The organism is Microbacterium sp. LTA6 (assembly GCF_045690355.1).
Lineage (GTDB): Bacteria > Actinomycetota > Actinomycetes > Actinomycetales > Microbacteriaceae > Microbacterium.
Genome location: NZ_CP147855.1, coordinates 2953102 through 3010652 on the forward strand (window position 1 = coordinate 2953102; position 57551 = coordinate 3010652).

Sequence of the window (57551 nt, forward strand, 5' to 3'; positions counted from 1 at the left end):
GCCGGCGTCGCCGGTTCGACGGCGGCTGGGGCAGCCGGAACTGCGGTATCGGCGAGGGTGAGGCTCTGCCCCGGGTAGATCACGGACCGCCAGGTGAGTCCGTTCCAGGTCAGGACGTCGGCCGTACTCAGTCCGAAGCGCTCGGCGATCGCGAAGACGGTGTCTCCGGGTTGGACGACGTACGTGCCGGGACTGGTCTGCGCCGGCACGGAGTGCATCGGCACGCCGGCCGTCGATGCCACGTCTTTGAGCTGGACGAGATGCAGGGCGGGTGCGGCCTCCGCCGAAGCGGGCGCAGCGACCAGCGTGCCGGCGAGCGTTCCCAGAACGGCAGCAGGTGCGGCCACGGTCAGATATCGCGTACGACGCGAAGCGTTCAGTCTCAAAGCTTCCCCCTTTTTCGACTTCTGCCACGCTGGCACGGAAGTAAACCAAAGTCAACAGGAGTGACTGGTGTGACTGGCGTGACGGGAGTGGCGAGATGCATCCTCAGACCGGAGGTGAGATAGTGGCAACGTGTCTGAGAACGCCCCTGAAACGTATGCCACCGAGTGGCTGACCATGCCCGATCTCGTCGAGGTGCTCGATGAGCCACTCGGGCGGGTGCGACGACTCATCGACGAGCACTATCTCATCGGTTCCCGCCGCAACGGAGTGTTCACTGTTCCGGCCGTGTTCATCGTCGACGGGGAGCCGCTGGCCTCGCTGCGCGGCACCGTGATCGTCCTGAAGGATGCCGGCTTCACCGACGATGAGGTCATCGACTGGCTGCTCAGCGATGAGGAGACGATGGGGCGCTCGCCGATCGCGGCTCTGCTCGCCGGCCACAAGAGCGAGGTCCGTCGGATCGCCCGCACTCTCGCCTGACCGTCATCGCGGCCCGGCTCAGGCCGGGCATGCCGGTTGCAGCGCTCAGGCCGCCCGCACGGTCGCTGCGCGCGCGAGATCGCGGAGTTCGCTGACGGCGGCGTTGTCCAGGCGCGCCCCGGACAGAGCCCGGTCGGCCTCCTTGGCGTAGTCCGAGATCATCGTCTCCACGCGATCGAGGGCGCCTGAGCCTGCGATCGTCGCCTGCAGTGACGACACCTGCTCGTCCGTGAGCGATGCATCGCCCAGCAACTCGTCGAGAAGGTTGCGCGTCGAGGTGTCGACGGCATCCCTGGTGAGGGCGATGAGGACGGTGCGCTTGCCCTCGCGGAGGTCGTCGCCCGCGGGCTTGCCGGTGACGGCTGCGTCGCCGAACACCCCGAGCACATCGTCGCGAAGCTGGAAAGCCATGCCCAGCGGATGACCGAATCGGCGCAGCGCGGCGAGCTGGTCATCCGCGGCGCCGGCGAGGGATGCCCCCAGCAGCAGGGGCTGCTCGATGCTGTATCTGGCCGACTTCAGCGAGACGACGCGGAGCGCGCGCTCCGCATGCGTGTCGCGCGGATTCACACTCCATGCCGATTCCTCGGCGATGTCGAGGAATTGCCCTGTCGTGACGTCACGGCGCATCCGGGCGTATTCGGCGCGCACCGTCGCGGCGTGCGGGTGGTCTGCGATCCCGGTCTCCATGAGGTCGTCGCTCCAGGCGACCAGGAGATCTCCCAGCAGGATCGCGGAGGCGCGTCCGAACGACTCGGCATCGCCCGTCCATCCCGCCGCGCGGTGGGCGCTCTCGAGGGCGCGATGTGCCGCAGGACGGCCTCGGCGGGTGTCCGAGTTGTCGATGAGATCGTCGTGCACGAGCGCGGCGGACTGGAAGATCTCCAGCGCGGCGCACAGATCCCAGAGCGCATCGCTCTCCACGGCGTTCCGGTCGAGGAAGCGGGCGACCGAGCGCCAGCCGGAGTGGCAGAAACGTGCCCGCAGTCGCTTACCGCCGACGAGGGTGTCGGCAGCCGCGTCGAGGAACGAAACCGCGTCAGGGCCGTAGCCGGCGGACTCGGCGCGTGCCCTGTCGAGGAAGCGCTTCAGGCGCTCAGCGACGGCATCGGGGACAGGAGTGGGGGACGACACGACTCTCAGCATACGTACACCGAACGAGGTGCCGGACAGCTACCCCAGATCGCCGGGCTGGGCGTAGAATGTAAGGCACCATACCCGAGGGGGACGAGATGCCACTGTCCGAACAGGAGCAGCGTCTGCTTGATGAGATGGAACGCCATCTCCTGCACAACGACGCCGACGTCGTGAGCGCGCCCTCCGGTGATCGTGCCTTGAGCTACCGCAACCTCGTGTACGGGGCACTCCTCCTGCTGGCCGGCGTCGGCGCGCTGATCGCGGGTGTCGCCCTCGGCGACGTGCTCGGCATCGTCGTCGGTGTGATCGGTTTCGCGACGATGCTCGCCGGAGTGATGCTCGCTGTCACCCCGGTGCGCCGCACCACCCCGGTGCCGGCTCGCGAGGGCAAGTCGGCCAAGCCGCAGAACTCGGCGTCCTTCATGGATCGCATGAACGATCGATGGGATCGCCGCCAAGACGGTCGCTGACCGCCAACAAGTCGTCTTCTCGAAGGCCCGGATGCTCTGAGCATCCGGGCCTTCGTCGTTTCTCGGCGCGGCGCGGTGTTGGGGCGATGCGCGCTGGCCCTCCCCTCTTCCTCCACTGCGCTCCACCGCGAGAAATCAAGGATCTCAAGACGCTCATGCGCGGATCGACGAAGGATCACGGCGATTGGTCGTAGGTTTGTGGAGGAAAGTGGAGTAAAGTGGGGCGCACCTCGAGTTGGCCGGACGAAGAGGGGGGTGATGGCCATGTTGCTGGGGACGCACTCACCGAAGCTCGACGACAAGGGACGGGTCATCCTTCCCGCGAAGTTCCGCGAAGATCTGGGCGGCGGCATCGTCGTCACCCGCGGTCAGGAACGCTGCCTCTACGTCTTCAGCACTGCCGAGTTCGAGACCATGCACGAGCGGATCCGACGGGCCCCGCTCGCCAACAAGCAGGCGCGTGACTTCATGCGTCTGTTCCTCTCCGGAGCGAGCGCGGAGATGCCGGACAGCCAGAACCGCATCACCATCCCGGCGCACCTTCGTCAGTACGCCGGGCTCCAGAAGGAGCTCGTCGTCACGGGAGTCGGCGCCCACGCCGAGATCTGGGATGCCGAGAGCTGGAACACCTACCTCGCGGCCGGCGAGGAGACCTACGCAGACCTGGAGCAGGAGGTGATTCCGGGACTCTTCTGACCACGGCTGTGATGCCCCGCCGCTCCCGCCCCGACACACTTCCCCGGTGCCGGGTCGAGCGGAGGGGGATCAGGGCCCTGGTCACCGGAAAGAGAAACGTCACCCGAGAAAGATCATGAACCTCCGAGACATTCACACCCCCGTCCTGCTCGACCGCTGCGTCGAGCTGCTCGCTCCCGCCCTCCAGGCCGACGGAGCGGTGCTCGTGGATGCCACGCTCGGCATGGGCGGCCACGCCGAGGCCTTCCTCCAGCGCTTCGACAACATCCGGCTCATCGGGCTGGATCGCGACACGGATGCCCTGCGGATCGCGGGGGAGCGGCTCGCACGCTTCGCGGACCGGATCACCCTCGTGCACACCGTGTACGACGAGATCGGCCTGCACGCACAGGGCGCCGCCGGCATCCTCTTCGACCTCGGTGTCTCCTCGTTGCAGCTCGATGAAGCAGAGCGCGGGTTCGCGTACTCCAAGGACGCACCGCTGGACATGCGCATGGACCAGACCAAGGGGGTCACCGCCGCCGAAGTCATCGCCACGTACAACGAGGGCAACCTCCGCCGCATCTTCGAGCGCTACGGCGAGGAGAAGCTCGCCGGCCGCTACGCGCGTTTCATCATCGAGGCGCGACAGAAGCAGCCGATCACCCGCTCCGGCGAACTCGTGGAACTGCTGATCGCGGCGACCCCCGCCGCAGCGCAGCGCGCGGGCCACCCGGCCAAGCGCGTGTTCCAGGCGTTGCGCATCGAGGTCAATGCCGAGCTGAACGTGCTCGCAGACGCGATCCCTGCGGCGATGGACGCACTCAGCGTCGGTGGACGGATCGTCGTGATGTCGTATCAGTCGCTGGAAGACCGCCTGGTCAAGCAGGCGTTCGCGGCCGGGGCTGCTTCGACGACGCCCCCGGGACTCCCGGTCGAACTCCCCGAGCACGCTCCGCGGTTCCGCATCGTGACCAAGGGCGCCGAACTGGCGGACGACGCCGAGCGTGCGCGCAACCCCCGGGCGATCCCGGTGCGGCTGCGCGCGGCCGAGAAGATCAGGGAGTCGGCATGAGCCTCAACGCCACCGCGCGCGTCCTGCCACGGCCCTCTGCGCCGACGAAGGCGCCGGAACGTCGCCTTCGTCCCCTGGAGCGTCCTGCCGAACGACGCAAGCCCAAGCTCGCTTACGCGCTGATCGCCCTCGGTGGTGCGATGGCGATCGGTGCTCTCCAGATCGCGCTCTCGCTGGCGATCACCCAGGACTCCTTCACGCTTGCCGCGCTCAACTCGCAGCAGCGCGAGTTGAACCTGCGCACGCACGCGCTGCAGGAGGAACTCACCGGGCTCAGTTCGCCGCAGCTGCTGGCCAGCAGCGCAGCCGGCCTCGGAATGGTCGTCGCGGGGTCGCCCTCGTATCTGCGCCTCAGCGACGGTGCGGTGTTCGGAGCAGGCTCCGGTGCCGATTGGTACTCGACGGTCGACCCGAACGGTTCGGGCGCGGTGGGCAATGCGCTCCTGCAGGCCGCGCATACCGAGACGACACCGCCGGCCGGTGATGAAGCCGCGGAGAGTACGACATCCGATCTGCCGCCGTCGATCACCGATGGCCTCCCCAGCCCCACGACCCACTGAGCCGAAACCCAGACGGAGACATCCTCATGACGACACGAGCCACCCGCAGTCCGCGGCGACGCACCGTCGTCGCCCTCGCCGTCGTGCTCGCCGTGCTGGCGGCGTTCGTCGTCCGGCTTGTCGACATCCAGGTGGTCAGGGCGGATGCCCATGTCGAGGACTCGCTCCGCACCGGCAAACTCGGAACGTCGACGTCGATCCCCGGTCAGCGCGGATCGATCGTGGACTCCGAAGGCACAGTCCTCGCCTCCAGCGTCCTGGTCTACGACGCCCAGCTGAGCCCGCAGGTCATCATGCTCCTGGAGAACGACGAGGAGAACAAGCCGAAGCTGCCGTGGGCCGAGGCGTCCGAGAAGATCGCCGCGATCACCGGTCAGACCGGCGATGAGGTGCGCGCGATCGTCGCCGCCGCTCTTGCCGAGAACGCCGAGAGTCAGTACGCGCTGCTGAAGCGGGGCCTGACCACCGAGCAGTACCTCGCGCTGCGCGACCTGGGGCTGCCCTATCTGGCCGTGAAGCCCCGGGAGACACGGGTCTACCCGAATGGCGCCGTCGCCGGCAACATCGTCGGCTTCCTCGACGGAGAGGGCAAGGCGCAGGTCGGCGTCGAGAAGATGGAGGGCCAGTGCCTGGCCTCCACCGCCGGCGAGAGGTCCTACCGCACCGGCAAGGACGGCGTCGTGATCCCCGGCAGTGAACGCACTGTCGACGCGGTGGACGGTGGAACCGTGCAGCTCACGCTCAACAGCGATCTGCAGTGGTACATGCAGCAGATGATCGGCGAAGAGGCGCAGAAGCAGGGTGCCAAGGGCGGCACCGTCACAGTCGTCGAGACCAAGACCGGCAAGATCCGGGCGGCGGCCGAGTGGCCGGCGATGGACCCCAATGATCTGGATGCGTCGGCACGCGAGACCTGGGGCAACCAGATCTTCACGTACGACTTCGAGCCCGGCTCGACGTTCAAAGCGATCACCGCCGCTGCGGTGATCGAGGGCGCGGGGGCGAGCCCCCTGACCACCGTCACGGCTTCGTCTCGCGAGACGTTCCCGAACGGGGCCGTCATCAACGACGCCTTCTCGCACCCGGACTACAACTACACGCTCGCCGGCGCACTGATCGACTCGTCGAACGTGGCGCTGTCGAAGTTCGGCGAGATGGTCAGTCCGGACGTGCGCCACGACTACCTGCAGCGATTCGGCGTCGGCACCGAGACGATCGGGTTCCCGAACGAGACCGACGGCACGCTGCACCCGACCAGCGAGTGGGACAACCAGTCGATCTACACCACCTCCTTCGGTCAGCACTTCACCGTCACCGCACCGCAGCTCGCCGGGGCGTACCAGGCGATCGCCAACGGCGGGGAGAAGATCGGGCTCTCGCTCGTCGAGTCCTGCACGCAGACGGACGGCACCGTCGTCACGCCGGATGCGCCAGAACGCGAGCAGATCGTCACGCCCGAGACCGCATCGCAGCTGACGCGCATGCTGGAGAACGTCGCGGTGCAGGGCGGACTCGCCGAAGACATCGCGGTGCCCGGCTACCGTGTCACGAGCAAGACCGGAACCGCGCAGGTCGCAGATCTGGTCAACGGCGGCTACAAGTCCGGCGTCTACTACACGAGCATGGTCGGCTTCGCGCCCGTCGACGATCCTGAGTACGTCATCGTGGTGACCCTCGACGAGCCGACTAGAATTACATCGTCTGCCGCAACCGCTTCCGCCTTCCAGAAGGCCGTGACGCAGGTCATGAAGACCTATCGCGTCATGCCGTCGTCCACGCCGATGGACGAGTTGCTGCCCAAGTTCGAATAGCCGGCGAGAGCCGCGCATGGAGATGTCATGATCGCCCTGTCGCTTGCTGAGATCGCCGCCATCACCGGTGGTGACCTGCGTCTCGTCGGAGACGACACCGCCACCACGGTGGTGAGGGGAGTGGTCGACACGGACTCCCGAGAGATGGAGCCGGGGTCGATCTTCGTCGCGAAGCCCGGGGCCGAGACCGATGGGCACCGCTTCGTCGGCGCCGCCGCTCAGGCGGGAGCCGTCCTGGCGATCGTCGAGCGGCCGGTCGATGAAGCTGTGACCCAGATCGTGGTGACGGATGTGATCGCGGCCCTGGCTGATCTGGCCAAGGAGGTCGTGGGGCGCGTGCGCGCCATCGGGAATCTGAGGATCGTCGGCATCACGGGCTCGAACGGCAAGACCACGACGAAGAACTTCCTCGCTCGCATCCTGTCGGACGAGGGCGAGGTCGTCGCGCCCGTCAGGTCGTTCAACAATGAGGTCGGCGCTCCCGTCACCATGCTCCGCGTCACCGAGAACACGCGGTATCTGGTGAGCGAGTTCGGCGCAGCGGCACCGGGGAGCATCGCTCACCTCGCCGGTCTGGTCGAGCCGGACGTCGCGGTCGTCTTGATGGTGGGCCTTGCCCATGCCGGCGGGTTCGGCGGCATCGAGGAGACGGCGAAGGCCAAGGCGGAGTTGGTGGCCGCGGCGCGAGCCGATGGCACGGCGGTTCTGGGTATCGACGATTCTCGAGTGGCCGCGATGCGGGAACTCGCCACTGAGCGCGGTATGCGCGTCGTCGGTTTCGGGCAGAGCGCCGCCGCAGACATCCGGGCGGACGACGTCGCAGTGACGGCATCCGGCACGCGCTGCACCGTCGAAGTCGACGGCATCCGATTCCCGCTCCACATGCAGGTGCTCGGCGCGCATCATGTCGGCAACGCGCTGGCGGCGATCGCCGCGGCCGGCGTGCTGGGCGTGTCGGTTGCGGATGCGATCGCCCGTCTGGAGACCGTGGAGATCGCGGAGCGCTGGAGGATGCAGCCACTCGGCAGCGACCGCGTGCGCATCATCAACGATGCGTACAACGCCAGCCCCGACTCGATGGCGGCAGCCCTTCGCACTCTTGCTCAGATCACCGGCCCCGGTGAGCGAACCGTCGCCGTGCTCGGCGCGATGACAGAGCTCGGTGAGAGCACGGGGGAGGAGCACGACCGTATCGGCCTGCTCGCCGTGCGCCTGAACATCCAGCGGATCGTCGTCGTCGGCCCTGAGGCCCGCCGTCTCTACCTCTCCGCCGTCGGTGAAGGCTCCTGGGACAGCGAGGCCGTGCATCTGCCCGATCAGGATGCCGCTTTCGAATACCTGCGCACAGAACTTCGCGACGGCGACCGCGTGCTCGTGAAATCATCCAATTCCGTGGGCCTTCGGCATCTCGGCGATCGTCTGGGAGAATTGTTCTCGTGAGGTCCCTGCTAATGGCGGCGGCGATATCGCTCGCCTTCACACTCTTCCTGACTCCTGTCTTCCTCCGGCTGTTCCGCAAATGGGGATGGGGGCAGGTCATCCGCACCCCCGAGGACATCGCCAACCCCAGCCACGAGGCGAAGCGCGGAACGCCGACGATGGGCGGGGTGATCTTCATCCTCGGCACCATCGTGGGTTACTTCACCGGTGTGTACGTCAGCGGCGAAGTGCCTGCGCTGTCGTCGATCCTGGTGATCTGGTTGATGGTCGGGTTCGGTGCCGTCGGCTTCATCGACGACTACATGAAGGTGCGCAGTCAGCGCAGCCTCGGCCTCTCCGGCTGGAGGAAGGTGATCGGGCAGCTGCTCGTGATCATCCCGTTCGGCGTCGTCGCCCTGAACTTTCCGAACACGTTCGATCAGACACCGGCGAGTGGCTCGATCTCGCTGTTCCGCGACATCACGTGGCTGAACCTCTTCGTGTTCGGCGCGATCCTCGGATGGGTCCTGTACCTGGTGTGGATCGCGATCATCGGCGTGGCGACCTCGAACAGCGTGAACCTGACTGACGGGCTGGACGGCCTCGCGGCTGGAGCCGGTGTGTTCGTCGTCGGTGCATACAGCCTGATCGCGTTCTGGCAGTTCAAGCAGTCGTGCACGGTCGTGGATACCGAGGCCCTCAGCGGATGCTACGAGGTGCGCGATCCGTTCAACCTCGCCATCATCTCCGCGTCGTTCGCCGCCGGGCTCATCGGCTTCCTCTGGTGGAATGCCCCGAAGGCCAAGGTCTTCATGGGCGACGTCGGCTCGATGGCGATCGGTGGCGTGATCACGGCGATGGCGATCCTCACCCGCACCGAACTGCTGCTCTTCGTAATCGCCGGGGTCTTCGTGATCTCCTCCGGGTCGGTGATCCTGCAGCGCACCTACTTCAAGGCGACTCGCGGCAAGCGGCTGTTCCTGATGAGCCCGTTCCACCACCATCTCGAGATGCGCGGCTGGCCGGAGGTCACCATCGTCGTGCGCCTCTGGGTCATCGCGGGCCTGCTGGCGGTGTCGGCCGTCGGACTCTTCTACGTCGAGTGGTTGACGCGTGTCGACTGAAGCGCGCCTGGATGCTCTGACCAGCTGGCACGCCGACTGGAGGGGACTGCGGGTCGCGGTTCTCGGCCTTTCGATGACCGGCTTCTCGGTCGCCGACACTCTCACCGAGCTCGGCGCCGACGTCCTGGTGCTCAGCGAGACCGCTGCGGACGAATACGAGGGACTGCTGCCCGTGATCGGCGCCCGGTTCGAGCTCGGCTCGCTGGCGGCCGTCCCTGATGCCCTGACCGATTTCGCCCCCGAGGTGATCGTCGCCTCTCCAGGGTTCTCGCCCTCGCATCCGCTGATCCGCTGGGCTCAGGATTCTGGCATCGCCCTCTGGGGCGATATCGAACTGGCTTGGCGCCTTCGCGACAAGGTCGTCCGCGCGGACGGCACGCCGGCGGACTGGGTTCTCATCACCGGCACGAACGGCAAGACGACGACCACGCAGCTGACGGCGTCGCTGCTCGTCGAGGGCGGGCTGCGCGCGGCTCCGTGCGGGAACATCGGCGTGCCGGTGCTCGATGCCGTGCGCGACCCCTCAGGGTTCGATGTCCTGGTCGTGGAGCTCTCCAGTCATCAGCTCTGGTACCTCGGGCAGTCGACGGCCGCGGGGGAGCTGTTCCCCTACGCGGCCGTCTGCCTCAACCTCGCCGACGATCACCTGGTATGGCACGGCAGCGCCGACGCCTACCGCGACGCGAAGGCGTTCGTGTACCGCAACACACGGATCGCCTGCGTCTACAACAAGGCCGATGAGGCCACCAGACGCATGGTCGAGGACGCCGACGTCATCGAGGGCGCCAGGGCGATCGGCTTCGACCTCGGCGTCCCCGGGCCCAGCGACCTCGGCGTCGTGGAGGGACTCCTCGTCGATCGCGCGTTCCATGAAGACCGCGCGCGCAGCGCCCTGGAGTTGACCACGGTCGCGGATCTCGAGAATGCGGGATTGTCGGCACCGCACATCGTGCAGAACATCCTCGCCGCCAGTGCGCTCGCCCGCTCTCTCGGCGTCGCACCGGCGGCGATCCACGCGGCACTTCTGAAGTTCCGATTGGATGCCCACCGCATTCAGGTGATCGCCCGGCACGCCGGCATCACCTGGGTCGACGATTCGAAGGCGACGAACCCGCATGCCGCGGCTTCGTCGCTGCGTGCCTTTCCCGGTGCCGTCTGGGTCGTCGGAGGCGATCTCAAGGGCGTGGACATCGCCGACCTCGTCGCCGAAGTCGGCACGACGGCCAGTGCAGCCGTCGTCATCGGGGTCGAACGGTCGGCCGTTGTCGCGGCATTCCAGCGACACGCGCCCGCAGTGCCCGTATTCGAGGTGGAAGCTGGCGAGACTGGACACGTCATGAACCGTGTCGTGGAGATCGCGGCGGGGATCGTCGACGACGAGGGTACGGTTCTGCTGGCCCCGGCGGCGGCATCCTTCGACCAGTTCTCCAGCTACGCGGATCGCGGCCATCGCTTCGCCGAAGCGGTGCGGGACTGGATCGACCGGGGGAACGCCGATGACACAGGTCGCCCGAACCCCACGCGGTGAAGCCGGGCGCTCCGAGTCCGGCGGACTCGCCGCCCGCGTCACGCTCGGGCGCCGCTTCACCCCGGTGTCGACGGAGTTCCTCCTCATCACATCGACCGCCCTGCTGCTGACGATCTTCGGCCTCGTGATGGTGCTCTCCGCCACGAGCGCGACGGCGGTGGCCAACGGTGACAATCCGATGGACGGCGCCCTGCGACAGGGCGTGTTCGCGATACTGGGTGTTCCGCTGATGTTCCTGATCAGCCGGTTTCCGGTGCCGTTCCTGAAGAAGATCGCCTGGCCGGCACTGTTCGGCGCCGTCGCGCTGCAACTTCTCGTCTTCACGCCGCTCGGCGACGAGGGCGGCGGAAACCGCAACTGGATCAAGATCGCGGGATTCACGCTCCAGCCCTCGGAGTTCCTCAAGCTGGCCCTCGCGCTCTGGATCGCCTACGTCCTGCTGCGCAAGCAGGCGATGCTGGGAACCTGGCACCAGGTCTTCATCCCTGTCATCCCGGTCGGTGTCCTCGCCATCGGCACGGTTCTCGCCGGTAAGGACCTGGGCACGTCGATGGTGCTCGTACTCATCCTCCTCGGCTGTCTCTTCTTCTCCGGAGTGAAGCTGCGACTGTTCATCCTGCCGGTGATCCTCGGCGTGGCCGCGGTGCTGGCGTACGCGCTGACGAGCCCGGACAGGTTGCGGCGCATCACGGCGACGTGCGACGACATGTCGCAGTACTACGGCGACTGCTATCAGTCGATCCACGGCATCTGGGGCATGGCGAGCGGCGGCATCTTCGGCCTGGGGCTCGGCAATTCGCAGGAGAAATACGGCTGGCTGCCCGCGCCGGGCAACGACTTCATCTTCGCGATCGTCGGCGAGGAGCTGGGACTGATCGGCTGTGTCGTCGTGCTCGCCCTCTTCACGTTCTTCGCCGTCGGCGCGTTCCACATCATCCGCAAGACGTCGGATCCCTTCATCCGCGTCGCTGCCGGTGGCATCACCGTCTGGATCGTCGGGCAGGCCGTGATCAACATCGGCGTCGTGATCGGAATCTTCCCGGTGATGGGCGTGCCGCTGCCGTTCATGTCTCAGGGCGGCACCGCCCTGCTCGCCGTGCTCATCGCCTGCGGTGTGCTCCTCGCGTTCGCACGCACGCTTCCGGCCACCGAGCGGGGCAAGGCCGTCCGCACTCCTTCGGCAGAGCGGGGTAGGGTCACCAGGTGACCACGTACCTGCTTGCCGGCGGAGGAACCGCCGGCCATGTCAACCCCCTGCTCGCCGTCGCCGATTCGCTGCGTGCGCGCGATGCTGAGGCTTCCGTCCTCGTGCTCGGCACGGCGGAGGGGCTGGAGTCCCGTCTCGTGCCCGAGCGCGGCTATGAGCTGCTCATCGTGGACAAGGTGCCGTTCCCTCGTCGTCCGAACAAGCAGGCGGCGGCGTTCCCCGGGCGTTTCCGCCGAGCCATCGCCCAGGTGCGCGCGCACATCCGCGCACACGGAATCGACGTGCTCGTCGGCTTCGGCGGCTACGCGTCGGCGCCGGCGTACGTCGCCGCGCGGCGCGAGGGCATCCCCTTCGTGGTGCACGAGGCGAACGCGAAGCCCGGACTCGCGAACGTCCTCGGCGCGCGGCGTGCGGCGGCCGTCGGCGTCGCGTTCGAGGGCACGCCATTGCGGGGGAGCGAAGTGGTCGGCATGCCCCTGCGAAGCGAGATCATCGCCCTCGATCGGCGCGCGGCGCGTGCGGAGGCCGCGGAGGCGTTCGGCCTGGACCCCGACCGGCCTGTGCTGCTCGCGTTCGGCGGTTCGCTGGGCGCGCAGCGCCTCAATGAGGCGCTTGCGGATTCGTGGGCAGACGTCCTCGCGGCGGGCTGGCAGCTTGTGCACGTCACGGGGGAGCGCAGCGATCTCGTCGACCCCGAGGTGCCCGGGTACGTCGTCCGGCGGTATGTCGACCGGATGGACCTCGCGTTCTCCCTCGCCGACCTCATCGTCTCGCGGTCGGGGTCGGCGACGGTCAGCGAGATCAGCGCCCTCGGGATTCCGGCTCTGTACGTCCCGTACTCCGTCGGAAACGGCGAACAGCGCCTGAACGCCGCATCGTCGGTCGCCGCGGGTGCGGCGGAGCTGCTCGACGATGCCACCTTCGACGGAGATGCCGTGCGACGGATCGTGGTCCCCCTTCTCGGAGACCGTGAACGCCTGGCCCGGATGGCCGCGGCTGCGGAGCGCACCGGTACCCGCAACGGCACCGAGAACGTCGTCGCGCTGATCGATCGCGCCCTGGGTGCCTCCGCATCCGCTCGTTGAGCGAGCGCGGCGAGACGAAACGCACCCACGGAAAAGTAGACTAGTCCCGACATGATCAGACCCGACCTCTCCCTCCCGATTCCCGAGACGATCACCGCCGCGCACTTCATCGGCATCGGTGGTTCCGGTATGAGCGGACTCGCCCGGATGTTCCTGGATGCCGGCATCCGCGTCTCCGGTTCCGACCGCGCCGACAGCGACAACCTCCGCGCGCTTGCCGCCGCCGGGGCGACCGTTCACGTCGGGCACGACGCCGCACACCTCGGCGATGCGGACACCGTCGTGCACACCGGAGCCATCTGGCCGGAGAACCCGGAGTTCCTGCTGGCGAAGGAGCGCGGGCTGCACGTCATCCACCGCTCCCAGGCGCTGCACTGGCTGATCGGCTCGCGCCGTCTCGTCTCGGTCGCCGGTGCTCACGGCAAGACCACGTCGACCGGCATGATCGTCACGGCGCTGCGCGAGCTGGGCGCCGACCCGAACTTCGTCAACGGCGGGGTCATCGAGCAGCTCGGCCTGTCCAGTGCGAGCGGCTCCGGCGACCTGTTCGTGATCGAAGCCGACGAATCCGACGGAACCTTCCTGCTGTACGACACGTCGATCGCGCTGATCACCAATGTCGACCCGGACCACCTCGATCACTACGGCTCCGACGAGGCGTTCCACGACGCCTTCATCCGGTTCGCGAATGCCGCGACGGAGGCGGTCGTGATCTCGAGCGACGACCCCGGTGCCCTCCGCGTGAGCGCCGGGCTGACGCATCCGAACGTGATCACGTTCGGTAAGGCCGTCGATGCCGACGTGCGCGTCACGGACATCGTCACCGACGGGCCGGTCTCGGCCACGATCTCTCACGGGGTCGAGAGCGCGCGCCTGCAGCTGGCCGTGCCGGGGGTGCACAACGCGATCAACGCGGCCGGCGGTATCGCGGTGCTGCGGGCACTCGGCTTCTCACTCAGTGACGCGACGCGGGCGATGGAGGGCTTCGCCGGTACGGTCCGCCGCCTCGAGCAGCACGGAGTCGAGCGCGGCGTCGCCGTCTACGACGACTACTCGCACCATCCGACCGAGGTCCGCGCAGCGCTCGAGGCGATGCGCACCCTGGCCGGTGAGGGGCGCATCATCGCGATCCAGCAGCCGCACACGTATTCGCGCACCCAGCACATGTACCAGGAGTTCGCCGACGTGCTCGAGGAGTTCGCGGACCACACCGTGATGCTCGATGTCTACGGTGCGCGGGAGGACCCGGTGCCGGGCGTGACCGGCGAGCTGGTCAGCGACGCGTTCCGCGACGCTGCGAACGTGCACTACGTCGCCGACTGGCAGGATGCCGCCGACTACACGGCCACCGTGGCTCGCCCGGGTGACTTCGTGATCACCCTCGGCTGCGGGAACGTGTACCAGATCATCCCGCAGGTGCTCGAGTCGCTGCGGCAGACCCCCGGGGCCTAGCAGATGCGCCGGCCCGCACCCCTGCCGACGCCGGCGGAGAAGGAGACACCTTCGCAACCGGTTTCGCGCTCTCGCCGTCAGGCCGAGAAGCCCGACAAAAGCGAGCGGGTGGCGGATTCGAATCCGAGCGAGACGGCGCAGGACCTGCCGGAGGAGTTCGCAACGCCGACGACGAGTCGCGATGTCTGGCGGGCAGCACGTGCGCGCCGCAAGGCGCTGCGCGCCGAGATCCGCCGCTTCACGCAGCGCTCCCGTCGTCGCCGCATCATCTGGTTCACGGGCATCGGGGCGGTGCTGGTGCTGATCGGCGGGAGCGTTGCCGCCGCCTACAGCCCGCTTTTCGCCGTGGAGAAGATCACCGTGGTGGGCGCGTCCACACTCGACCCGGCGACCGTCGAAGCGGCGCTGAGTGCCCAGATCGGCACACCCCTGGCGCTGGTGGACACCAGTGAGGTGAAGGCGGCGCTGCTCGCCTTCCCCCTGATCGAGACGTACGCGCTCGAGGCGAAGCCGCCGCATGACCTCACGGTCAGCATCGTCGAGCGCACGCCGGTCGGCGTGATCGAATCGGATGCCGGTTACACACTCGTCGATGCCGCAGGCGTCGCGCTCGCGACGACGAGCGACCAGCCGGCTGGCCAGCCGCTGATCGAGGTCGAAGGCGGAGTCGACTCCACGGCCTTCGAGAGCATCGGGCTGGTCATGCGGTCGTTGCCGGCCGATGTGCGCGCCGTGGTCACGAGCGCCCGCGCGTCAACCGCGGATGACGTCACGCTGACCCTCGCCTCGGGACTGATCGTGGTGTGGGGGAGCGCCGAGGAGTCCCGCGACAAGGCGGTGGCTCTGAGCAGGACGATGGCTGCGAGACCCGACGCCAGCACGATCGATGTCTCCTCGCCCGAGCTCGCCGTCGTCGGCTGAGCCGGATCTGCACGGCAAACGCGCGACACGCCCGTGTCGCTGCGGGCCCGCGAGCACGCGGCGCTTACCTTCGAACAAGAGAAACCAATACCGGGAAATACTTTACACCTCTAGTTGAGGTTTAAGGTTCACACTCTGGTTTCTCGCCTAAACGACAGGCTCGACTATTCGGAGGCCGGCCATGAGCCAGAACCAGAACTACCTCGCCGTGATCAAGGTCGTCGGCGTGGGCGGTGGCGGCGTCAACGCCGTCAACCGCATGATCGATCTCGGCCTCCGCGGAGTCGAGTTCATCGCTGTCAACACCGACGCACAGGCACTGCTCATGAGCGACGCCGACGTCAAGCTCGACGTGGGCCGCGAGCTCACCCGTGGCCTCGGTGCCGGCGCCGACCCCGAGGTGGGTCGCCGCGCCGCAGAAGACCACGCCGAAGAGATCGAGCAGGCTCTCACCGGGGCCGACATGGTCTTCGTCACCGCGGGCGAGGGCGGCGGCACCGGCACCGGCGGCGCACCCGTCGTCGCGCGTATCGCGAAGTCCATCGGCGCGCTCACCATCGGTGTCGTCACCAAGCCGTTCTCCTTCGAGGGCCGCCGCCGCCAGAGCCAGGCCGAGGCGGGCGTCGCCAAGCTCAAGGAAGAGGTCGACACCCTCATCGTGGTGCCGAACGACCGTCTTCTCGAGATCAGCGACCGCGGCATCTCGATGATCGAGGCATTCGCCACCGCCGATCAGGTGCTGCTCGCCGGTGTGCAGGGCATCACCGACCTCATCACGACTCCTGGTCTCATCAACCTCGACTTCGCCGACGTCAAGTCGGTCATGCAGGGTGCGGGTTCCGCGCTCATGGGCATCGGCTCCGCGCGCGGCGCCGACCGTGCGATCAAGGCCGCCGAGCTCGCGGTCGAGTCGCCGCTGCTCGAGGCGAGCATCGAGGGCGCGCACGGCGTGCTGCTGTCGATCCAGGGTGGTTCGAACCTCGGCATCTTCGAGATCCACGACGCCGCGGACCTCGTCAAGGAGGCGGCGCACCCCGAGGCGAACATCATCTTCGGAACGGTCATCGACGACACTCTCGGCGACGAGGTGCGCGTCACGGTGATCGCCGCCGGCTTCGACAGCGGAGAACCCACGCTGCGCCTGGACCCGATGGTGGTCAGCCGTCCGGCGGCAGCGGCGACGCTGCCCGACGTGCCGCTCTCCAGCGTCTCCGATGCTCCGGCCACGCCGGAGAAGACCGAGACCGAATCGGCCCAGCGGGTCCCCGCGACCAGCATCGAGCCGGCGTTCGCCGAGGACGACATCGACATTCCTGAGTTCCTGAAGTAACACGGGAATCCGATTTGAGTGAATTGGCTGCGCGGCTGTCGGCGATCGACACGCAGATCGCGGACGCCGCGCGCCGAGCAGGCCGCGATGCCGGGGAGATCACCCGAATCGTGGTGACGAAGTTCCATCCGGCATCCGTCGTCCGGGAGCTCCATGCGCTCGGCGTGCGCGACGTCGGTGAGAATCGGCAGCAGGAGATGTCCGCCAAAGTCGACGCCCTTCGGCAGGCTCAGGGACCGGTCTTGGCGGACCTGCGCTGGCATTTCATCGGCCAGGCGCAGACGAACAAGGCGGCGGCGATCAGGAGCGGGGCGGATGCCGTGCACTCGGTCGACCGCGAACGGCTGGCCGATGCGCTCCATCGTGCGGCGGAGGACGACTCCGCGCTTGACGTGCTCGTGCAGATCAATCTCACCGGCGACGCCGGGCGCGGGGGAGTCGAGCCGGGCGCGGCAGACGCTCTCGCCGAGCACGTGCTCGGCCTGCCCTCGCTGCGGCTCCGTGGAGTGATGGCCGTGGCCCCGCTCGATGAGGAACCGGCATCCGCCTTCGCGCGCTTGCGCGTCGTCGCCGACCGGATCCGCCTCATCGCGCCGGATGCGACATGGATCTCCGCCGGCATGACCGGCGATTTCGCCGAGGCCATCGCCGCAGGTGCGACACACCTGCGGATCGGCTCCGCAATCACGGGACCCCGGCCCGACCGGGGTTAACCTCTAAACAGACCAGCCCGAACGTTCGAACCGGAGGACACGATGGGTAACCCGCTGAAGAAGACCATGGTGTATCTCGGCCTCGCCGACGAGGAAGAGGTGTACGAGGAGGAGACGCAAGCTCCTGCCCGCGCACACCGCGAACGCGACCGCGAGCAGCGTGACCGTGAAGAGGCCGCCCCGGCGCCCGTCACGCCGTTGCGTCGCCCCGTCGCCGTGCGGCAGCCTGCTGCGGGCACGGTGAACGAGATCCTCACGGTGCACCCCAAGCAGTACCGCGACGCTCAGCTGATCGCTGAGAGCTTCCGCGAGGGCGTCCCGGTGATCATCAACCTCTCGCAGATGAGCGACGCCGACGCGCGCCGCCTCATCGACTTCGCCAGCGGTCTCTCCCTGGGCCTCTACGGCCGCATCGAGCGCGTGACGTCCAAGGTCTTCCTGCTGTCGCCGGAGAACATCGCGGTGTCGGGCCACGGGGGAATCGCACACGCAGACGCCGAGTCTGCGGGCTTCGACCAGTCGTAGCCCGTGGAGCTGGTCTCCGTTGCCGCGAGCATCGTTCATCTGGTGCTTCTGCTGTACATCTTCATACTCTTCGCACGCCTCATCCTCGACTACATTCCGCTGTTCAACAGGGAATGGCGTCCGAAGGGCGCTGGCCTGATCGTCGCTGAGATCGTTTACACGATCACCGACCCCCCGATCCGCTTCTTCCGGCGATTGATTCCGCCGTTGCGCATCGGAACGCTGTCGCTGGACTTTGGTTTCGCACTCACCATGCTGATCGTGCTGATCCTCATGAACATCGTGCGCATCTTCGTCTGATCTGCGCAGCGACTTCGTCGCGCACGGGTGTCGCGACATCGCGACATTCAGATGCGGGGACTATGCTTGGCTCCCAGGTGCGCGCCCCGGATTCGCGCCACATCACGACCACGCCATACATCGAAACTGGCAACAGAACTCATCGAAAGAGGAGCCACCCATGGCACTTACCCCGGATGACGTCGTCACCAAGCAGTTCCAGCACGTCCGTTTCAAGGACGGCTTCGACCCGGACGAGGTGGACGACTTCCTCGACGAGATCGTCATCGAGTGGCGCAAGGCCCTCGAGGAGAACGTCGAGCTGAAGGCCAAGCTGGCCGCCTACGAGTCCGGTGCGACTCCTGAGGCCGCCGCTCCGGCTCCCGCTGCCGTCGTCGAGGCACCCGCGCCGGTCGCCGTCGCCGAGGTCCCCGTCGAGCCCGCAGCATCCGGCTCCGCGACCGCGACCGCAGGCATCATCGAGCTCGCGCAGCGTCTGCACGACGAGCACGTCGCCGAGGGTGAGGCGAAGCGCAACCAGCTCATCGCCGAGGCCGAGACCGAGGTCAGCCGCATCCGCGGCGAGGCCGAGGCCAAGCAGCGCGAAGAGACCTCCCGCATGGAGCGCGAGCGCAACCAGCTCGAGGCCCGTATCACCGAACTCCGCAACTTCGAGCGTGACTACCGCAACCAGCTGCGCGGTTACATCGAGGGTCAGCTCCGCGACCTCGACGAGAAGTCGGCGTCGACGGACTCGACCCCCGTCTCGGCGATCGGACTGTAGGTCGACCCTTTGCCAGGACGTCGTCCCCTTCGTCGGTCGGCGGCCGGTGCGATCGTTGCGATTCTCGCAGCGCTCGTACTGGCCGCCGATCAGTTTGTGAAGCACCTCACGATCACCAACCTGCCATTGCAGGAGTCCGTGCCTGTGCTCGGAGAGTTTCTCCAGCTCTACTACGTGCGCAACCCCGGAGCGGCTTTCTCGCTCGGTTCTGAGGTCACCTGGATCTTCACGATCGCTCTGTCGATCGTCGCCGGTGTGATCATCTGGAAGGCGCTTTCGCTGCGTTCGCGCTTGTGGGCTCTGGTTCTCGGATGCCTGCTCGGCGGCGTGCTCGGCAACCTGACCGACCGTCTGCTCCGCGAGCCGGGTTTTCCGGTCGGGCATGTCGTCGACATGATCTCGATGCCCTGGATGATGCCGGCGATCTTCAACGTCGCCGACATCTTCATCGTCACTGGCATGATCTCGGTCGCGCTCCTCGTCGTGTTCGGGCTGCGCTTCGACGGCACCCGCGAGCGTGACCATGCTGCGGCAGAGGCGGCAGCGCACGCCGATGCGGCGACTTCCGAGAAGCCGGATGGGTCGACGACCGCCGACGTGGAGCGCTGAGCGTGGAATCCCGTTCCCTTCCCGTCCCCGACGGTTTGGACGGTACGAGGGTCGACGCTGCGCTGGCGAAGATGCTCGGTTTTTCGCGCACCTTCGCCGCTGACGTCGCCGCCGCCGGTGGTGTGCAGCTCGATGGAGTGACGCTCGACAAGTCCGATCGTCTGCGCGGCGGTGGCTGGCTCGAGGTCGAATGGCAACCGAAGGAGGAGCCGCGGATCATTCCGATCCCGGTACCGGATCTCGGCATCGTCTACGACGACGACGACATCGTCGTGGTCGACAAGCCCACCGGCGTGGCCGCCCATCCGTCGCTCGGCTGGGAGGGGCCGACCGTCGTCGGCGCTCTGGCCGCCGCAGGCTTCCGTGTCGCGACCAGCGGTGCGCCGGAGCGCCAGGGCGTGGTGCACCGGCTCGATGTGGGGACCAGCGGGCTCATGGTGGTCGCGAAGACTGAGACCGCCTACACCGCGCTGAAGCGCGCCTTCAAGGAGCGCACGGTCGAGAAGATCTACCACGCGGTGGTTCAGGGGCATCCGGACCCGCTCGTCGGCACCATCGATGCGCCGATCGGGCGACACCCGAATCACTCCTGGAAGTTCGCGGTGATCCCCGACGGCAAGCCGTCGGTCACGCACTACGAGACGCTCGAGGCCTTTCCGGGGGCATCGCTCCTGGAGATCCACCTGGAAACCGGCCGCACGCATCAGATCCGCGTGCACATGGCCGCGCACCGGCATCCGTGCGTGGGCGACCCGCTGTACGGTTCCGACCCGACGATGGCAGCCAGACTCGGCCTGACACGGCAGTGGCTGCACGCGCACCAGCTCGCCTTCCACCATCCCGCCACCGGCGAGTGGGTGCAGTTCGAGTCACCGTATCCGGCCGATTTCCGTCACGCGCTCGACGTGCTCCGCGGGGAATAGCGAACGCCCCCTTCTCTCTCTCCTGGCACCCGCAGCCGGTGCGCTAGCGTGGATGCGCCGCTGAGGGGGAGGCGCTTGTGAGACGACCCATTGACCGACGTACCGCACTGCTCGGAGTCCTTGCGCTCGGACTGATCGGGTGTGCTCCGCGTCCGACTGTCCCGTCAGAAGTTGCTGTTCCGACGCGGATGCCGACGCCGACGCGGATGCCGATGCCGGTGTCGACTCCGACGCCGACTCCGGTGCTGCCCGATCCCGTTACGATCGCGGCACGACACCACGGTCTCGTGCCGTCGTCGTGGGGGATGCACCTGCCTGGCGTCGTGTCGGAGCTGGTGAACCCGACGGACGAGCACGGAGCGGCACGGGTGGCGCTGACCTTCGACGCGTGCGGAGGATCGGGCGGTTCGAACGTCGATCACGCGCTGATCGATGGTCTGCGCGCCGCGACGGTGCCGGCGACGCTGTTTCTGAACCAGCGCTGGGTCGAGACCCATGCGGAGCTGGCGGCAGAGCTCGCGGCGGATCCGCTTTTCCTTCTCGCGAACCACGGCACCGGGCACCATCCGCTCTCGGTCACGGGCGCGGCCGCGTATGGGATTCCGGGAACAGGGTCCGCGGCAGGTGCGGTCGACGAGGTGTGGAGCAACCATCAGGTGCTCACAGAACTCGTGGGGCATCCTCCGCGCTATTTCCGCGCAGGCACAGTGCACTACGACGATGTCGCGGTGCGGATCGTGCACGAGCTCGGCGAGATACCGATCGGGTTCAACGTCAACGGCGATGGCGGTGCCAGTTATTCCGCAAGCGCGGTGCGCCACGAGTTCGGGCGGGCCGCCGCTGGAAGCATCGTTCTGGCGCATATGAACCGGCCGGACGGCGGAACCGCGGCAGGAGCGCTGGCAGCGATCTCCGATCTGCGGGCCTATGGTGTTCGATTCGTCCACGTGGACGCCTGACGGAGAATGGCCTCATGAACATCGAAGTGCGCCCGGCGACCGCGTTCGACGATGTCGCAGCGCTCGTGGGACCGAAGAAGCCGACGTCGAATGTGTGCTTCTGTCTGAGCTACCGCATCGGCAGCAAGGAGAACGTGGCGCTCATCGGTGAGGACCGCGCGAACCGCGTCCGTGAGCTGTGCGCGCAAGATCCACCGCCCGGAGTGATCGCGTACCTCGACGACGAGCCGGTCGGCTGGGCGGCCGTGCATCCGCGGCGAGACACGAGCTTCGCGCGGAACCGATTGATCCCGCATGTCGACGACCTCGACGTCTGGTCGCTCTGGTGTTTCCGGGTCCGTCCAGGGCATCGGAAACTCGGGCTCATGCACGCCCTGATGGACGGCGCCGTCGCGTATGCCCGGGAACGCGGTGCCCCGGCGATCGAGGGATACCCGGTGGACAACGACGGGGCGAAGGTCAATCAGACCATGATGTATGTCGGGACACGCGCCATGTTCGAACGTGCGGGCTTCGAGAAGGCGGCTGACACCGGGTCAGTGATCGACGGTTTCCCTCGCGTGCTCATGTGCCTCGACCTCTCGTGAAAGAAATCGTGAACCGCTTCTCGATTCTGGCGCAATACATAGTGTGAGCACAGACAGCGAGATCATCACGCGGTCGGTCGACGAGCCCGGAGCATTCTCCGAGATCTTCGAGCGGCACGTGCGTCCCGTGGGCGGGTACATCAGGCGCAGGGTTGGGGCGAATGCCGTTGACGACGCACTCAGCGAGACGTTTCTTGTCGCTTTCCGGCGTCGGGCATCGTTCGACGGGAGATGGGAGTCCGCGCGGCCGTGGCTGCTCGGCATCGCGACGCGGGTAGTGAAGAGTCACCGCGCCGCAGAGGCCAGGCAGTGGCGAGCGTTCGAGGCGTCGGCATCGGCTGATTCAGTTGCCGTGGAGACGCCGCATGCGGCATCCGACTCCCGGCTCGACGCCGACGCGGCCTTGAGGGAGTTGGCGCCGCGAATCGCGGCGCTGGCCACACGCGACCGGGACACCCTGCTGCTGCATGCCTGGGGCGACCTCTCTTATGACCAGATCGCGGAAGCTCTCGGTGTGCCTGTCGGAACGGTGCGGTCGCGACTGAACCGCGTCCGTCGAAAGCTCGCACCTCCCGGTTCGCACGGTGCGACCCGGCTGACCTGGATGGCGAAGGAGGAGAGCGATGCAGCTTTTGGAACGAGTTCGTGAGATCGGTGCCGACGAGGCACCAATCGACGACGAGAACATCAACATCGCGCGGATGTCGCTGACACGGGAGATTGAGAGACGCACCCTGCCTGCCATCCGCCGACGCAGGCGTCGGTGGATGGGTATCGGCATCGGCGGGCTGGTAGCCGGAACCGCGATGATCGCGATCGTCGTCGGGTCGGTGCTGGCGCCGCCGGCACCGCCGAGTGCTTCCGCTGCCGAGGTGCTGAATGCTGCGGCAGAGGCGACGCTCACGGCGACGGTCCTCGATCCTGCTCCAGGTCAGTACATCCGAATCCAGGAAGTCTCTACGCAGCGTTTGGGCTGGCGATCGGATGAAAGCAGTCCTGACGGTGGTTATTGGGACAGCAACGAATCGGTGACCACGGCTACGATACGTCAGTCGAGATCGCTCTACGTGCCGGCGGATCGCTCCGGCGATTGGGTCGAAGACTATGGAGAATCGACGGAACTGCTGGAGATCTCGGGGCCCGAAGCCCTGCAGGCGGAGGGTGGTCTCAGTCAGCTCGAGTACAACGTCAGGGTCGACGTGTATCCGGGCGGCCTGTATCGCGAGCCGGATGCGCTTGACCCGAACACGCAGTTCCATCGCAACGCACTGGAGTGCTACTACAGTGAGATGCCCCGTGACCCAGGTGAGCTCGTCGCGTGGCTCGAGAACTACTCGTACATCTATCTTTCTGAGTGCGCGCCGCCCCGGCTCGGCGAGCCGATTGACTTCAACCTCGCCCCAGCCGACCTCCGCGCCGCAATGTTCCAGGCGCTCGCTCTTGTTGACGGCGCTCGCGTGGAGCGCGTCGACGGTGACATCACGACGATCGCTTTCCCCGAAGGTGGCGAGAGCAACTGGATGCAGACAGTCGATGTCGACACCTCGCAGGGGCTGATCGTCGGTCGCGGCAACCTCGACGACGATCGGTGGTCCAGTCGGATTCACGTAACCGTCGTCGACGAGATTCCTGTATCCGTGCCGATTCAGTAGCTCGGGCATCCACCTCACGACCGCCGACACCGACCTGCGGTGTCGGCGGTCGAAAGTAGACTTGAACCCATGGCATCCGACTCTTTCGTTCACCTGCACGTGCACAGCGAGTACTCGATGCTGGACGGTGCTGCGCGGGTCGGGCCGCTCATTCAAGAAGCGGTGAAACAGGGGATGCCGGCGGTCGCGGTGACCGACCACGGCAACACCTTCGCCGCTTTCGAGTTCTACAAGACCGCGAAGGATGCCGGCATCAAGCCGATCATCGGCATCGAGGCGTACGTCACCCCTGGCACGCACCGCAGCGACAAGACGCGCGTGCGGTGGGGATCGCCCGAACAGCAGCGTGATGACGTCTCCGGCTCCGGTGCGTACACGCACATGACCCTCCTCAGCGAGACGACGGAGGGTATGCACAACCTCTTCCGGCTCTCGTCGCTGGCGAGCATGGAGGGGTACTACTTCAAGCCCCGCATGGACCGCGAGATCCTGCAGAAGTACTCCAAGGGACTCATCGCCACGACCGGCTGCCCGTCGGGGGAGATCCAGACCCGACTGCGCCTCGGCCAGTATGACGCGGCACGTGCCGCTGCGGCCGAGTTCCAGGATCTCTTCGGCAAGGAGAACTACTTCGCCGAGATCATGGACCACGGCCTCTCCATCGAGCGCCGGATCATGACCGACCTGCTGAAGATCGCGAAAGATCTCAGCATCCCCCTCGTCGGCACCAACGACCTCCACTACACGCACCAGCACGACGCCACCAGCCACGCCGCTCTCCTCTGCGTGCAGTCCGGCTCGACACTCGACGACCCGAACCGCTTCAAGTTCGACGGCGACGGCTACTACGTGAAATCCGCGGCCGAGATGCGCCAGATCTTCCGCGACAACCCCGAGGCCTGCGACTCCACGCTGCTCATCGCCGAGCGCTGCGAGGTCGAGTTCAACACCAGTGCGAACTACATGCCGAACTTCCCGGTGCCCCAGGGCGAGACCGAGGAGAGCTGGTTCATCAAGGAGGTCGAGCAGGGCCTCCAGATGCGCTACCCGCACGGGATCCCGGATGACGTGCGCAAGCGGGCCGAGTACGAATCGGGCGTCATCACGCAGATGGGGTTCCCGGGCTACTTCCTCGTGGTCGCCGACTTCATCAACTGGGCGAAGAAGAACGGCATCCGCGTCGGCCCCGGCCGCGGTTCCGGTGCGGGGTCGATGGCTGCCTACGCCATGGGGATCACCGACCTCGACCCGATCGAGCACGGACTCATCTTTGAGCGGTTCCTCAACCCGGACCGCGTCTCTATGCCCGACTTCGACGTCGACTTCGATGATCGTCGACGCGCCGAGGTGATCCAGTACGTCACCGCCAAGTACGGAGACGAGCGCGTCGCCCAGATCGTCACCTACGGCACGATCAAGGCGAAGCAGGCGCTGAAGGACGCCGGCCGCGTTCTCGGCTTCCCGTTCAGCATGGGGGAGAAGCTCACCAAGGCGATGCCGCCGGCCGTGATGGGCAAGGACATGCCGCTGGACGGGATGTTCGACCCGAAGCATCCGCGTTACAAGGAGGCCAGCGAGTTCCGGGTGGTCATCGAGACCGATCCCGAGGCGAAGACGGTCTTCGACACGGCGTTGGGCTTGGAGAACCTGAAGCGTCAATGGGGCGTGCACGCCGCCGGCGTCATCATGTCATCCGACCCGCTGATCGACATCATCCCGATCATGAAGCGGGAGCAGGACGGTCAGATCGTCACGCAGTTCGACTACCCGTCGTGCGAGTCCCTCGGCCTCATCAAGATGGACTTCCTCGGGCTGCGAAACCTGACGATCATCTCCGACGCCCTCGCGAACATCAAGCTGAACCGCGACGAGGACCTGGTCCTCGAAGAGCTCGCCCTCGACGACCAGGGGTCCTACGACCTGCTGGCCCGTGGCGACTCGCTCGGCGTGTTCCAGCTCGACGGCGGTCCGATGCGCTCGCTGATGCGACTGATGAAGCCCGACAGCTTCGGTGACATCTCGGCGCTCATCGCCCTGTACCGACCGGGTCCGATGGGTGCGAACTCGCACACCAACTACGCGCTGCGCAAGAACGGCCTGCAGGAGATCACCCCGATCCACCCGGAGTTCTCCGAGTCGATCGCCGACATCCTCGACGAGTCCTACGGCCTGATCATCTACCAGGAGCAGGTGATGGCGATCGCGCAGCGGGTGGCAGGCTTCTCCCTCGGCCAGGCCGACATCCTCCGTCGCGCGATGGGCAAGAAGAAGAAGTCCGAGCTCGACAAGCAGTACGAGGGCTTCCAAGCCGGAATGCACGCGAACGGCTACTCGGATGGTGCGGTGAAGGCGATCTGGGACGTCTTGCTCCCCTTCTCCGACTACGCCTTCAACAAAGCGCACTCGGCCGCCTACGGCGTGATCTCGTACTGGACGGCGTATCTCAAGGCGCACTATCCCGCGGAGTACATGGCTGCGCTGCTCACCAGCGTCGGCGACTCCAAGGACAAGATGGCGCTGTACCTCAACGAGTGCCGCCGCATGGGCATCAAGGTGCTCCCGCCGGACGTCGGTCAGTCCATCAACTTCTTCGCCGCCGTCGGGGAAGACATCCGCTTCGGTCTCGGCGCGGTGCGCAACGTCGGCAGCAACGTCGTCGACGGCATCGTCCAGGCTCGCCAGGAAGAGAACTTCGCCTCGTTCCACGACTTCCTGGGCAAGGTTCCACTGCACGTCGCCAACAAGCGAACCGTGGAGTCGCTGATCAAAGCGGGAGCGTTCGACTCACTCGGGCACACCCGTCGCGCACTCATGGAGATCCATGAGGACGCTGTGGAGCAGATCGTCCTCGACAAGCGTCGTGAGGCCCACGGCGAGGTCGGCTTCGACTTCGACAGCCTCTGGGATGAGCCGCAGCACGATGCGAAGGTGCCGGATCGGCCGGAGTGGACGAAGAAGGACAAGCTCGCCTTCGAGCGCGAGATGCTCGGGCTCTACGTCTCCGATCACCCGCTCGCCGGACTCGAGGTGCCGTTGGCGAAACATGCCTCGATCTCGATCCACGACCTGAACAACTCCGAGGACATCCAGGACGGCGAGCAGGTCACCGTCGCTGGCCTCGTCACCAGCGTTCAGCACCGCGTGGCGAAGTCGAGCGGCAATCCGTACGGCATGATCACCGTCGAGGACTTCAACGGAGAGGTCACCGTGATGTTCATGGGCAAGACCTACACCGAGTTCCAACTGGTCCTGCAGCAGGACTCGATCCTCGCGGTCCGCGGACGCGTGTCGCGCCGTGACGACGGGCTGAACCTGCACGCACAATCCGCCTTCGCACCCGACGTCGGCTCGTTCGATGCGGCCGGACCGCTTGCACTCGTGCTGGCGGAGCAGCGCGCGACAGAACGCGTCATGAACGAGCTCGCCGAGGTGCTGCGTCGGCACTCCGGAGAGACCGAGGTCGTCTTGCGCGTACACCGCGGCGGCACCGCGAAGGTGTTCGAGGTGCCGATGCCGGTCAAGGTGACAGCCGACCTGTTCGGTGACCTCAAGTCTCTGCTCGGGCCGTCCTGTTTGGGATGACCGGGTAGTATCGGGACGCGTTGGGAGCGCGGAAAGACCCCGCCGCGCACCGCGACGAAAGGACCACTATGAGCACCGACCAGCCCGAGTTCACCGACAGCGAGAGCGAAGCGTTCATCGAGGACGGCGTGCTCTATGACGAGGAGGTCACTCCGGAGTACGGCATCCTCGGTTTCACGCTTCGTGAGCTGCTCATCGTCGCCGCATGGCTTGTCGCCTTCGTCGTCTCGTTCTTCCCCCTCGTCGGTGAAGCGTCGATCTGGGCGGTGGGGATCCAGTGGATCCTGCCGATCGGCCTGCCGACGGTCGCGGTCTTCCTGCTGGTCCTGCGCCGATTCTCACCGGACGGCATCCGTCGGGTCGGTTCGCTCGGTATCGATCAGTTCGCCTCTGTCGCCTTCTCGGTCTCGGCGACGGTGTGGCTCGGCAGCCTGTGGGGAGCGGTGGCGGCCTCGATCGGGTACGGCAGCTGGACCCTGCCCTGGAACGGTGTGGTCCAGGTGATCGTCTCCTTGGCTCTCGTCGCGTTCACAGTCTTCGCGCCGATCATCCCTGGCCTCAAGGAGGACTTCCAGGGGCGCCTCGTCACACTGGCCCACCGGAACGCGAATCCGGTTCGTCCCGTGATCGCCCGCCCTCGCCCCGTTGCTCCCGAGCACGCCCCTGAAACTTCCGGCGCGGCCGTCGCCGAGTCGGATTCGGCCACGGCGGATGCGCCGCAGAACGAATCGGCCACCATGGTGCTCGACCTCGAACTGTCGGGTGAGCACACGACGGATGAGATCCTCCGGGCCGACTTCGCAGGTCAGGTGCCCCTCGCCGCTCACGCCTCCAACGGCGGCACCGGGACCGAGGAGACCACCGCGGCTGACACATATGCGCCGTCCTACTCGCGACGGTCGCGGGGACAGGATGCCGATTGGGCTGAAGCGGTCGAGAACGACGAGCACGACGCCGCGGACGGCTTCGACGCTCTCGTCGAGGAGCTTTCCGAGCCATCCGCCGGCCACGATGCGGATCCCGCAGCCGATCTGGATGACGCCACCGATCTCGACGCGACGAACCCGCGCGAGTCGGCACCCGCTGCCCAGCCGTTCTGGATCCTCGCGCCGACCGAGCGCGACGTCCACGACGAGCGCGGTGAGACGCTCTTCCGGATCGGTCCCGGCGCGTGGGCGCTCGTGATCGAAGACCGAGGCGGCGCCTACGTGGTGCGGCACGACGATGGTCGGATCGGCTACCTGCACGACCTCGCAGACATCGCGAAAGGCTGAACGTGCGCACCATCGACCTTCGAGGGCGCGAGCTCTCGCCCGCTGACATGCTCGCGGCCGTGCCGCGCGCCACACAAGCCCGTGCCGAGGCGCTCGAGGCGGCCACGCGCATCGTCGACGACGTGCGCGAACGCGGTGAGGACGCACTGCGCGAGCAGGCCGGGCGCTTCGATCGAGTCGTCGGCCACGCCGTCCGCGTTCCGGCGGAGCACATCGATGAGGCCCTGGCATCCGTCGACCCGATCGTGCGCGCCGCCTTCGAAGAAGCGATCAGCCGCGTGCGGCAGGGATCCGCAGCGCAGGTTCCGGCTGCCCAGACGACCGACATCGGCGCGGGTGCGCGGATCACCCAGCGCTGGCAACCCGTCGGCCGAGTCGGGGTATACATCCCCGGGGGCAAAGCGCCCCTCTCCTCGAGCGTCATCATGAACGTGGTTCCTGCGCAGGTCGCCGGCGTCCAGCAGATCGCACTCGCATCGCCGCCGCAGTCCGATCAGGACGGGCGGGTCCACCCGACTATCCTCGCTGCCGCCGGTCTCCTCGGCATCACCGAGGTCTACGCGATGGGCGGCGCCGGTGCTGTCGGTGCCTTCGCGTGGGGCGTGCCGACCATCGGCCTCGATCCCGTCGACGTCGTCTCCGGACCGGGCAACAACTACGTCGCCTCGGCGAAGCGTGCCGTCGCCGGCGTCGTCGGCACGGATTCCGAGGCAGGCGCGACCGAGATCCTCATCGTGGCCGATGCCGGCGCCGACCCGCGTCTCATCGCGGCTGATCTCATCAGCCAGGCCGAGCACGACGAGCAGGCATCGGCCGTGCTCGTCACGGACTCGCCCGAACTCGCGGCGCAGGTCGTCGTCGAGGTCGAACGGCAGGCTGCGGCGACACGACACAGTGTCCGTGTCGCAGCGGCGCTGGACGGTCCGCAATCGGCGATCGTGCTGGTCGATGACCGGGCGATGGCGACCGCATTCAGCAACGCCTACGCGCCCGAGCACCTCGAACTTCACCTGTCGGATGCGCGAGAGGCGGCGGCGGCCTTCACGAGCGCCGGTGCCGTCTTCGTCGGCGACCAGACCCCGGTCAGTCTCGGCGATTACATGGCCGGCAGCAATCACGTCCTGCCGACCGGTGGCCAGGCGCGCTACGCTCCTGGCCTCGGCGCCTACACCTTCCTGCGCCCCCAGCAGGTGATCGAATACGACCACGCGGCTCTCGCCGCGGTGCGAGAAGGTGTGGTCGCGCTGGCGAACGCCGAGATGCTCCCCGCGCACGGCGAAGCGATCGAGGCCCGCTTCACGGCGTAGGTTAGACGACATGCATTGCCCCTTCTGCCGGCATCCGGACTCCCGTGTGATCGATTCGCGAACGAGCGATGACGGGCTCTCGATCCGCAGACGCCGTCAGTGTCCGGAATGCGGCGGGCGGTTCACGACGACGGAGACCGCGAGCCTGAACGTGATCAAGCGATCAGGCGTCATGGAGCCGTTCAGTCGCGAGAAGGTGATCGCAGGCGTCCGCAAGGCATGTCAGGGGCGTCCGGTCACCGAGGCTGATCTCGCGATCCTCGCTCAGCGCGTCGAGGAGGCCGTCCGGCAGACCGGGGTGTCGCAGCTCGACACGAACGAGATCGGGCTGGCGATCCTCGGCCCACTGCGCGACCTCGACCGTGTGGCCTATCTGCGCTTCGCGAGTGTCTACCAGGCCTTCGACTCTCTGGACGACTTCGAGAGTGCGATCAGCGATCTGCGCCGGGACCACGCGAAGTCCGAGCCCGACGAACGGTAACCTGGCAGGGATGTATCCGCTGCTCTTCCGCGCCGTCCTGTCGCGCTTCGACCCCGAGTTCGCCCACCATGCCGGCATGGCGGTGATCCGCATCCTCGGCGTGCCGCCGTTCTCCTGGGCGACTCGTGCGCTGACCCGCCCGGATCCCGCGTTGCAGGTCGAAGCCCTCGGGCTCGTCTTCCCCTCGCCGTTCGGCATCGCCGCCGGGTTCGACAAGAATGCCGTCGGAGTGCGCGGTCTCGCAGCCCTGGGGTTCGGCCACGTCGAGGTCGGCACGGTGACGGCGATCCCGCAGGAGGGAAATCCCAAGCCGCGACTGTTCCGGCTGATCGCGGATCGTGCCGTCATCAACCGCATGGGCTTCAACAATGCGGGAGCGGATGCTGCGGCACGCCGCCTCGCAGGGCTGCGTCGGGGTGCGCCCGACACGGTGATCGGCGTGAACATCGGCAAGAGCCGGGTGGTCGAGGTGGAGGACGCCACGGCCGACTACGTCGCATCCGCAATCACACTCGCTCCGTTGGCCGACTATCTTGCCGTCAACGTGTCCTCGCCGAACACCCCCGGTCTCCGTGGCCTGCAGGCTGTGGAGACGCTCGCGCCGCTGCTGCGGGCGGTGCGTGCGGCAGCGGGGGAGACCCCACTCCTGGTGAAGATCGCTCCCGACCTTCCGGATGACGAGATCACCGCTATCGCGCAGATGGCTGTCGCCGAAGGTCTGGCCGGCATCATCGCCCACAACACGACCATCAGTCGCGACGGGTTGAACACAGACGCAGCGACGGTCGAAGCGGCCGGAGCCGGCGGTCTGTCCGGCGCCCCGCTGAAGGAGCGGTCGCTGCAGGTGCTCCGCGTCGTCCGCGCGGCGGTGCCTGAGGAGTTCTGCGTGATCGCCGTCGGCGGTGTCGAGACGGCCGACGATGTGCAGGAGCGATTGGATGCCGGGGCCACTCTCGTGCAGGGTTACACGGCGTTCCTCTACCGAGGCCCGTTCTGGGGCCGCGAGATCAATCGCGGGCTGCGCCGCGGTTGAGTTCTGACGAGAAAAGCCTCATGCTCCCGGGAGCATGAGGCTTTTCTCGAAGACGAGGCGAGTCAGGCCGGGTAGTTGCCGCGCTTGACCTGCGGCTTCGGAAGGCGCATGAACCGCATCTGGAGCGCACGCATGGCCGCGTACCAGCCGAGGCCCTTCTCCAGGCGCTCCTTGCCGAACTTCTCCGCAGCCTTGCGCTTCACGCGCAGGCCGAGCAGGATCATCCCGCCGACGGCGATCAGCAGATACGCCATCATCACGATGTACGCGTAATAGGCGATCGCGAGGTTGGCAGGGGCGAGGGACGCCAGGATGACGAGGACCATCACGGCCATCACGAACTCTGCGGGGTGCCAGCCGGCATCCACGTAGTCACGGACCCAGCGGCGCTGGGGTCCCTTGTCGCGGGGCGGCAGGTACTTGTCCTCGCCGGCGGCCATTCCGGCCTGCGCGCGTGCGCGGCGCTCGTTGAGCTCAGCGCGAGCCGCCGCCTTGGCCTCCTTGGTGTTCGCGACAAGGGGACGGCGGCGGGCCGCCTCCTGCTGCGCACGGGTGGGCGTCGCGCGTCCCTTTCCGACGGCGGGCGTCTCAGAGGCGTCGTCGTTCGTCGATGGGGAGGCAGGGGTATTGGCCACGAGGTTCCTCGGTTCGCTACAGGGGGTTCGCCTTAAGATTACTCGCATGAACTCTCCTGCCCCTTCCAGCGAATCAAATCCGTCTCCTGCCGTCGATCCGGCGATCGCCGAGGCCGTCGCAACCGGCATCCCTGCGGCGCTGGCCGATCTGGGCGATCTCGTCCGGATCCCCGGCATCGCGTGGCCCGCATTCGATCAGACGCAGCTGGAGCGCAGCGCCGCCGCCGTCGCCGCGCTCGCGACCGGAACCGGGGTGTTCGACGAGGTACGCGTGCTGCGGGCCGCGATCCCGGGTACCGACGAGCACGGCCAGCCGGCGGTGCTGGCGACGCGCGCCGCGCGCAACGGCAAGCCGACGATCCTGCTCTACGCGCATCACGACGTGCAGCCTCCCGGAGACGACGAGCTCTGGGAGACCCCGCCGTTCGAGCCGACGGTTCACGATGGCCGTCTCTACGGACGAGGTGCCGCCGACGACAAGGCCGGAATCATGGCGCACATCGCTTCGCTGCGGGTTGTCGCAGAGGTGCTCGGCGACGATCTGGAACTCGGCGTGTCGATGTTCATCGAGGGGGAGGAGGAGTACGGCTCCCGCTCGTTCGCCCAGTTCCTCTCCGACAACAAGGAGGCGCTGCGTGCCGACGCCATCGTCGTCGCGGACTCGGGCAACTGGGATTCGGTCACTCCCGGCTTGACCGTCTCTTTGCGGGGGAACGCCCGATTCACGATGCGCGTCCGCACCTTGGACCACGCTTCCCACTCCGGGATGTTCGGCGGCGCCGTTCCGGACGCGATGATGGCGACGGTGAAGCTCCTGTCGACCCTGTGGAACGAAGACGGCTCCGTCGCCGTCGAGGGAATGACGGAGCGGGATGCTCCGACTCCGGACTACACCGAGGAGACGCTGCGGGATGAGGCGGGTCTGCTGCCGGGGACGTCGCCGATCGGCAACGGAACCATCCTCAGCAGGATCTGGAACAAGCCGTCGATCACGGTGATCGGCATCGACGCGACGAGCGTCGCGGCAGCATCCAACACGCTGCTGCCCGAGGCGACGGTGGTGATCAGCGCGCGCGTCGCACCGGGGCAGTCCGGTGAAGAGGCGTACGAGGCGCTCCAGCAGCACCTGCGCGCCCACGCGCCGTACGGCGCGGAGCTCACCTTCACGGATGCCGATCTCGGCAACGGCTTTCTTGTGGACACCAGCGGCTGGGCAGTCGCGCTGACCCGTGATGCGATGCGCGACGGCTATGACGCGGCTCCCGTCGACCTCGGTGTCGGAGGGTCGATCCCGTTCATCGCCGACCTCGTCCGGGAGTTCCCGGAGGCCCAGATCCTCGTCACCGGCGTCGAGGATCCGCACTCCCGCGCGCACAGCCCGAACGAGTCGCTGCACCTCGACACGTTCCGCCACGCGGTGACGACCGAAGCGCTGCTGCTCACCCGGATGAACGAGATCACACTGCCGCTCTGAACACCCGGGCGTGGCTTTCCCTCGTCCTCGCCGTGTACACGGGTAGCGACGGTACAATCGATGGGAAAGCCGCGCCTGGCGCGGCCCGTCACAAGGAGCGACATGACCGACACCACACTGACTGCCGACACCACCCGCGCCCACGGCGTGAACCTGACCGAGGCTGCGGCCGTCAAGGTCAAGAACCTGCTCGAGCAGGAGGGCCGCGACGACCTGCGTCTGCGCGTGGCTGTTCAGCCCGGCGGATGCTCCGGACTCATCTACCAGCTCTACTTCGACGAGCGCTACCTCGAGGGCGATGAGACCGTCGACTTCGACGGCGTCGAGGTCATCATCGACAACATGAGCGTCCCGTATCTCGACGGCGCGTCCATCGATTTCAAGGACACGATCTCGGAGCAGGGCTTCACGATCGACAACCCGAATGCGGCCGGAAGCTGCGCCTGCGGCGACAGCTTCCACTGATTCTCGACCCCGTCCAACCTGCGTGGTTGGCATGAATCAGGTGTGAGGTTGCCCTAGACTTGAGGCGTGCCCTGTCCGCGATCTGAAAGGTGCATCGTGCCCTCGAAACACCGCCTTCGTTGGGCCGCCCTCCCCCTGGGAGTTGCGGCAGCTGTGGTTCTAGCGGGGTGTACCACCGCCCAGGAACACGGCTATCTCCCGGGCTTCGTGGACGGCGCTCCTGCCACCACCAACCAGGCAGATCGAGTGTCGTCACTCTGGGTGAACTCCTGGATCGTGCTGCTCGCTGTCGGTGTGATCACGTGGGGCCTGATGGCCTGGGCCGCGATCGCTTACCGCCGCCGCAAGGGCCAGGTCGGCCTTCCGGTGCAGCTGCGCTACAACATGCCGATCGAGATCTTCTACACGATCGTGCCGCTCATCCTCGTGCTGGGCATGTTCTTCTTCACCGCTCGCGATCAGACGGAGATCGAGGCGAAGTGGGACGACCCCGACGTCGAGATCACCGCGATCGCCAAGCAGTGGGCGTGGGACTTCCAGTACGACGGCGAGGACGAAGACGATTCGGACGCCGTCTGGACGATGGGCATCCAGGCGCAGCCCGATAAAGAAGGCAACATCGACCAGTCGCAGCTGCCGACTCTGGTGCTCCCGGTCGATCAGAAGGTCACGATCGACCTCCAGTCCCGCGACGTCATCCACTCCTTCTGGATCATCGACTTCCTCTACAAGAAGGACATGTACATCGGGAAGGACAACTCCTGGTCCTTCATCCCGACGCGCGTCGGCGAGTACGAGGGCAAGTGCGCCGAGCTCTGCGGCGAGTATCACTCGATGATGCTGTTCAAGGTGAAGGTCGTCGAGCAGGACGAGTACGACGCATACGTCGAGTCTCTCCGCGAGAAGGGCAACACCGGCAGCATCACCGATGCCTATGACCGTCTCGGCAACTTCCCGGGCACGGGACCGTCTGACTCCGGGGAAGAGTCCCACTCCGAGGAAGAGGGAGAGTAAGCCATGTCGACCAACTCTGAATCCGGCGACGCTCACCGCTCCCGTCCGTCTGCACTTCCCGCCCGCCAGGCTGCTCTGATGAGCTCCTCGCGTGTGGAGCAGAAGGGCAACATTGTCGTCAAGTGGATCACCTCCACAGACCACAAGACCATCGGGTACATGTACCTGATCGCTTCGGTGCTGTTCTTCCTCCTCGGAGGCGTGATGGCTCTCGTCATCCGCGCCGAGCTGTTCGCGCCCGGGATGCAGATCGTCCCGACGAAGGAGCAGTACAACCAGCTGTTCACGATGCACGGCACGATCATGCTGCTGATGTTCGCGACGCCGCTCTTCGCCGGATTCGCCAACGCGATCCTGCCGCTGCAGATCGGAGCGCCCGATGTGGCGTTCCCGCGTCTGAACGCCTTCGCCTTCTGGCTGTTCCTGTTCGGATCGACGATCGCCGTCGCCGGCTTCCTCACCCCGCAGGGCGCCGCCTCGTTCGGTTGGTTCGCCTATCAGCCACTCGCCGGCGCGACGTTCTCGCCCGGTGCAGGTGGAAACCTGTGGATGCTGGGACTCGGCATCTCCGGCTTCGGAACCATTCTCGGTGCGGTGAACTTCATCACCACGGTCATCACCATGCGCGCTCCGGGTATGACGATGTGGCGCATGCCGATCTTCTCGTGGAACACGCTGATCACGAGCCTGCTGGTGATCATGGCGTTCCCGGTTCTGGCCGCCGCGATCTTCGCCGCCGGTGCCGACCGCGTGCTCGGTGCGCACATCTACGACCCGGCCAACGGCGGCGTGCTCCTCTGGCAGCACCTGTTCTGGTTCTTCGGGCACCCCGAGGTCTACATCATCGCGCTGCCGTTCTTCGGCATCGTCTCGGAGATCTTCCCGGTGTTCAGCCGTAAGCCGATCTTCGGTTACAAGACCCTCGTCTACGCGACGATCGCCATCGCGGCGCTCTCGGTCGCGGTGTGGGCCCACCACATGTACGTCACCGGATCTGTCCTGCTGCCGTTCTTCGCGCTGATGACGATGCTCATCGCTGTACCGACCGGTGTGAAGATCTTCAACTGGATCGGAACCATGTGGCGAGGATCGGTGACGTTCGAGACGCCGATGGTGTTCGCCCTCGGCTTCCTGGTCTCGTTCGTATTCGGCGGTCTGACCGGTGTCATCCTCGCCGCCCCGCCGTTGGACTTCCACCTCAGCGACTCGTACTTCGTCGTCGCGCACTTCCACTACGTGGTCTTCGGTACCGTCGTGTTCGCGATGTTCGCCGGGTTCTACTTCTGGTGGCCGAAGTGGACGGGCCGCATGCTGAACGAGCGTCTCGGCTACGTGCACTTCTGGATGCTGTTCATCGGCTTCCACATGACGTTCCTCATCCAGCACTGGCTGGGCGTCGACGGCATGGTGCGTCGCTACGCGGACTACTCGGCCGCCGACGGCTGGACCTGGCAGAACCAGGTCTCGACGATCGGTGCGATCATCCTCGGCGCTTCGATGCTGCCGTTCTTCCTGAACGTGTGGATCACGGCACGCAAGGCGCCCAAGGTCACGGTCAACGACCCGTGGGGCTACGGTGCATCGCTCGAGTGGGCGACTTCCTGCCCGCCGCCGCGACACAACTTCACGTCGATCCCGCGGATCCGCAGCGAGCGTCCTGCGTTCGATCTGAACCACCCGGAGGCGGCGGAGTTCGCCACCACCGCGCCCGGCGAACGAGAGGTCCACTGAGCCATGCGTGACAATGTCATTCTCTGGTGGGTGCTGACCGCGTTCTTCGCGCTCGTCGGCGTGATCTACACCGGGTGGAACATCCTGGCTCACCCTGATCTCGAGATCGTGAACCGAATCGAGTGGGTCGGCACAGTCGCCCTGTTCTTCACCGCCTTCATGGGGGCGATGATCGCGTTCTACCTGGATCGTACGCACGCTGCCCAGGGCGGCGAGCTGCCCGAGGACATCCTCACAGCAGACATCGATGACGGTGACCCGGAGCTCGGCGAGTTCAGCCCGTGGTCCTGGTGGCCGCTCGTTCTCGCGGCGTCCGCGGCGATCTTCATCGTCGGGCTGGCCGTTGGCCACTTCCTCCTGCCGATCGGTCTTGCGATCTTCGTGGTCGCGATCGTCGGCTGGGTGTACGAGTATTACCGCGGTAACTTCGCGCGCTGATTTCCAGACATGAAGAAGGCCCCCGGATCTCTCCGGGGGCCTTCTTCATGTCTGGCTCAGATTGAGGCGTCCACCGTGCGGCGGCGGGTGAGCAGCACCGATGTGGAGGCCAGCAGGCCGATCACCGCGACGGCGATCACCAGATACAGCCCCGGGCGGTATGCGGCGATGCTGGTCGCCGTCGTAGCGCTGATAAGGCTGGTGGCGATCGCCAGGACGATCGCACCGCCGATCTGGCCCGATGTCTGCACCAATCCGGATGCCAATCCTTGCTCTTCGTCGGCGATACCCTCCGTGGCCTGGACCATGACCGCGGAGAAGCCAATCGCGAATCCCAGCCCCAGCAGGAGGAAGCTCGGCAGGTAGTCGACGAAGTACGCCGGGTCCGGACTGCCGCCCCGCAGGATGAACCAGAGGTATCCCAGTACGAAAGAGGCCATCGAGACGATGATCATCGGCGTGGTGCCGAAGCGATCGATGAAACGACCGGCGAACGGCGAGAGGATCGCGACGATGATCCCAGCCGGCGCCAGTGCGAGCGCCATCTGCAGAGGTGCCCAGCCGAGGGTGTTCTGGAGATACAGCGACACGATCGTCTGGAAGCTGATGTAGGAGCCGAAGATCGCCATGGCGGCGAGGTTGGCTCGTACGATCGATGTCACCTTGAAGATGCTGAGGCGCACGAGCGGGTGGCGCACCTTGCTCTCTGTCAGGAAGAAGGCACCCAGAAGGACCACAGCCACCACGAGCGTGACGATGACCCCGCCGGTGAAGCCCGTCTCCGGGGCGGTCACAATCGTGTAGACGGCGGCGAGCATGCCACCGGTGAGCATTGCGGCTCCGGCGAAGTCGATGCGTCCACGCTCGGTTTCCTGGGTTTTGGGAACCACGATGAACGCGGCGACCAGGACGACGGCGACAGCGACGACCGGGGCGAAGAAGGTCAGCCGCCAGTCGATCCCGGTCAGCAGGCCGGACATGATCAGTCCCGAGGCGTAGCCGGTCGCACCGAAGACCGTGAAGATCGACAGCGCTCTGTTGCGGTCGTGTCCCTGTTTGAAGGTGGTGGTGATGATGGACAGAGCCGCCGGCGCGGTGAAGGCCGCCGCGATTCCCTTGACGACACGGCTGGCGATGAGGAGGGCGCCGTCGTCGACGATGCCACCGACGAGAGAAGCGATCCCGAACACGACCAGGGCCGCCAGGAAGACGCGCCGTCGGCCGAGGAGGTCGGAGGCGCGGCCGCCCAGCAGAAGGAGGCCACCGTATCCGAGGATGTAGCCGTTCACGATCCACTGGAGGCTGATGGTGTCCAGGCCCAGCTCGGCGCCGATGGAGGGCAGCGCGACGCCGACCATGGAGACGTCGAGCGCGTCCAGGAACATGGCGAGTCCGGCGACGAAGAGGATGGCCCAGAGTTTGAGGCCCCATCGACGGTTGGTCGACGGGGAAGCTGTCGGGGGAGTGAGGTCTGTTTGCGTAAGTGTCACGTCGATCAACGTACATGCCTGTGCATTTGATGTCAACGCATTGAATGCCATGTCATTAAATGTGTGCACATGCTACGCTGATGCTCATGAAGTCGGCACCGGATAGCGATGTCTGCGTGAAGTGGTCCGAAACACTGCGCACCTACCACAATGCATCCTGCGAACTGGAGAGCGAACTCCAGTCGCAGCACGAGCTGGGACTCAGTGAATTCGAGGTCCTGCAGGCTCTTACCGTGCATGCTCAGCATGATGCGGATCCTCAGGTGAGGATGAAAGAACTCGAGACGGAGATGTATCTCAGTCAGAGCGCTCTGTCACGTACCGTGTCCCGCCTTGAGAAGGCGGGTCTCGTCGCCCGGGGCGAGTGCGATTTCGACCGGCGCGCCAGCTTCCTGATGCTGACGGACCGGGGGAGGGAACGCTGGAGCGCCGCGAGCCCCACTCACCGAGCCGTGCTTCAGAAGCACCTCGCCTGACCTCAATCCCGCGGGCTGCGGAGCCTCAACCGAGACGTGCGATTCTTCGGTGCGCGCACCGTCAGGCGCGAGTACGGACGCGCGGAATGCCGGTGAGCGGGTCGATGGGGCGATGGTGGGTGCCCTCGGCATCCTGCACCGGATAGCCCTCACGCACCCAGTACTCGAAACCGCCGATCATTTCGCGGACCTCGTATCCGATCTTCGCGAACTCCAGCGCGCCCTTCGCGCCGGCATTGCAGCCAGGGCTCCAGCAGTACACGACGACCTGTGCGTCCGCAGGGATCTCGACGGCGGCTCGTGAGGCGATCTCGCTGTAATGCATGTGAATCGCGCCGGCGACGCGCCCCTGCGCCCAGGCCTCGTCGGACCGGACGTCGATCACGACGATCTGCTCTCCGGCCTTCAGTGCCGCATGGACGTCACTGGCGTCGGTCTCGTAGGCGAGCTTGGCTGCGAAGAAGTCTGCACGTTCGATCATGCCTTCAGCCTATTGAGGAGCGTCATCGACGTCCGGCGCTGTGCGGCCGCCGAACAACTGATTTCCGCCATTCTGACGCGGCGTCGGCAAAGACGCGGCGTTCAGGCGACGGCGGTCATCTGAACGCGAGGACCGTAGCGGTTGAGGTCGAGCCGTGACTCGACCTCGACAAGCCTGTGCAGGAAGGGCGTGGAAGGGACGCTTTCGTGGAAGCCGCATGTCGCATAGAAGGGCCCGTTCCAGGCGACGTCACGGTAGGTGCGCAGCGTGATGGAGCGATACCCCCGACGCTGTGCTTCGGCCTTGGCCGCAGCGACCAGCATCCGGCCATAGCCTCGTCTGCCGTGCTGGGGGAGCACTGAGAGCTGCTCGAGGTGCGCCTGCCCGTCGATCTCCAGAACGTGAGCAAAGCCGACGACGTCATGGGGCGTTTCGACACCCTCCGCCACCAGGACGAATCCAGGAAGTGCGGTCCGTTCCGATGCTGACGCGGGTGGCGGCCAATCGGTCGCGCCGAACAGCTCGATGAACAGGGCGTCGGCCTCGGCCTCGATCTCTTCCGCGATGGCCAGGTCGGACTCCCGAGCGGGGCGGATGGCGACGCGCAACGTGTCAGTCATCGTGCACGGCCGCGATCGCTTCGATCTCGACGAGCTGGTCCGGGTAACCGAGGACGGTCACCCCGAGGAGCGTGCTGGGCACGTCATGCGAGCCGAAACCCGCGTGAACGACATCCCACGCCGTCACGAGGTCCTCACGGTTGCTGGAGGCGACGAGAACCCGGGTGCTGATGACGTCGGAGAGCGCAGCACCGGCCGCATGCAATGCGACAGACAACGTCTCCATGCATCGCGCGGCCTGAGCGGCATAGTCGCCCGGTGCGGCTGTGGACCCGTCGTCATTCAAGGGGCAGGCCCCGGCCAGGAAGATCAGGCGAGCGCCGGCCGCTGCGGTCGCGGCGTACGCGTACGGGGCTTCGGCGAGGGAGGACGAGCGGATGAGACGGACTGCAGACATGCTCCGATCCTTTCACGAGTGCGCACATGGACGAGGAAAGCCCTGTCGGTTCGCATCTCAGCGACCGACAGGGCCTTCCTCGTGGGGGAGCGGCGAACTACTCGCCCTCCTCCGACTTCTTCTTGCGAGGCTTCTTCACCGGCTCGGTGGCGATCACCGTGCTCGGGGTGTTCGGCGTCTCGCCGATGTGATCCTCGGTCGCGACCAGAGGGGCATCCGGTGCTCCGGCGCGCTCGTGCGCACCCTGGATCTCGGCGTTCTCGATCTCCTCGTCGTGTGCGAGGACGTGGTGCTGATGCGCGTCTGCCGCCTCGACCTCTGCCTGCGTGAGCGGAGCGAGCCGGTCCTCGTAGAACCAGCGGGAGATCGACGAGCGGACGTTCTCCGTCCACGGGATGCGGCCCTTCGCGTTCGGGCGCACGACGAGCGGCTGGTAGCCGTCGACATCGATGAGCTTCCAGCGGTCGTACTTGTCGACCGGCTGGTGCACCTCGATGAATTCGCCACCAGGAAGGCGGACGATGCGGCCCGACTCGAAGCCGTGCAGCACGATCTCGCGGTCCTTCTTCTGCAGCGCGATGCAGATGCGCTTCGTGACGAAGTAGCCGAGGATCGGCCCCAGGAACAGCAGAATCTGCAGGGAGAGGATGACTCCCTCCATCGTGAGCATGAAGTGCGTCGCGATGAGGTCGGAGGATGCTGCAGCCCACAGCACCGCGTAGAAGATGACGCCGGCCGCGCCGATGGCGGTGCGGGTGGCGGCGTTGCGCGGACGCTGAGCGATGTGGTGTTCGCGCTTGTCGCCGGTGACCCACGCCTCGAGGAACGGGTAGATCGCCACCAGGACGATGAACAGGCCCAGCGCCACGAGCGGGATCAGGATGCCGAACGAGAAGGTGCGATCAAAGAGGACGAGGTCCAGGTTCGACGGTGCCAGGCGCAGGGCGCCGTCGGCGAAGCCGATGTACCAGTCCGGCTGCGTTCCTGCCGACACGGGGGATGGGTCGTATGGGCCGTAGTTCCAGATCGGGTTGATCTGGAAGAACGTCGCGATCAACACGATCGTGCCGAACACGATGAACAGGTATCCGCCCATCTTCGACATGTAGACCGGCATCATCGGGAAGCCCACGACGTTCTCGTTCGTACGGCCGGGGCCGGCGAACTGGGTGTGCTTGTTGATGACCATCAGCATCAGGTGCACCACGATCAGTCCGATGACCAGCAGCGGCAGCAGCAGGATGTGCAGCGTGTACAGGCGACCGACGATATCGGTGCCAGGGAACTCGCCGCCGAAGAGGATGTACGAGGTCCAGACGCCGATCAGCGGGATGCCCTTGATCATGCCGTCGATGATGCGGAGACCGTTGCCCGAGAGCAGGTCGTCGGGGAGTGAGTAGCCGGTGAAGCCCTCTGCCATCGCCAGCACGAACAGCACGAAGCCGATCACCCAGTTGAGCTCGCGCGGCTTGCGGAACGCACCGGTGAAGAAGACGCGCAGCATGTGCACGCCGATGCCGGCCACGAAGACGAGTGCGGCCCAGTGGTGGATCTGGCGGACCAGGAGGCCACCGCGCAGGTCGAACGAGATGTACAGCGACGACTCGAGGGCCGCGGACATCTCGATACCGCGCATCGGCGCGTAGGCACCGGTGTAGTGGGTCTCGACCATCGAGGCCTGGAAGAAGAACGTCAGGAAGGTTCCGGAGAGGAACACCACGACGAAGCTCCACAGCGCGATCTCGCCGAGCATGAACGACCAGTGGTCGGGGAAGATCTTGCGTCCGAGTTCCTTGACGAAACCGGAGAGGCTGGTGCGCTCATCGATGTAGTTCGACGCAGCGCCGACGAAGCGGCCGCCGAGCGGTGCCTTGTTGTCCTTGTCCTCTTTGGACAGCGTTGCAGTGCTCAATGGCGCTCCCAGAAGCTCGGGCCGACGGGTTCTTTGAAGTCGCTGCGTGCGACGAGGTAGCCCTCGTCGTCGACCATGATCGGCAGCTGTGGAAGCGGACGAGCCGCCGGGCCGAAGATGACCTTGGCGTGGTCGGTGACGTCGAACTGCGACTGGTGGCAGGGGCAGAGCAGGTGATGCGTCTGCTGCTCGTACAGTGCGACAGGGCAGCCGACGTGGGTGCAGACCTTGGAGTACGCGACGATGCCGTCGTACGACCAGTCCTTGCGGTCATCGGCCTCGATGAGCTGCTCGGGCCGCAGGCGCATGAGCAGGACGATCGCCTTCGCCTTCTCCTCGAGGTAGCCATCGTGGTGGCTGAGTTCGGCGAGCTCTTCCGGGATGACGTGGAAGGCGGAGCCGAGGGTGACATCGGCTGCACGGATCGGAGTTCCGTCGGGGTCGCGAGCGAGGCGCATCCCCTTGTCCCACATGGTGTGCTTCAGCAGCGCCACCGGGTCGCCGACGTGCGGGTGCTCCGGGTCGGTGCCGGCGTGCGGGGCCAGGCCGCGGAACAGCGTCACACCGGGGATGATCGATGCCACGACAGCGGCGATCAACGAGTTGCGGATCATCGAACGACGTCCGAAGCCGGACTCCTCGTTCGCCTCGGCGAAAGCCTTGATCGCCGCCTCGCGCGTCGAATCCTTGCCCCGAGTGGGGTGGCGGTACTCGATGAACTCCTTGTCGGACATCAGCGCCTTCGACCAGTGGATCGCGCCGATACCGAGAGCCAGCAGCGCGAGCGCGATGCCGAGTCCGATGAAGAGATTGTTGTTGCGGATGTCGATGAGCGCGCCGCTCTCGATCGGGAACAGCATGTAAGCGGCGACCGCCCAGATGCTGCCCGCGAGCGAGAGGTAGAACAGCGAGTAGACCGTGCGCACCGCGTTCTTCTCAGCGCGCGGATCCTTGTCGGTCATCCGCTCCCGGTGCGGCGGCAGCCCCGGGTTCTGCACGGGGTCGCTGACTGCGACGCCCAGCCCCGGAGAGGGCTGGTAGGCCCTGTCAAGAGCCTGCGTGTCGTCGTCGTGTGCCATGGTGCTCCTCGTACGTTCCTCTTCGATGAATAAGCGTCAGTTGGACTTCGCCGTGATCCACACGGTGATGGCGACGAGCGCGCCGATGCCGAAGATCCAGATGAACAGACCTTCGGAGACCGGTCCGAGCGAGCCGAGTGTCGCTCCGCCGATCTGCACGGCCTGCTGCTGGAAGAGCAGGGCGGAGATGATGTCGCGCTTGTCCTCGTCGGACAGGTTCATGTCGCCGAAGACCGGCATGTTCTGCGGACCGGTCACCATGGCCGCATACATGTGCAGCGCGCTGGTCTCGGTCAGAGCGGGGGCGTACTTGCCCTCGGTCAGGGCGCCACCGGCGGCGGCGACGTTGTGGCACATCGCGCAGTTGACGCGGAACAGCTCGGCGCCGTTCGCGACGTCGCCCTCACCGTCGAGCAGGTGCTCATCGGGGTAGGTCGGACCGGGAGCGACCGACTGGACGTACGACGCCATCGCCTTGATCTGGTCCTCGGTGAACTGCGGCTTCTTCTGCGGAGCCTGCGGGCCCTGCATCTGCAGCGGCATCCGGCCGGTGGCGAGCTGGAACTCGGCCGCGAGCTCGCCGACGCCGTACAGGCTCGGACCATTGGGCGTGCCCTGCAGGTCGAGGCCGTGGCAGGTGGCGCAGTTCGCGGTGAACAGCTTCTCGCCGTCCTCCACGGTCAGCTGGGTGGACGCGGCCGCCTGGGTGTCGGTGGCGGCGAATGCGGCCGACGCACCGGCGTACACAGCGCCCGTGATCATCAGGCCTGCTCCGATGAGCGCGGCCGCAGCGATCGGGCTGCGACGACCGCTGGAGCGACGCTTCTTCTCTCGTGCCATCTCGGGGATCAGCTCCGCTCTTATTTCAGGAAGTAGATAACGGCGAACAGGACGATCCAGACGACGTCGACGAAGTGCCAGTAATACGACACGACGATCGAGGAGGTCGCCTCCTTGTGCCCGAAGTTCTTGACGGCGTAGGCGCGGCCGATGACGAGCAGGAAGGCGATGAGCCCGCCGGTGACGTGCAGGGCGTGGAAGCCGGTGGTCAGGTAGAAGGCAGACGCGTACGAGTCGGCGCTGATGGGCATGCCCTCAGCGACGAGCTGTGCGTACTCCCACACCTGGCCTGAGACGAAGACCGCGCCGAGCGCGAATGTCAGGAAGAACCACTCGACCATTCCCCAGCCGAGCATGCCGCGCTTCTTCGTCGTGTACGGCTGAAGCCGCTCGGCGGCGAAGACGCCCATCTGGCAGGTGACGGAGGAGAGGACCAGGATCACGGTGTTGATGAACGCGAACGGAACGTTCAGCAGCTCTGTCCGCTCAGCCCACAATTCGGGTGAGGTGCTGCGGAGCGTGAAGTAGATCGCGAAGAGTCCCGCGAAGAACATCACCTCACTGCCGAGCCACACAATGGTGCCGACAGCTACCGGGTTGGGCCGCTTGATCGTTCTCGCCGCCGGGGCATACGTCGCTGAGGTCGTCACCCTTCCATTATGGCCGATCCGAGGGGGTGATTCTTGCACCGACAGCCCTGTTTTTGCCTCCCAGGGACTTAGGCAACCCTAAGAAGATACTGCGAATCGTCGGTGAATCGGCGGGAAACAGCGGATGCTGGCGGCCGTCATCTCGGCGTCGACGTCGATGCGCGCGGATAGGATCGCTGACATGGCTGATTCGCTGACCTGGTCCGACATGCTCACCTCTCTTCTGGAGCGTCGTGATCTCAGTGTCTGGGAGTCGACGTGGGCGATGCGCCAGATCATGCAGGGCAAGGTGACTGAGGCGCAGCTGGCAGGGTTCCTCGTCGCACTCCGCGCGAAGGGTGAGACCGTCGACGAGATCGTCGGGTTCCGCGATGCGATCCTGGAGTCGGCCGTGCCGCTGCCGGTGTCTCCGAACGTGCTCGACATCGTCGGTACCGGCGGAGACCGGGTCGGTACCGTGAACGTGTCGACGACGGCAGCGATCATCATCGGTGCGTCCGGCATTCCGGTGGTCAAGCACGGCAACAGAGCAGCGAGTTCGGCCTCGGGGTCCTCCGACGTGCTCGGGGCGCTCGGACTCGAACTCTCCCTCGATCCAGCGGCGGTGGCCTCCGCCCTCGACCGCACCGGCATCACGTTCGCGTGGGCGGCGGCCTTCCACCCCGGCTTCCGGCACGCGGCGACTGTGCGCTCCGAGCTCGGCGTTCCGACGGTCTTCAACATGCTCGGTCCGCTCTGCAACCCGGCCAGAGCTGAAGCGAACGCCGTCGGAGTGGCTCACCTCGAGCGCGTGCCGCTGATCACCGGCGTGTTCCGCACCCGGGGGGCGACGGCTCTCGTCTTCCGTGGTGATGACGGGCTCGACGAGCTCACCACTACGGGTCACAGCAGGATCTGGGAGGTGACCCGTGGAGACATCCACGAGCACGATCTGGACCCGCGCGACCTGGGCATCCCTCTCGCCGAGCTGTCCGATCTCATCGGGGGGTCCCCGCAGCACAACGCCGAGGTGCTGCGCCACACGCTGACCGGGGCGCCGGGGCCGGTGCGCGACATCGTGCTCCTGAACGCGGCTGCCGGCATCGTCGCATTCGAGCTGTCGCAGGATGCCACGCAGGTGCAGCGGCCGATCCTGGAGCGGTTGCGCGAGGGGTACGAGCGCGCATCGGAGGCCGTTGACGATGGTCGCGCCGCCGCCAAGCTCGATGAATGGGTCGCGGTCAGCCGAGAGCTCGCCTCCGCCTAGGCGCATGATGGATCCCGTCGCCGCACTCCTGGAGATCGCCACTCTGCTGGAGCGCGAACGGGCGTCGCGCTATCGGGCCAAGGCGTTCCGCCAGGCTGCAGCCACGCTGCAGGGGCTGACCGAAGAGGTGCGCAACGATCCGGCGCGGCTACGGGCGAGCAAGGGGATCGGAGAGTCCACATTCGCGGTCATCCGGCAGGCGCAGGCCGGCGAAGTGCCTGACTATCTGGTCGAACTGCGCGGCGAGGTGGAACCGGAGCGCATCTCGGCACTGCGATCTTCGCTGCGCGGTGACCTGCACGCGCATACGGATTGGTCGGATGGAACGACCTCGATCGCCGTGATGGCCGAGGCGGCGCGCGCCCTCGGTCACGAGTACCAGGCGATCACCGACCACTCGCCGCGGCTTCGCGTCGCGCGTGGGCTCTCCGCTGAGCGGCTCCGCGAGCAGATACCGCTCGTGCGGGCGCAGTCCGGCGAGGGATTCCGGGTTCTCGCCGGCATCGAGGTCGACATCCTCGAGGACGGGATGCTGGATCAGGAGGACACGCTGCTCGGCGAGCTCGACATCGTCGTGGCATCCGTCCATTCCAAGTTGCGCATGGATGCGAAAGCGATGACGGCGCGAATGATCGCGGCGGTGTCGCATCCGAGGGTGAACGTCCTCGGCCATTGCACGGGCCGTCTCGTTCAGGGGGAGCGCGGCACGCGCCCGCAATCGCAGTTCGACGCGACGGCGGTCTTCGCGGCCTGCGCTGAGAACGGTGTGGCCGTGGAGATCAACTCACGCCCAGAGCGGCAGGACCCACCGGATGACCTGATCGCTCTGGCGATGAATGCCGGATGCCTGTTCTCGATCGATTCCGATGCGCACGCCCCTGGGCAGCTGTCGCTGCTCGATCATGGTGCCGAACGCGCGGAGCGCGCCGGGATCCCGGCTGCGCGCATCGTGACGACGTGGGGTCTGGAGAGGCTACTCGCCTGGGCGGAGTGAAGATGGCGCGGTGAGGCCGCCGGGTCAGATCACGGACACCGCGGCGACGGCGCGAGACATCGACGTGCCGAGGTTCCACTGCTCGGCCAGCGCCGTGGCGGCGTCCGCCTCGGTCGGGTCGAGCATGCGGAGCGCGATGCCTGGGACGGCGATGTCGAGGTTCCTCGCGACTTCCACAACGGTCGGGGCGACGTCGAGGTAGTCGGAGGCTGCGAGGATCTTCGCGCTGACGCCGGCGCTCATGCCTTCGCCGGCGGCTGCGGCGGTGCGGATGCCGGAGAGATCGCCGTGCGTCTGGAGGAGTGTGGCCGCGGTCTTCTCGCCCACGCCGGCCACACCGGGAAGGCCGTCGGAGGCATCGCCGCGCATCGTGGCGAAGTCGGCGTACTGAGAGGGGAGGACCCCGTACTTGGCGACCACGGTCGCGTCGGTGACGATCTCGAGGTTGCTCATGCCACGGGCCGTATAGATGACCCGGATGTCGCGGGCATCGTCGACGAGCTGGAACAGATCGCGGTCTCCGGTGACGATGTCGACGGGGATCGTCGCGCGGGTCGCGAGGGTGCCGATCACGTCGTCGGCCTCGTGCTCCGTGACTCCAATGATCGGAATGCCGAGCGCCGTCAACGTCTGACGGATCAGCGGGATCTGCGCTTCGAGCGGATCTGGCACCTCTTCGACGTCAGGAGCGTCGGCGACGACCTCGACGACGCGGTGCGTCTTGTAGCTCGGGATGAGGTCGACTCGCCACTGCGGTCGCCAGTCGTCATCCCAGCAGGCGACGACGTGCGTCGGTTCATAGAGGGTGACGAGCTTGGCGATGATGTCGAGCAGGCCGCGCACCGCATTGACGGGGGAGCCGTCCGGCGCCTTCACTTTGTCGGGAACACCGTAGAAGGCGCGGAAGTAGAGGCTGGCGGTGTCGAGCAGCATCAGGCGGTCGGCGCGGGTCATGGGGACAGTCTGGCACTCGGTTCCGACACCTGCGCGGGATCAGCAACCGGGGGAGTCGGGTTTCTCGGTGCAGGTATGCGCGACGAGGGCGGTGTGCGCTTCGAAGATACGGATCTGTTGGACAGGACCGTCGGTGGTGAGTTCTCCGCTGACGGGGAACCATCCGGTGCCGAAGTCGATCTCTGCGGTGTAGCGGACGTCGACGTCGGCGGGATAGGTTCCACGGTCCTGGTAGACGTGGCTTGTCGGGGTGGGCGTGAATTGCGCTTGACCGAGGTCCGCCCAGGACGCTCCGCCGGTGGTGGTCGTGGTGGAGGAATTGTCGCCGTATTGGAAGTCGTATGCGATCGGGGTGAATCGGACGGAGAGCGATCGGCCGAACAGTGTGCCGGACTGCGTGGTGATGGATGCGGTGGTGACGAAGTTGGTGGGCATGCCGGCGATGCCGACGTTGTCGGGTTCTCCGGTGAGGGTGGCGGGCGTCGGGGCGAACTGAGCGAGGTCGGTGATCGTGATCGGTCGGACACCCGGAGCCACGTTCTCTTCGGCGGGAGCTTCTTCTGCTTCCTCGGCGCTTCGGAAGCACTCGATGAAACTCCAGCTGCGCAGGCAGGTCTCGAAGTCGAGTTCCTTCGGCGGCGGGGAGGACTCGGATTCTTCACCCGAATCATCGTCGGGGTTGAAGACGGGGTCGGTGCCGGGGGTGGTCTGCTCGCCGCCGACGCCGACTTCGCTGCCATTGTTGTCGACGCTCGGACAGAAGCCGTAGAGCTGCAATACCGCCAGATCGCAAGTGGGTGCAGTCAAGGGAACTGGGGACGAACTGATGAGCGCTGCCAGAACAATCGCCGCTAACACGTTGAACTTTCCGCTGGTTCGGTGCTTGAGATTAGAAGCTGTTCTTTACTTCCTGAGAAGACGACCTTGACATTTCCGCGCTCTGGTCGATTGGGCGGAGTGACATCGGACCCGTCCTTGTCCAGGACCCGAGAGGCACTGATGTCAACGCAGATCTCCGCACTGATGTCTGCAACACTCGCGTTGAAGTCTGCACCAAGACCCACGAAGTCGTGAATAGTGCTTGCCCCGACAATCTTGAGGCCAGCGTCTACGAGCTCGCGTTGCGTTTGAATGTCGCTTTCCAGGGCGGCGCCGGAGAGGTAGCGCTCGGGGTTTGCTTCCCCGATCCCGTCCGCGCGGGCTGCAGACGCCTCAAGGTAAGCCCGATACGTCTCCTCCGCCGCCGCGAAAGCCTCCTCTTCCGAGGCGAAGGCCGCGGTCGGGGTCGGTGTCGGCTCCGCTTGAGGGGAGCATCCGACCAGCATTGCGGCAGACAAGACGAGCACGCCGAGGGCGGCCAGGGGAGTCGACGCAGTCCGTACGAGAGTCACCCCGACACGTTAGCCCGAATGCTTCCGCATCCGTCAGAGTTATCCACAGGACTGGCGGTGAGGCTCGAGTCCCGCGGCACCCGATCTTCTGATAATCTGAACTGTCACTCGTGGCGTGCATACGCGCGCGCTCGTGACGAGCAATCCAATCCATTCGCTGCGAAGCATGATTTCGGCCGTGCGCGGCCGCATCTTCCAGCCCGAGTTCCATTCACAAGGACAACCCACTACATGACTACCGCAACGACCGCCCCGGCCACCAAGCAGGTCGCCATCAACGACATCGGATCTGCTGAGGACTTCCTGGCCGCGGTCGAGAAGACCCTGAAGTTCTTCAACGACGGCGACATCATCGAAGGAACGATCGTCAAGATCGACCGCGATGAGGTTCTGCTGGACGTCGGCTACAAGACCGAGGGTGTCATCCCCTCGCGCGAGCTCTCCATCAAGCACGACGTCGACCCCAACGAGGTCGTCAAGGTCGGCGACGAGGTCGAGGCTCTTGTTCTCCAGAAGGAGGACAAGGAAGGCCGTCTGATCCTCTCCAAGAAGCGCGCACAGTACGAGCGTGCCTGGGGAGATGTCGAGAAGATCAAGGAGAACGACGGCGTCGTCACCGGTACGGTCATCGAGGTCGTCAAGGGTGGACTCATCGTCGACATCGGCCTTCGTGGCTTCCTTCCGGCTTCGCTCATCGAGCTGCGCCGCGTCCGCGACCTCACGCCGTACCTCGGGCAGGAGATCGAGGCGAAGATCCTCGAGCTCGACAAGAACCGCAACAACGTCGTGCTCAGCCGCCGTGCGCTGCTCGAGCAGACGCAGTCGGAGTCGCGCACCACGTTCCTGAACAACCTGCACAAGGGTCAGGTCCGCAAGGGTGTCGTGTCCTCGATCGTCAACTTCGGTGCGTTCGTCGACCTGGGCGGCGTGGACGGCCTCGTGCACGTCTCCGAGCTGTCCTGGAAGCACATCGAGCACGCCTCCGAGGTCGTCGAGGTTGGCCAGGAGGTCACCGTCGAGATCCTTGAGGTCGACCTCGACCGCGAGCGTGTCTCCCTGTCGCTGAAGGCGACGCAGGAGGACCCGTGGCAGGTCTTCGCCCGTACCCACGCGATCGGTCAGGTCACGCCGGGTAAGGTCACCAAGCTCGTTCCGTTCGGTGCGTTCGTTCGCGTCGCAGACGGCATCGAGGGCCTCGTCCACATCTCCGAGCTCTCCAGCAAGCACGTCGAGCTGGCCGAGCAGGTCGTGTCGGTCGGCGAAGAGGTCTTCGTCAAGGTCATCGACATCGACCTCGAGCGTCGCCGCATCTCGCTCTCGCTCAAGCAGGCGAACGAGTCGGTCGACCCCAACGGCACCGAGTTCGACCCGGCGCTGTACGGCATGCTCGCCGAGTACGACGAGAACGGCGAGTACAAGTACCCGGAGGGCTTCGACGCCGAGACCGGTGCTTGGAAGGACGGCTTCGACTCGCAGCGCGAGGCATGGGAGCAGGAGTACGCTGCAGCCCAGGCTCGCTGGGAGGCTCACAAGACTCAGGTCACCAAGGCGGCCGAGGCTGAGGCAGAGGCCGGCGCCGACTTCGGTGGACAGGTGTTCTCCAGCGAGGCGACCGGTGCTGGCACCCTCGCCGACGACGAGGCTCTCGCTGCTCTGCGCGAGAAGCTCTCGGGCGGCAACGCGTAAGCATAACGCTCAGAAACGGGCCGTCACCTTCGGGTGGCGGCCCGTTTCGCGTCTCCAGGACCGGAGGCTTTCGATGACCGATCCAGAAGACGGGATGGCCAGAGCGGATGCCGGCGACTCGCGTGCCAGGATGGAAGCATGCCTCTCATCGCACTCACCGGCGGCATCGCGTCCGGAAAGTCGACCATCGCGAGGCGTCTGGCAGACCACGGAGCGATCATCGTGGACGCCGACCAGATCGTCCGAGACGTCCAGGCCCCTGGATCTCCCGTGCTCCAGCAGATCGCGGAGGCTTTCGGTGACAGCGTCATCACCGCGGAGGGCGCGCTCGATCGCGCGTCCCTCGGCGCGAAGGTCTTCGGTGACTCAGAGCTCCTCGCCCGATTGAACGGGATCGTGCACCCGGCGGTCCGCGCCGAATCGCAGCGCCGGTTCGAGGAAGCGCAGGCCGCCGACCCGTCAGCAGTCGTCGTGTACGACGTGCCGCTGCTCGTCGAGGCGCGCGTCGACGATCCCTGGGACCTCATCGTCGTCGCGCACGCCCCGGTCGCAGAGCGGCTGCGCCGGCTCGTCGAACTGCGCGGCATGGATGAGCGATCGGCCCAGGAGCGGATCGACGCACAGGTGTCCGACGATCGGCGTCTTGCGATCGCCGATGTCGTGATCGACACCGCCGGCACGATCGAGGAGACGCGGACCCAGACCGATGCCCTCTGGGAGCGGGTCCGTGCCCAGTGAGCGCGGAATCCTTCTCCGGGCACGCGCCGGGATCGCCCTCCTTCCGGCGCCTCATCACGGGCCTCTTCTTCGCCGGTATCGCGACGTTCGCGCAGTTGTACTCGCCGCAGGCGGTGCTGCCGGCGATCGCCGATGATCTCGGCATCACCCCGGCCGCTGCCGCGCTGAGCGTCTCGGCGGCGACACTCGGACTGGCCGCCGCGGTGATCCCGTGGTCAATGGTCGCGGATCGCATCGGCCGGATCCGCGCGATGGGCATCGGCGTACTGGCGGCGACGGCGCTCGGCCTGTGCGCTCCGCTGAGCGCGGAGATCGGGGCTCTGCTCGTGCTGCGCTTCGCCGAAGGGATTGCGCTCGGTGCTGTTCCGGCGGTCGCGTTGGCGTACCTGAGTGAGGAAGTCGGCGCGCGTCATGCGGCGGCGGCAGCGGGAAGCTACATCGCGGGTACCACCGTCGGCGGACTCGTCGGTCGGATCCTCTCCGGAGTGGTGGGCGAAGCGGCGGGATGGCGGGCAGGTATCTGGGCTGTGGCGGCGCTCTGTGCTGTGGCGGCTGCGCTGTTCCTCTGGCTCACGCCGCGGGCGCGCGGCTTCGTGCCCCGTCGGATGCACGATGACGGTCCCAGCATCCTCACGACCCTCCTGGTGCCGCTGCGGTCCGCAGCACAGCTGGCGCTGTACGCGCAGGGATTCCTGCTGATGGGCGCGTTCGTCGCGGTCTACAACTACCTCGGCTTCCATCTCTCGGCAGCGCCATTCCTGCTGCCGGCATGGCTCATCACATCGCTGTTCCTGGCCTATCTCGCCGGAACCGCCTCCTCGCCGTTGGCGGGGTCGCTCGCGTCGCGGCACGGGCGATATCCGGTGCTGCTCGGATCGATCGCGTTGACATCCTGCGGTGCGGTTCTGATGCTGGTGCCGGTCGCTGCCGTCGTGCTCGTCGGTCTGGTGCTCTTCACCGCCGGTTTCTTCGGCGCTCATGCCGTTGCATCCGGCTGGGCACCCGCGGCCGCGGCCGCGGAGAGCCGCGCCCAGGCGTCGTCTCTGTACTACTTCGGCTACTACGCCGGGTCGAGCCTCTTCGGATGGGGGCTCGGTCTCGTGTTCGGTCACGAAGGATGGACCTGGTTCGTGCTTCTGGTCGTGGGGATGTGCGCGGTCGCCGCCCTCGTCGCCGTGGTCGGGTTGCGCGCCGTCCCTTCCGGGCGCGTCTGACGCACGCACAGAGGTTCGAGCCCGATGTGCGTCCAAGGGCCCATTCTGCAAAAGGTTGCCTGATGCACAAGCGCTATCTCGCCGCGTACGACGATCAGCTCCGCACGGATTCCGAGTCCGTACACGCCCTCGACACCGTGATGCACGGGCCGCTGCGTCTGTCAGTCTTTCCCGGTGGACGCGGCTTCATCAGCTATGCCGATCTCGGGGGAGCAGATGCGCAGAGGATCGGGGAACTCGTCGACGCGGCCATCGAGCACTTCCGCGCTCTGCCCGGCACGACATCGGTCGAGTGGAAGACGCGCGGGCACGATCACGCTCCAGGACTGCATGAGGCGCTCCTATCGCGTGGATTCATCGCTGAGGATCCCGAGTCGATCATGATCGGCGAGGCCGTGCTGCTCGCACATGACGTGGCAGTGCCGGAAGGCGTCGAGATCCGCCGGACGCGCAGCGACGCCGATGTCTGGGCGATGGAGGAGATGCAGGGGACGGTGTTCGAGGACCCGGATTGGCGGACGAGAGCGGAGACGACGCTGCGTCGCGTGCACGAGGACGACACGGTGGAGCTGTGGATCGCCCTCGACAGCGGACGAGTGGTGAGCGCCGGGCGGCTCGAGCCCGTCGAAGGCACCGAGTTCGCGGGCCTCTGGGGCGGCGCCACGTTGCCCGAGTGGCGCGGTCGAGGCATCTATCGCGCACTCACCGCGCAGCGGGCGCGATCCGCTCTCGCCCGCGGCAAGAAGTACCTGCAGTCGGATTGCACGGAGTTCTCAAGACCGATCCTGGAGCGCTCCGGGCTAGTCAAGGTCTCGACGACGACTCCGTACGTGTGGACGAAGCTGGCACGCTGAACAACGGCAGTCGGTGGGTTTGTACGTATCATTCACAATTTGACCCGACCCCTTCGTGATTGATAATCTGGCGGCGGGGAGAATGTAATTCTGGGGATTCCGCGTCTGCGGTGTCAGCAACCGTTCTCGGTGCGCGCAATGATGCGCCCGTGGTTTTCGGCGAATGTGGCTGTCCATCGCGGGTGTCTTGCTGTGCGCTGACCCACGTCCGCACGCAAACGAGGAGTCCAAAGTGGTAGATAACAAGTCCCAGCTGTCGCGTCGCACGGTCGTCAAGGGCGCTGCGTGGTCGATACCCGTCATCGCCGTTGCAGCGTCCATGCCCCTGGCAGCCGCAAGCCTGCCGGAGGTCGGAACGAACCTCGGTCCGCTTTACGCATCGTCGGTCGACATCTCCAGCATCAACGTGAACATCGGGGCGTTGCAGTTCGACTGCTACCCGGGCATGACGTCGTCTGACATCGTCACCGCGCTGGTGCACGAGATCACCTTGACGTCTACCAACGCCGCGCCTTTCGACATCTCGAACCTCATCGTTCAGGGCTTGGGCTGGACCGTCGTCGCCGGCGCGACCGCGACGAGCGTCACCATCCGCCACGTAGCCACGGATTCCACCTGTGAAGGATTCGTCCAGGGACCGTCGCTGTACTTCAACGGACAGGTCGCGGCGACGAACAGCATTACTGTGTCGGCGCTCGCCTATAACGCCGACTTCACGGTGGCGCCGCTCATGATCCAGCCTGCGTCCGGCACCGGCGCGCTCGTCGGCCCGGCCTGAGCAGACGCCGAGCGAGTCGTTCCTTCCGGGACGGCTCGCTTTCGCGTTCCTAGCCGACGGCCTGCTCGCCACGATCGGCGGCACGGCGGGCACGCCTGCGGCGAAGAAGCACGACGACGCCGATGATCAGAGCGATCAAGGCGACACCGGCGGCGATCGGGACGATGATCGCCAGCGCCGCGAGGAGGAACGATGCGCCGTCTTCGGCGGTGCTGAGCACCGGAGCCGCCAGCCCGCCGGTCGTGGCGTTCGCCGCGACGCGCGCAGTCGCCTTGACCACGTGAACGACGAGGGCGATCGCAATGCCGACGACGACAGGCACCCAGGTGTTGTCGGTGAAGAACGACGCAGGATCGGCGACGGCGACCGTCTGCGCTCCGGATCCCGCCCCGAAGGCGATACCTCCGGCAGCCGGGCGGATGATGCTCTGCACGATGTCATTCACGGAGTCGAGCGCCGGGATCTTGTCGGCGACGATCTCCAGCAGCAGGAGGGCTCCGAGGATCCAGAGGGCGACGTCGCTGGACAGCCACGACCAGCCGGTAGGCAACGCCATCGCCGGCAGCAGGCGGTCGGCAAGGCCGAGCAGGAACAGGGGCATCCACGCGTTGAGACCAGCAGATGCGGCCAGGCTGGAGCCGATGATGAACTCGATCACGCCACCACTCTAAGCGGGGCGTCAATCTCAGAGCCCAGTGTCGGAGCCCACTCGTAAGCTGGGATCATGCAACCCACGCGCAGTGTCCGTCCTTTCGAGGTCATCAGCGAGTACGCGCCGGCGGGCGACCAGCCCGCGGCGATCGCCGACCTCGCCGCACGGATCAATGCCGGTGAGACCGACGTCGTCCTCCTGGGTGCCACCGGCACGGGAAAGTCCGCGACCACGGCGTGGCTCATTGAACAGGTGCAGCGTCCGACGCTGGTGCTCTCGCACAACAAGACGCTCGCGGCTCAGCTGGCCAACGAGTTTCGCGAGCTCATGCCGAACAATGCGGTCGAGTACTTCGTCTCCTATTACGACTACTACCAGCCCGAGGCGTACGTACCGCAGACCGACACATTCATCGAGAAGGACTCCTCCGTCAACGCCGAGGTCGAGCGACTGCGGCACTCCACGACCAACTCGCTGCTCTCGCGCCGCGATGTCGTCGTGGTGTCGACGGTCTCCTGCATCTACGGTCTCGGGGCGCCGGAGGAGTACCTCCGCGCGATGGTCGCACTCCAGGTGGGGGAGCGATACGACCGAGACGCGCTGATCAGGCAGTTCATCTCGATGCAGTACAACCGCAACGATGTGGACTTCTCCCGCGGCAACTTCCGGGTGCGCGGCGACACGATCGAGATCATCCCCGTCTACGAGGAGAGCGCGATCCGCATCGAGTTGTTCGGCGATGAGATCGAGGCGCTGTACTCCCTGCATCCGCTGACCGGTGAAGTCATCGAGAAGCTCGATGCGGTGCCGATCTTCCCGGCCTCGCACTACGTCGCCAGTACCGATGTGATCCAGCGATCCATCGGCACGATCGAGGCGGAGTTGGCTGATCGCCTCGCCGAGTTCGAGCGACAGGGCAAGCTCCTCGAGGCGCAGCGTCTGCGGATGCGCACGACCTTCGATCTGGAGATGCTGCAGCAACTGGGCTTCTGCTCCGGGATCGAGAACTACTCGCGACACATGGACAACCGCTCACCTGGTGAGCCGCCGCACACGCTGCTGGACTTCTTCCCCGACGATTTCCTGCTGGTGATCGACGAGTCGCACGTGACCGTGCCGCAGATCGGGGCGATGTACGAAGGTGACGCCTCGCGTAAGCGCACGCTGGTGGAGCACGGTTTCCGGCTGCCGAGTGCGATGGACAACAGGCCTCTGCGCTGGGACGAGTTCAAGAACAGGATCGGGCAGACCGTCTACCTCTCCGCTACCCCGGGCAAGTATGAGATGGGGATCGCCGACGGCATCGTCGAACAGATCATCCGCCCGACCGGTCTCGTCGACCCGCAGATCATCGTCAAGCCGTCCAAGGGGCAGATCGATGACCTGCTCGAGGAGATCCGTCTGCGCGTCGAGCGTGACGAGCGCATCCTCGTCACGACGCTGACGAAGAAGATGGCCGAAGAACTGACGGACTTCCTCGGCGAACATGGTGTGCGCGTGCGCTACCTGCATTCCGATGTCGACACGCTGCGTCGCGTCGAGCTTCTCAGCGAGCTGCGTGCCGGGGTCTACGACGTACTCGTCGGCATCAACCTGCTCCGTGAGGGCCTCGACCTTCCTGAGGTCTCGCTGGTCGCGATTCTCGATGCCGACAAGGAGGGCTTCCTCCGTTCGGGAACGTCGCTGATCCAGACCATCGGCCGCGCCGCACGAAATGTGTCGGGCGAGGTGCACATGTATGCCGACAAGATGACCGATTCCATGGCGAAGGCGATCGATGAGACCGATCGCCGCCGCGAGAAGCAGGTGGCGTACAACCTGGAGAGGGGCATCGACCCGCAGCCGCTGCGGAAGCGGATCGCCGACATCACCGAGGTGCTCGCCAGAGAGGGCGCCGACACCGCAGAGATGATGTCCAAGCGCGGGCGTGCAACCGGCAAGGGCAAATCGCCGACGCCGAACCTGCGGCGCAC

At 66.3% G+C, this 57551-nt stretch carries 58 protein-coding genes (2 of these 58 only partly in view); 43 read left to right on the forward strand and 15 right to left on the reverse strand.

From position 1 onward, the window contains the following. Window positions 1–386: the 5' end (the start) of a LysM peptidoglycan-binding domain-containing protein gene (locus LTA6_RS13960; RefSeq protein WP_407358122.1), read on the reverse strand. 823 nt of this gene lie to the left of the window's left edge; 386 of the gene's 1209 nt are visible here — the first part of the coding sequence; it begins with the start codon at window positions 384–386; its stop codon lies beyond the left edge, outside the window. 175 nt (window positions 387–561) lie between these two features. Between LTA6_RS13960 and LTA6_RS13965 the strand changes: the two genes are divergently transcribed. Further along, the gene (locus tag LTA6_RS13965; RefSeq protein ID WP_407359286.1) at window positions 562–867 is read left to right on the forward strand and encodes an Rv2175c family DNA-binding protein; all 306 of its coding nucleotides are present in this window, start codon (window positions 562–564) and stop codon (window positions 865–867) included. A 45-nt stretch (window positions 868–912) separates the two neighbouring features. On the opposite strand, the gene LTA6_RS13970 is transcribed toward LTA6_RS13965, so the two are convergent. Beyond that, on the reverse strand, window positions 913–2001 hold the full coding sequence (locus LTA6_RS13970) for a polyprenyl synthetase family protein (RefSeq protein WP_341974349.1): 1089 nt from the start codon (window positions 1999–2001) through the stop codon (window positions 913–915). Between the two features lie 98 nt (window positions 2002–2099). Here LTA6_RS13970 and LTA6_RS13975 point away from each other — a divergent pair, with 98 nt between their 5' ends. From LTA6_RS13975 to LTA6_RS14110, 28 genes are all read left to right on the forward strand, one after another. Continuing rightward, window positions 2100–2474 (forward strand): DUF3040 domain-containing protein, encoded by a 375-nt coding sequence (locus LTA6_RS13975; RefSeq protein ID WP_341974350.1) that lies wholly within the window; start codon window positions 2100–2102, stop codon window positions 2472–2474. 264 nt (window positions 2475–2738) lie between these two features. Beyond that, window positions 2739–3170, forward strand: a complete 432-nt coding sequence (gene mraZ / locus LTA6_RS13980; RefSeq protein ID WP_341978389.1) for a division/cell wall cluster transcriptional repressor MraZ — start codon at window positions 2739–2741, stop codon at window positions 3168–3170. A gap of 115 nt (window positions 3171–3285) precedes the next feature. Next, window positions 3286–4224, forward strand: coding sequence for a 16S rRNA (cytosine(1402)-N(4))-methyltransferase RsmH (gene rsmH / locus LTA6_RS13985; protein ID WP_341974351.1), 939 nt, complete (start codon window positions 3286–3288; stop codon window positions 4222–4224). Then, entirely contained in the window at window positions 4221–4784 is a 564-nt protein-coding gene (locus tag LTA6_RS13990) for a hypothetical protein (RefSeq protein WP_341974352.1), read from the forward strand. The genes rsmH and LTA6_RS13990 overlap by 4 nt, the downstream gene beginning before the upstream one ends. Window positions 4785–4810: 26 nt before the next feature. After that, complete coding sequence (locus LTA6_RS13995; protein ID WP_341974353.1) at window positions 4811–6595, forward strand: penicillin-binding protein 2; 1785 nt, start codon at window positions 4811–4813, stop codon at window positions 6593–6595. Window positions 6596–6622: 27 nt separating this feature from the next. After that, the gene (murF, locus tag LTA6_RS14000) at window positions 6623–8035 is read left to right on the forward strand and encodes a UDP-N-acetylmuramoyl-tripeptide--D-alanyl-D-alanine ligase (protein WP_341974354.1); all 1413 of its coding nucleotides are present in this window, start codon (window positions 6623–6625) and stop codon (window positions 8033–8035) included. After that, window positions 8032–9138 (forward strand): phospho-N-acetylmuramoyl-pentapeptide-transferase, encoded by a 1107-nt coding sequence (mraY, locus tag LTA6_RS14005; RefSeq protein ID WP_341974355.1) that lies wholly within the window; start codon window positions 8032–8034, stop codon window positions 9136–9138. The genes murF and mraY overlap by 4 nt, the downstream gene beginning before the upstream one ends. Then, entirely contained in the window at window positions 9128–10666 is a 1539-nt protein-coding gene (gene murD / locus LTA6_RS14010; RefSeq protein WP_341974356.1) for a UDP-N-acetylmuramoyl-L-alanine--D-glutamate ligase, read from the forward strand. Before mraY ends, murD begins: the two co-directional genes overlap by 11 nt. Beyond that, window positions 10635–11873 carry a putative lipid II flippase FtsW gene (gene ftsW / locus LTA6_RS14015; RefSeq protein ID WP_341974357.1) on the forward strand — a complete coding sequence of 413 codons (1239 nt, stop codon included), beginning with the start codon at window positions 10635–10637 and terminating at the stop codon, window positions 11871–11873. Before murD ends, ftsW begins: the two co-directional genes overlap by 32 nt. Then, complete coding sequence (locus LTA6_RS14020) at window positions 11870–12958, forward strand: UDP-N-acetylglucosamine--N-acetylmuramyl-(pentapeptide) pyrophosphoryl-undecaprenol N-acetylglucosamine transferase (protein ID WP_341974358.1); 1089 nt, start codon at window positions 11870–11872, stop codon at window positions 12956–12958. The genes ftsW and LTA6_RS14020 overlap by 4 nt, the downstream gene beginning before the upstream one ends. A gap of 51 nt (window positions 12959–13009) precedes the next feature. Then, window positions 13010–14410 carry a UDP-N-acetylmuramate--L-alanine ligase gene (murC, locus tag LTA6_RS14025; RefSeq protein ID WP_341974359.1) on the forward strand — a complete coding sequence of 467 codons (1401 nt, stop codon included), beginning with the start codon at window positions 13010–13012 and terminating at the stop codon, window positions 14408–14410. Between the two features lie 108 nt (window positions 14411–14518). Continuing rightward, the gene (locus LTA6_RS14030) at window positions 14519–15331 is read left to right on the forward strand and encodes an FtsQ-type POTRA domain-containing protein (RefSeq protein WP_341974360.1); all 813 of its coding nucleotides are present in this window, start codon (window positions 14519–14521) and stop codon (window positions 15329–15331) included. Window positions 15332–15512: 181 nt separating this feature from the next. Further along, window positions 15513–16661 carry a cell division protein FtsZ gene (gene ftsZ / locus LTA6_RS14035; RefSeq protein ID WP_341974361.1) on the forward strand — a complete coding sequence of 383 codons (1149 nt, stop codon included), beginning with the start codon at window positions 15513–15515 and terminating at the stop codon, window positions 16659–16661. 14 nt (window positions 16662–16675) lie between these two features. After that, a complete protein-coding gene (locus LTA6_RS14040) occupies window positions 16676–17374 on the forward strand; it encodes a YggS family pyridoxal phosphate-dependent enzyme (protein ID WP_341974362.1) in 699 nt (232 codons plus the stop codon). A gap of 42 nt (window positions 17375–17416) precedes the next feature. Then, window positions 17417–17899 (forward strand): cell division protein SepF, encoded by a 483-nt coding sequence (locus LTA6_RS14045; RefSeq protein WP_341974363.1) that lies wholly within the window; start codon window positions 17417–17419, stop codon window positions 17897–17899. Window positions 17900–17902: 3 nt separating this feature from the next. After that, the gene (locus LTA6_RS14050) at window positions 17903–18199 is read left to right on the forward strand and encodes a YggT family protein (protein ID WP_341974365.1); all 297 of its coding nucleotides are present in this window, start codon (window positions 17903–17905) and stop codon (window positions 18197–18199) included. Between the two features lie 160 nt (window positions 18200–18359). Further along, entirely contained in the window at window positions 18360–18962 is a 603-nt protein-coding gene (locus tag LTA6_RS14055; RefSeq protein ID WP_341974367.1) for a DivIVA domain-containing protein, read from the forward strand. 96 nt (window positions 18963–19058) lie between these two features. Further along, window positions 19059–19571 (forward strand): signal peptidase II, encoded by a 513-nt coding sequence (gene lspA / locus LTA6_RS14060; RefSeq protein WP_407358123.1) that lies wholly within the window; start codon window positions 19059–19061, stop codon window positions 19569–19571. A gap of 2 nt (window positions 19572–19573) precedes the next feature. Next, complete coding sequence (locus LTA6_RS14065) at window positions 19574–20494, forward strand: RluA family pseudouridine synthase (protein ID WP_341974368.1); 921 nt, start codon at window positions 19574–19576, stop codon at window positions 20492–20494. Window positions 20495–20682: 188 nt separating this feature from the next. Continuing rightward, window positions 20683–21453: a polysaccharide deacetylase family protein gene (locus LTA6_RS14070; protein WP_407358124.1), complete on the forward strand. Its 771-nt coding sequence runs from the start codon at window positions 20683–20685 to the stop codon at window positions 21451–21453. 14 nt (window positions 21454–21467) lie between these two features. After that, on the forward strand, window positions 21468–22040 hold the full coding sequence (locus LTA6_RS14075; protein ID WP_341974371.1) for a GNAT family N-acetyltransferase: 573 nt from the start codon (window positions 21468–21470) through the stop codon (window positions 22038–22040). A 43-nt stretch (window positions 22041–22083) separates the two neighbouring features. Continuing rightward, a complete protein-coding gene (locus tag LTA6_RS14080; protein WP_407358125.1) occupies window positions 22084–22689 on the forward strand; it encodes an RNA polymerase sigma factor in 606 nt (201 codons plus the stop codon). Further along, entirely contained in the window at window positions 22664–23692 is a 1029-nt protein-coding gene (locus tag LTA6_RS14085; RefSeq protein ID WP_407358126.1) for a hypothetical protein, read from the forward strand. Before LTA6_RS14080 ends, LTA6_RS14085 begins: the two co-directional genes overlap by 26 nt. Window positions 23693–23761: 69 nt before the next feature. Beyond that, window positions 23762–27274 (forward strand): DNA polymerase III subunit alpha, encoded by a 3513-nt coding sequence (dnaE, locus tag LTA6_RS14090; RefSeq protein ID WP_407358127.1) that lies wholly within the window; start codon window positions 23762–23764, stop codon window positions 27272–27274. A gap of 68 nt (window positions 27275–27342) precedes the next feature. Then, entirely contained in the window at window positions 27343–28548 is a 1206-nt protein-coding gene (locus LTA6_RS14095) for a hypothetical protein (RefSeq protein ID WP_407358128.1), read from the forward strand. Between the two features lie 2 nt (window positions 28549–28550). Next, complete coding sequence (hisD, locus tag LTA6_RS14100) at window positions 28551–29855, forward strand: histidinol dehydrogenase (protein WP_407358129.1); 1305 nt, start codon at window positions 28551–28553, stop codon at window positions 29853–29855. A gap of 10 nt (window positions 29856–29865) precedes the next feature. Beyond that, complete coding sequence (gene nrdR / locus LTA6_RS14105) at window positions 29866–30336, forward strand: transcriptional regulator NrdR (protein ID WP_341974377.1); 471 nt, start codon at window positions 29866–29868, stop codon at window positions 30334–30336. 10 nt (window positions 30337–30346) lie between these two features. Next, a complete protein-coding gene (locus LTA6_RS14110; protein WP_407358130.1) occupies window positions 30347–31369 on the forward strand; it encodes a quinone-dependent dihydroorotate dehydrogenase in 1023 nt (340 codons plus the stop codon). 62 nt (window positions 31370–31431) lie between these two features. Here LTA6_RS14110 and LTA6_RS14115 read toward each other — a convergent pair whose 3' ends face one another. Beyond that, window positions 31432–32004, reverse strand: a complete 573-nt coding sequence (locus tag LTA6_RS14115; protein WP_341974379.1) for a DUF3043 domain-containing protein — start codon at window positions 32002–32004, stop codon at window positions 31432–31434. A 46-nt stretch (window positions 32005–32050) separates the two neighbouring features. Between LTA6_RS14115 and LTA6_RS14120 the strand changes: the two genes are divergently transcribed. From LTA6_RS14120 to LTA6_RS14140, 5 genes are all read left to right on the forward strand, one after another. After that, entirely contained in the window at window positions 32051–33478 is a 1428-nt protein-coding gene (locus LTA6_RS14120) for a dipeptidase (protein ID WP_407358131.1), read from the forward strand. 102 nt (window positions 33479–33580) lie between these two features. Next, window positions 33581–33943, forward strand: a complete 363-nt coding sequence (gene erpA / locus LTA6_RS14125; RefSeq protein ID WP_341974381.1) for an iron-sulfur cluster insertion protein ErpA — start codon at window positions 33581–33583, stop codon at window positions 33941–33943. 96 nt (window positions 33944–34039) lie between these two features. Continuing rightward, window positions 34040–34957 (forward strand): cytochrome c oxidase subunit II, encoded by a 918-nt coding sequence (coxB, locus tag LTA6_RS14130; protein WP_341974382.1) that lies wholly within the window; start codon window positions 34040–34042, stop codon window positions 34955–34957. Window positions 34958–35035: 78 nt separating this feature from the next. Continuing rightward, a complete protein-coding gene (ctaD, locus tag LTA6_RS14135; RefSeq protein WP_341978393.1) occupies window positions 35036–36688 on the forward strand; it encodes a cytochrome c oxidase subunit I in 1653 nt (550 codons plus the stop codon). 3 nt (window positions 36689–36691) lie between these two features. Continuing rightward, window positions 36692–37126 carry a cytochrome c oxidase subunit 4 gene (locus LTA6_RS14140; protein ID WP_341974383.1) on the forward strand — a complete coding sequence of 145 codons (435 nt, stop codon included), beginning with the start codon at window positions 36692–36694 and terminating at the stop codon, window positions 37124–37126. 56 nt (window positions 37127–37182) lie between these two features. On the opposite strand, the gene LTA6_RS14145 is transcribed toward LTA6_RS14140, so the two are convergent. Further along, on the reverse strand, window positions 37183–38667 hold the full coding sequence (locus LTA6_RS14145; protein WP_407358132.1) for an MFS transporter: 1485 nt from the start codon (window positions 38665–38667) through the stop codon (window positions 37183–37185). A gap of 35 nt (window positions 38668–38702) precedes the next feature. On the opposite strand from LTA6_RS14145, the gene LTA6_RS14150 reads away from it, so the two are divergent. Beyond that, complete coding sequence (locus tag LTA6_RS14150; protein WP_341974385.1) at window positions 38703–39092, forward strand: MarR family transcriptional regulator; 390 nt, start codon at window positions 38703–38705, stop codon at window positions 39090–39092. A gap of 61 nt (window positions 39093–39153) precedes the next feature. Here LTA6_RS14150 and LTA6_RS14155 read toward each other — a convergent pair whose 3' ends face one another. The 7 genes from LTA6_RS14155 to LTA6_RS14185 form a co-directional block, all read right to left on the reverse strand. Beyond that, window positions 39154–39573 (reverse strand): rhodanese-like domain-containing protein, encoded by a 420-nt coding sequence (locus LTA6_RS14155; RefSeq protein ID WP_407358133.1) that lies wholly within the window; start codon window positions 39571–39573, stop codon window positions 39154–39156. A 101-nt stretch (window positions 39574–39674) separates the two neighbouring features. Then, window positions 39675–40193, reverse strand: a complete 519-nt coding sequence (locus tag LTA6_RS14160) for a GNAT family N-acetyltransferase (protein WP_407358134.1) — start codon at window positions 40191–40193, stop codon at window positions 39675–39677. Next, window positions 40186–40590 (reverse strand): RidA family protein, encoded by a 405-nt coding sequence (locus LTA6_RS14165; protein ID WP_407358135.1) that lies wholly within the window; start codon window positions 40588–40590, stop codon window positions 40186–40188. Before LTA6_RS14165 ends, LTA6_RS14160 begins: the two co-directional genes overlap by 8 nt. A 97-nt stretch (window positions 40591–40687) precedes the next feature. Continuing rightward, the gene (locus LTA6_RS14170; protein WP_363547385.1) at window positions 40688–42502 is read right to left on the reverse strand and encodes a cytochrome bc complex cytochrome b subunit; all 1815 of its coding nucleotides are present in this window, start codon (window positions 42500–42502) and stop codon (window positions 40688–40690) included. Then, entirely contained in the window at window positions 42499–43581 is a 1083-nt protein-coding gene (locus tag LTA6_RS14175; protein ID WP_341974390.1) for a Rieske (2Fe-2S) protein, read from the reverse strand. Before LTA6_RS14175 ends, LTA6_RS14170 begins: the two co-directional genes overlap by 4 nt. A 36-nt stretch (window positions 43582–43617) precedes the next feature. Further along, window positions 43618–44421, reverse strand: coding sequence for a cytochrome c (locus LTA6_RS14180; RefSeq protein WP_341974391.1), 804 nt, complete (start codon window positions 44419–44421; stop codon window positions 43618–43620). A 20-nt stretch (window positions 44422–44441) separates the two neighbouring features. Continuing rightward, window positions 44442–44975, reverse strand: coding sequence for a heme-copper oxidase subunit III (locus tag LTA6_RS14185; protein WP_407359287.1), 534 nt, complete (start codon window positions 44973–44975; stop codon window positions 44442–44444). Window positions 44976–45252: 277 nt separating this feature from the next. Here LTA6_RS14185 and trpD point away from each other — a divergent pair, with 277 nt between their 5' ends. Beyond that, window positions 45253–46317 carry an anthranilate phosphoribosyltransferase gene (trpD, locus tag LTA6_RS14190; protein WP_341974393.1) on the forward strand — a complete coding sequence of 355 codons (1065 nt, stop codon included), beginning with the start codon at window positions 45253–45255 and terminating at the stop codon, window positions 46315–46317. A gap of 7 nt (window positions 46318–46324) precedes the next feature. Next, complete coding sequence (locus tag LTA6_RS14195) at window positions 46325–47311, forward strand: PHP domain-containing protein (protein ID WP_407359288.1); 987 nt, start codon at window positions 46325–46327, stop codon at window positions 47309–47311. A gap of 24 nt (window positions 47312–47335) precedes the next feature. Here the strand turns inward: LTA6_RS14195 and LTA6_RS14200 are convergent, their stop codons facing one another. Genes LTA6_RS14200 through LTA6_RS14210 form a run of 3 tightly spaced genes read right to left on the reverse strand, consistent with a single transcriptional unit; the run spans window position 47336 to window position 49656 of the window. Then, on the reverse strand, window positions 47336–48265 hold the full coding sequence (locus tag LTA6_RS14200) for a 5'-3' exonuclease H3TH domain-containing protein (protein ID WP_407358136.1): 930 nt from the start codon (window positions 48263–48265) through the stop codon (window positions 47336–47338). A gap of 39 nt (window positions 48266–48304) precedes the next feature. Further along, entirely contained in the window at window positions 48305–49072 is a 768-nt protein-coding gene (locus tag LTA6_RS14205) for a hypothetical protein (protein WP_407358137.1), read from the reverse strand. A gap of 44 nt (window positions 49073–49116) precedes the next feature. Then, a complete protein-coding gene (locus LTA6_RS14210; protein WP_407358138.1) occupies window positions 49117–49656 on the reverse strand; it encodes a hypothetical protein in 540 nt (179 codons plus the stop codon). A 231-nt stretch (window positions 49657–49887) separates the two neighbouring features. Here LTA6_RS14210 and rpsA point away from each other — a divergent pair, with 231 nt between their 5' ends. From rpsA to LTA6_RS14235, 5 genes are all read left to right on the forward strand, one after another. Further along, entirely contained in the window at window positions 49888–51342 is a 1455-nt protein-coding gene (gene rpsA, locus LTA6_RS14215; protein ID WP_341974397.1) for a 30S ribosomal protein S1, read from the forward strand. 138 nt (window positions 51343–51480) lie between these two features. Continuing rightward, complete coding sequence (gene coaE, locus LTA6_RS14220; RefSeq protein WP_407358139.1) at window positions 51481–52080, forward strand: dephospho-CoA kinase; 600 nt, start codon at window positions 51481–51483, stop codon at window positions 52078–52080. Then, window positions 52077–53294 carry an MFS transporter gene (locus LTA6_RS14225; protein WP_407358140.1) on the forward strand — a complete coding sequence of 406 codons (1218 nt, stop codon included), beginning with the start codon at window positions 52077–52079 and terminating at the stop codon, window positions 53292–53294. The genes coaE and LTA6_RS14225 overlap by 4 nt, the downstream gene beginning before the upstream one ends. Window positions 53295–53356: 62 nt before the next feature. Further along, window positions 53357–54148: a GNAT family N-acetyltransferase gene (locus LTA6_RS14230; protein ID WP_407358141.1), complete on the forward strand. Its 792-nt coding sequence runs from the start codon at window positions 53357–53359 to the stop codon at window positions 54146–54148. 232 nt (window positions 54149–54380) lie between these two features. Beyond that, entirely contained in the window at window positions 54381–54926 is a 546-nt protein-coding gene (locus LTA6_RS14235) for a hypothetical protein (protein WP_407358142.1), read from the forward strand. A 49-nt stretch (window positions 54927–54975) separates the two neighbouring features. On the opposite strand, the gene LTA6_RS14240 is transcribed toward LTA6_RS14235, so the two are convergent. Then, window positions 54976–55584 (reverse strand): DUF4126 domain-containing protein, encoded by a 609-nt coding sequence (locus tag LTA6_RS14240; protein ID WP_407358143.1) that lies wholly within the window; start codon window positions 55582–55584, stop codon window positions 54976–54978. Window positions 55585–55650: 66 nt separating this feature from the next. On the opposite strand from LTA6_RS14240, the gene uvrB reads away from it, so the two are divergent. Then, a protein-coding gene (gene uvrB, locus LTA6_RS14245) for an excinuclease ABC subunit UvrB (RefSeq protein ID WP_407358144.1) crosses the window boundary here: on the forward strand, window positions 55651–57551 show its 5' portion. The gene runs 172 nt beyond the window's last position; only the first 1901 of its 2073 coding nucleotides appear in the window; its start codon is at window positions 55651–55653; its stop codon lies beyond the right edge, outside the window.

What these genes read in the sequence shown, in the direction of transcription:
- LTA6_RS14120 (WP_407358131.1), top strand. Translation starts at nt 32,051, where the DNA reads ATGAACTCTCCTGCCCCTTCCAGCGAATCAAATCCGTCTCCTGCCGTC.
- LTA6_RS14075 (WP_341974371.1), top strand. Translation starts at nt 21,468, where the DNA reads ATGAACATCGAAGTGCGCCCGGCGACCGCGTTCGACGATGTCGCAGCG.
- murC (WP_341974359.1), top strand. Translation starts at nt 13,010, where the DNA reads ATGATCAGACCCGACCTCTCCCTCCCGATTCCCGAGACGATCACCGCC.
- LTA6_RS14180 (WP_341974391.1), bottom strand. Translation starts at nt 44,421, where the DNA reads ATGGCACGAGAGAAGAAGCGTCGCTCCAGCGGTCGTCGCAGCCCGATC.
- LTA6_RS14195 (WP_407359288.1), top strand. Translation starts at nt 46,325, where the DNA reads ATGGATCCCGTCGCCGCACTCCTGGAGATCGCCACTCTGCTGGAGCGC.
- coaE (WP_407358139.1), top strand. Translation starts at nt 51,481, where the DNA reads ATGCCTCTCATCGCACTCACCGGCGGCATCGCGTCCGGAAAGTCGACC.
- LTA6_RS13975 (WP_341974350.1), top strand. Translation starts at nt 2,100, where the DNA reads ATGCCACTGTCCGAACAGGAGCAGCGTCTGCTTGATGAGATGGAACGC.
- LTA6_RS13990 (WP_341974352.1), top strand. Translation starts at nt 4,221, where the DNA reads ATGAGCCTCAACGCCACCGCGCGCGTCCTGCCACGGCCCTCTGCGCCG.
- rpsA (WP_341974397.1), top strand. Translation starts at nt 49,888, where the DNA reads ATGACTACCGCAACGACCGCCCCGGCCACCAAGCAGGTCGCCATCAAC.
- LTA6_RS14185 (WP_407359287.1), bottom strand. Translation starts at nt 44,975, where the DNA reads ATGTTCTTCGCGGGACTCTTCGCGATCTACTTCACGCTCCGCAGCACC.
- LTA6_RS14175 (WP_341974390.1), bottom strand. Translation starts at nt 43,581, where the DNA reads ATGGCACACGACGACGACACGCAGGCTCTTGACAGGGCCTACCAGCCC.
- trpD (WP_341974393.1), top strand. Translation starts at nt 45,253, where the DNA reads ATGGCTGATTCGCTGACCTGGTCCGACATGCTCACCTCTCTTCTGGAG.
- rsmH (WP_341974351.1), top strand. Translation starts at nt 3,286, where the DNA reads ATGAACCTCCGAGACATTCACACCCCCGTCCTGCTCGACCGCTGCGTC.
- LTA6_RS14055 (WP_341974367.1), top strand. Translation starts at nt 18,360, where the DNA reads ATGGCACTTACCCCGGATGACGTCGTCACCAAGCAGTTCCAGCACGTC.
- LTA6_RS14150 (WP_341974385.1), top strand. Translation starts at nt 38,703, where the DNA reads ATGAAGTCGGCACCGGATAGCGATGTCTGCGTGAAGTGGTCCGAAACA.
- ftsW (WP_341974357.1), top strand. Translation starts at nt 10,635, where the DNA reads ATGACACAGGTCGCCCGAACCCCACGCGGTGAAGCCGGGCGCTCCGAG.
- dnaE (WP_407358127.1), top strand. Translation starts at nt 23,762, where the DNA reads ATGGCATCCGACTCTTTCGTTCACCTGCACGTGCACAGCGAGTACTCG.
- murF (WP_341974354.1), top strand. Translation starts at nt 6,623, where the DNA reads ATGATCGCCCTGTCGCTTGCTGAGATCGCCGCCATCACCGGTGGTGAC.
- mraZ (WP_341978389.1), top strand. Translation starts at nt 2,739, where the DNA reads ATGTTGCTGGGGACGCACTCACCGAAGCTCGACGACAAGGGACGGGTC.
- erpA (WP_341974381.1), top strand. Translation starts at nt 33,581, where the DNA reads ATGACCGACACCACACTGACTGCCGACACCACCCGCGCCCACGGCGTG.
- LTA6_RS14140 (WP_341974383.1), top strand. Translation starts at nt 36,692, where the DNA reads ATGCGTGACAATGTCATTCTCTGGTGGGTGCTGACCGCGTTCTTCGCG.
- LTA6_RS14165 (WP_407358135.1), bottom strand. Translation starts at nt 40,590, where the DNA reads ATGTCTGCAGTCCGTCTCATCCGCTCGTCCTCCCTCGCCGAAGCCCCG.
- LTA6_RS14095 (WP_407358128.1), top strand. Translation starts at nt 27,343, where the DNA reads ATGAGCACCGACCAGCCCGAGTTCACCGACAGCGAGAGCGAAGCGTTC.
- LTA6_RS14145 (WP_407358132.1), bottom strand. Translation starts at nt 38,667, where the DNA reads ATGGCATTCAATGCGTTGACATCAAATGCACAGGCATGTACGTTGATC.
- ftsZ (WP_341974361.1), top strand. Translation starts at nt 15,513, where the DNA reads ATGAGCCAGAACCAGAACTACCTCGCCGTGATCAAGGTCGTCGGCGTG.
- LTA6_RS14045 (WP_341974363.1), top strand. Translation starts at nt 17,417, where the DNA reads ATGGGTAACCCGCTGAAGAAGACCATGGTGTATCTCGGCCTCGCCGAC.
- LTA6_RS14110 (WP_407358130.1), top strand. Translation starts at nt 30,347, where the DNA reads ATGTATCCGCTGCTCTTCCGCGCCGTCCTGTCGCGCTTCGACCCCGAG.
- LTA6_RS14155 (WP_407358133.1), bottom strand. Translation starts at nt 39,573, where the DNA reads ATGATCGAACGTGCAGACTTCTTCGCAGCCAAGCTCGCCTACGAGACC.
- LTA6_RS13995 (WP_341974353.1), top strand. Translation starts at nt 4,811, where the DNA reads ATGACGACACGAGCCACCCGCAGTCCGCGGCGACGCACCGTCGTCGCC.
- ctaD (WP_341978393.1), top strand. Translation starts at nt 35,036, where the DNA reads ATGAGCTCCTCGCGTGTGGAGCAGAAGGGCAACATTGTCGTCAAGTGG.
- LTA6_RS14085 (WP_407358126.1), top strand. Translation starts at nt 22,664, where the DNA reads ATGCAGCTTTTGGAACGAGTTCGTGAGATCGGTGCCGACGAGGCACCA.
- LTA6_RS14230 (WP_407358141.1), top strand. Translation starts at nt 53,357, where the DNA reads ATGCACAAGCGCTATCTCGCCGCGTACGACGATCAGCTCCGCACGGAT.
- LTA6_RS14200 (WP_407358136.1), bottom strand. Translation starts at nt 48,265, where the DNA reads ATGACCCGCGCCGACCGCCTGATGCTGCTCGACACCGCCAGCCTCTAC.
- LTA6_RS14160 (WP_407358134.1), bottom strand. Translation starts at nt 40,193, where the DNA reads ATGACTGACACGTTGCGCGTCGCCATCCGCCCCGCTCGGGAGTCCGAC.
- nrdR (WP_341974377.1), top strand. Translation starts at nt 29,866, where the DNA reads ATGCATTGCCCCTTCTGCCGGCATCCGGACTCCCGTGTGATCGATTCG.
- LTA6_RS13965 (WP_407359286.1), top strand. Translation starts at nt 562, where the DNA reads ATGCCCGATCTCGTCGAGGTGCTCGATGAGCCACTCGGGCGGGTGCGA.
- LTA6_RS14070 (WP_407358124.1), top strand. Translation starts at nt 20,683, where the DNA reads ATGCCGACGCCGACGCGGATGCCGATGCCGGTGTCGACTCCGACGCCG.